The organism is Paraburkholderia phytofirmans (assembly GCF_046028095.1).
Lineage (GTDB): Bacteria > Pseudomonadota > Gammaproteobacteria > Burkholderiales > Burkholderiaceae > Paraburkholderia > Paraburkholderia phytofirmans_A.
The window spans coordinates 1-57,671 of sequence record NZ_JAQQDJ010000017.1; the positions used below are offsets into that span (position 1 = coordinate 1).

At 62.8% G+C, this 57,671-nt stretch carries 50 protein-coding genes; 29 read left to right on the forward strand and 21 right to left on the reverse strand.

Annotated elements, in window-relative coordinates; genetic code table 11:
• Positions 1–64: 64 nt before the first annotated feature.
• A complete protein-coding gene (locus PQR54_RS33720) occupies positions 65–691 on the reverse strand; it encodes a glutathione S-transferase family protein (RefSeq protein WP_408253536.1) in 627 nt (208 codons plus the stop codon).
• A 215-nt stretch (positions 692–906) separates the two neighbouring features.
• Here PQR54_RS33720 and PQR54_RS33725 point away from each other — a divergent pair, with 215 nt between their 5' ends.
• Positions 907–2,601: an ATP-binding domain-containing protein gene (locus PQR54_RS33725; protein WP_408253251.1), complete on the forward strand. Its 1,695-nt coding sequence runs from the start codon at positions 907–909 to the stop codon at positions 2,599–2,601.
• Between the two features lie 16 nt (positions 2,602–2,617).
• Here the strand turns inward: PQR54_RS33725 and PQR54_RS33730 are convergent, their stop codons facing one another.
• Positions 2,618–3,565 (reverse strand): phosphoribosyltransferase, encoded by a 948-nt coding sequence (locus tag PQR54_RS33730; RefSeq protein WP_408253254.1) that lies wholly within the window; start codon positions 3,563–3,565, stop codon positions 2,618–2,620.
• A gap of 293 nt (positions 3,566–3,858) precedes the next feature.
• Here PQR54_RS33730 and PQR54_RS33735 point away from each other — a divergent pair, with 293 nt between their 5' ends.
• Both PQR54_RS33735 and PQR54_RS33740 read left to right on the forward strand, forming a co-directional pair.
• A complete protein-coding gene (locus tag PQR54_RS33735) occupies positions 3,859–4,401 on the forward strand; it encodes a putative pterin-binding protein (protein WP_408253257.1) in 543 nt (180 codons plus the stop codon).
• The gene (locus PQR54_RS33740) at positions 4,371–6,224 is read left to right on the forward strand and encodes an ATP-binding protein (protein WP_408253260.1); all 1,854 of its coding nucleotides are present in this window, start codon (positions 4,371–4,373) and stop codon (positions 6,222–6,224) included. Before PQR54_RS33735 ends, PQR54_RS33740 begins: the two co-directional genes overlap by 31 nt.
• A gap of 94 nt (positions 6,225–6,318) precedes the next feature.
• On the opposite strand, the gene PQR54_RS33745 is transcribed toward PQR54_RS33740, so the two are convergent.
• The 3 genes from PQR54_RS33745 to PQR54_RS33755 form a co-directional block, all read right to left on the reverse strand.
• Positions 6,319–7,173 carry a helix-turn-helix domain-containing protein gene (locus PQR54_RS33745; RefSeq protein ID WP_012426776.1) on the reverse strand — a complete coding sequence of 285 codons (855 nt, stop codon included), beginning with the start codon at positions 7,171–7,173 and terminating at the stop codon, positions 6,319–6,321.
• 295 nt (positions 7,174–7,468) lie between these two features.
• Entirely contained in the window at positions 7,469–8,809 is a 1,341-nt protein-coding gene (locus tag PQR54_RS33750; protein ID WP_408253263.1) for a type II toxin-antitoxin system HipA family toxin, read from the reverse strand.
• Between the two features lie 2 nt (positions 8,810–8,811).
• Positions 8,812–9,066, reverse strand: a complete 255-nt coding sequence (locus PQR54_RS33755; RefSeq protein ID WP_408253266.1) for a helix-turn-helix domain-containing protein — start codon at positions 9,064–9,066, stop codon at positions 8,812–8,814.
• A 264-nt stretch (positions 9,067–9,330) separates the two neighbouring features.
• Between PQR54_RS33755 and PQR54_RS33760 the strand changes: the two genes are divergently transcribed.
• The 6 genes from PQR54_RS33760 to zwf all read left to right on the forward strand — a co-directional run bounded on the left by PQR54_RS33760 (position 9,331) and on the right by zwf (position 15,806).
• Positions 9,331–10,671: an NAD(P)/FAD-dependent oxidoreductase gene (locus PQR54_RS33760; RefSeq protein WP_408253269.1), complete on the forward strand. Its 1,341-nt coding sequence runs from the start codon at positions 9,331–9,333 to the stop codon at positions 10,669–10,671.
• 34 nt (positions 10,672–10,705) lie between these two features.
• Positions 10,706–11,338, forward strand: a complete 633-nt coding sequence (locus PQR54_RS33765) for a cysteine peptidase family C39 domain-containing protein (RefSeq protein WP_408253272.1) — start codon at positions 10,706–10,708, stop codon at positions 11,336–11,338.
• A gap of 99 nt (positions 11,339–11,437) precedes the next feature.
• A complete protein-coding gene (locus tag PQR54_RS33770) occupies positions 11,438–11,689 on the forward strand; it encodes a hypothetical protein (RefSeq protein WP_408253539.1) in 252 nt (83 codons plus the stop codon).
• Positions 11,690–11,932: 243 nt separating this feature from the next.
• Positions 11,933–13,039, forward strand: coding sequence for a potassium channel family protein (locus PQR54_RS33775; RefSeq protein WP_408253275.1), 1,107 nt, complete (start codon positions 11,933–11,935; stop codon positions 13,037–13,039).
• Between the two features lie 45 nt (positions 13,040–13,084).
• A complete protein-coding gene (lhpI, locus tag PQR54_RS33780) occupies positions 13,085–14,020 on the forward strand; it encodes a bifunctional Delta(1)-pyrroline-2-carboxylate/Delta(1)-piperideine-2-carboxylate reductase (RefSeq protein WP_408253277.1) in 936 nt (311 codons plus the stop codon).
• A 304-nt stretch (positions 14,021–14,324) separates the two neighbouring features.
• Positions 14,325–15,806: a glucose-6-phosphate dehydrogenase gene (gene zwf, locus PQR54_RS33785; RefSeq protein WP_408253280.1), complete on the forward strand. Its 1,482-nt coding sequence runs from the start codon at positions 14,325–14,327 to the stop codon at positions 15,804–15,806.
• Between the two features lie 73 nt (positions 15,807–15,879).
• Here zwf and icmH read toward each other — a convergent pair whose 3' ends face one another.
• The 3 genes from icmH to tssJ form a co-directional block, all read right to left on the reverse strand.
• Positions 15,880–16,662, reverse strand: a complete 783-nt coding sequence (gene icmH / locus PQR54_RS33790; RefSeq protein ID WP_408253282.1) for a type IVB secretion system protein IcmH/DotU — start codon at positions 16,660–16,662, stop codon at positions 15,880–15,882.
• On the reverse strand, positions 16,659–18,005 hold the full coding sequence (tssK, locus tag PQR54_RS33795) for a type VI secretion system baseplate subunit TssK (RefSeq protein WP_106311647.1): 1,347 nt from the start codon (positions 18,003–18,005) through the stop codon (positions 16,659–16,661). The genes icmH and tssK overlap by 4 nt, the downstream gene beginning before the upstream one ends.
• Before the next feature lie 108 nt (positions 18,006–18,113).
• Positions 18,114–18,740: a type VI secretion system lipoprotein TssJ gene (gene tssJ / locus PQR54_RS33800; RefSeq protein WP_408253542.1), complete on the reverse strand. Its 627-nt coding sequence runs from the start codon at positions 18,738–18,740 to the stop codon at positions 18,114–18,116.
• A 362-nt stretch (positions 18,741–19,102) separates the two neighbouring features.
• Here tssJ and PQR54_RS33805 point away from each other — a divergent pair, with 362 nt between their 5' ends.
• The 9 genes from PQR54_RS33805 to tssA all read left to right on the forward strand — a co-directional run bounded on the left by PQR54_RS33805 (position 19,103) and on the right by tssA (position 29,914).
• Entirely contained in the window at positions 19,103–19,786 is a 684-nt protein-coding gene (locus PQR54_RS33805) for a tetratricopeptide repeat protein (RefSeq protein ID WP_408253285.1), read from the forward strand.
• Between the two features lie 36 nt (positions 19,787–19,822).
• Positions 19,823–20,371 carry a type VI secretion system contractile sheath small subunit gene (gene tssB / locus PQR54_RS33810; RefSeq protein WP_106280696.1) on the forward strand — a complete coding sequence of 183 codons (549 nt, stop codon included), beginning with the start codon at positions 19,823–19,825 and terminating at the stop codon, positions 20,369–20,371.
• Between the two features lie 14 nt (positions 20,372–20,385).
• On the forward strand, positions 20,386–21,876 hold the full coding sequence (gene tssC, locus PQR54_RS33815) for a type VI secretion system contractile sheath large subunit (protein WP_408253288.1): 1,491 nt from the start codon (positions 20,386–20,388) through the stop codon (positions 21,874–21,876).
• 77 nt (positions 21,877–21,953) lie between these two features.
• Positions 21,954–22,457, forward strand: a complete 504-nt coding sequence (locus tag PQR54_RS33820) for an Hcp family type VI secretion system effector (protein WP_012426791.1) — start codon at positions 21,954–21,956, stop codon at positions 22,455–22,457.
• Positions 22,458–22,542: 85 nt separating this feature from the next.
• On the forward strand, positions 22,543–23,022 hold the full coding sequence (gene tssE, locus PQR54_RS33825; RefSeq protein WP_408234528.1) for a type VI secretion system baseplate subunit TssE: 480 nt from the start codon (positions 22,543–22,545) through the stop codon (positions 23,020–23,022).
• A gap of 118 nt (positions 23,023–23,140) precedes the next feature.
• The gene (gene tssF / locus PQR54_RS33830; protein ID WP_408253292.1) at positions 23,141–24,979 is read left to right on the forward strand and encodes a type VI secretion system baseplate subunit TssF; all 1,839 of its coding nucleotides are present in this window, start codon (positions 23,141–23,143) and stop codon (positions 24,977–24,979) included.
• On the forward strand, positions 24,943–26,037 hold the full coding sequence (tssG, locus tag PQR54_RS33835) for a type VI secretion system baseplate subunit TssG (protein WP_408253294.1): 1,095 nt from the start codon (positions 24,943–24,945) through the stop codon (positions 26,035–26,037). The genes tssF and tssG overlap by 37 nt, the downstream gene beginning before the upstream one ends.
• Before the next feature lie 35 nt (positions 26,038–26,072).
• The gene (gene tssH, locus PQR54_RS33840) at positions 26,073–28,748 is read left to right on the forward strand and encodes a type VI secretion system ATPase TssH (RefSeq protein ID WP_408253297.1); all 2,676 of its coding nucleotides are present in this window, start codon (positions 26,073–26,075) and stop codon (positions 28,746–28,748) included.
• Between the two features lie 53 nt (positions 28,749–28,801).
• Positions 28,802–29,914, forward strand: coding sequence for a type VI secretion system protein TssA (gene tssA / locus PQR54_RS33845; RefSeq protein WP_408253299.1), 1,113 nt, complete (start codon positions 28,802–28,804; stop codon positions 29,912–29,914).
• Positions 29,915–29,992: 78 nt separating this feature from the next.
• On the opposite strand, the gene PQR54_RS33850 is transcribed toward tssA, so the two are convergent.
• The 4 genes from PQR54_RS33850 to PQR54_RS33865 form a co-directional block, all read right to left on the reverse strand.
• Positions 29,993–30,955: an OmpA family protein gene (locus PQR54_RS33850; protein WP_408253302.1), complete on the reverse strand. Its 963-nt coding sequence runs from the start codon at positions 30,953–30,955 to the stop codon at positions 29,993–29,995.
• A 4-nt stretch (positions 30,956–30,959) separates the two neighbouring features.
• A complete protein-coding gene (tagF, locus tag PQR54_RS33855; RefSeq protein ID WP_106311620.1) occupies positions 30,960–31,952 on the reverse strand; it encodes a type VI secretion system-associated protein TagF in 993 nt (330 codons plus the stop codon).
• Positions 31,949–35,815, reverse strand: coding sequence for a type VI secretion system membrane subunit TssM (tssM, locus tag PQR54_RS33860; RefSeq protein ID WP_408253305.1), 3,867 nt, complete (start codon positions 35,813–35,815; stop codon positions 31,949–31,951). The genes tagF and tssM overlap by 4 nt, the downstream gene beginning before the upstream one ends.
• Before the next feature lie 259 nt (positions 35,816–36,074).
• The gene (locus PQR54_RS33865) at positions 36,075–36,920 is read right to left on the reverse strand and encodes a M15 family metallopeptidase (RefSeq protein ID WP_408253308.1); all 846 of its coding nucleotides are present in this window, start codon (positions 36,918–36,920) and stop codon (positions 36,075–36,077) included.
• 124 nt (positions 36,921–37,044) lie between these two features.
• Between PQR54_RS33865 and PQR54_RS33870 the strand changes: the two genes are divergently transcribed.
• Both PQR54_RS33870 and PQR54_RS33875 read left to right on the forward strand, forming a co-directional pair.
• Positions 37,045–37,986, forward strand: coding sequence for a hypothetical protein (locus PQR54_RS33870; protein ID WP_408253310.1), 942 nt, complete (start codon positions 37,045–37,047; stop codon positions 37,984–37,986).
• A 209-nt stretch (positions 37,987–38,195) separates the two neighbouring features.
• A complete protein-coding gene (locus PQR54_RS33875; protein ID WP_408253311.1) occupies positions 38,196–39,338 on the forward strand; it encodes a nucleoside hydrolase in 1,143 nt (380 codons plus the stop codon).
• Positions 39,339–39,379: 41 nt separating this feature from the next.
• Here the strand turns inward: PQR54_RS33875 and PQR54_RS33880 are convergent, their stop codons facing one another.
• Together PQR54_RS33880 and PQR54_RS33885 are read right to left on the reverse strand one after the other, a co-directional pair.
• Positions 39,380–40,336: a LysR family transcriptional regulator gene (locus tag PQR54_RS33880; protein ID WP_408253314.1), complete on the reverse strand. Its 957-nt coding sequence runs from the start codon at positions 40,334–40,336 to the stop codon at positions 39,380–39,382.
• A gap of 762 nt (positions 40,337–41,098) precedes the next feature.
• Positions 41,099–42,151, reverse strand: a complete 1,053-nt coding sequence (locus tag PQR54_RS33885) for an NAD(P)-dependent alcohol dehydrogenase (protein WP_408253316.1) — start codon at positions 42,149–42,151, stop codon at positions 41,099–41,101.
• A 318-nt stretch (positions 42,152–42,469) separates the two neighbouring features.
• On the opposite strand from PQR54_RS33885, the gene PQR54_RS33890 reads away from it, so the two are divergent.
• Positions 42,470–43,438: an AraC family transcriptional regulator gene (locus PQR54_RS33890; protein WP_408253318.1), complete on the forward strand. Its 969-nt coding sequence runs from the start codon at positions 42,470–42,472 to the stop codon at positions 43,436–43,438.
• Positions 43,439–43,463: 25 nt separating this feature from the next.
• Here PQR54_RS33890 and PQR54_RS33895 read toward each other — a convergent pair whose 3' ends face one another.
• From PQR54_RS33895 to PQR54_RS33905, 3 genes are all read right to left on the reverse strand, one after another.
• On the reverse strand, positions 43,464–44,240 hold the full coding sequence (locus PQR54_RS33895; RefSeq protein ID WP_408253320.1) for a molybdopterin-dependent oxidoreductase: 777 nt from the start codon (positions 44,238–44,240) through the stop codon (positions 43,464–43,466).
• The gene (locus tag PQR54_RS33900; RefSeq protein ID WP_408253322.1) at positions 44,237–44,872 is read right to left on the reverse strand and encodes a cytochrome b/b6 domain-containing protein; all 636 of its coding nucleotides are present in this window, start codon (positions 44,870–44,872) and stop codon (positions 44,237–44,239) included. Before PQR54_RS33900 ends, PQR54_RS33895 begins: the two co-directional genes overlap by 4 nt.
• 92 nt (positions 44,873–44,964) lie before the next feature.
• A complete protein-coding gene (locus tag PQR54_RS33905) occupies positions 44,965–45,597 on the reverse strand; it encodes a hypothetical protein (protein ID WP_408253324.1) in 633 nt (210 codons plus the stop codon).
• A 193-nt stretch (positions 45,598–45,790) separates the two neighbouring features.
• Between PQR54_RS33905 and PQR54_RS33910 the strand changes: the two genes are divergently transcribed.
• Together PQR54_RS33910 and PQR54_RS33915 are read left to right on the forward strand one after the other, a co-directional pair.
• Entirely contained in the window at positions 45,791–46,462 is a 672-nt protein-coding gene (locus PQR54_RS33910; RefSeq protein ID WP_168790805.1) for a heavy metal response regulator transcription factor, read from the forward strand.
• Positions 46,459–47,859, forward strand: coding sequence for a heavy metal sensor histidine kinase (locus PQR54_RS33915; protein WP_408253327.1), 1,401 nt, complete (start codon positions 46,459–46,461; stop codon positions 47,857–47,859). The genes PQR54_RS33910 and PQR54_RS33915 overlap by 4 nt, the downstream gene beginning before the upstream one ends.
• Before the next feature lie 12 nt (positions 47,860–47,871).
• On the opposite strand, the gene PQR54_RS33920 is transcribed toward PQR54_RS33915, so the two are convergent.
• Together PQR54_RS33920 and PQR54_RS33925 are read right to left on the reverse strand one after the other, a co-directional pair.
• The gene (locus tag PQR54_RS33920) at positions 47,872–48,270 is read right to left on the reverse strand and encodes a VOC family protein (protein ID WP_408253329.1); all 399 of its coding nucleotides are present in this window, start codon (positions 48,268–48,270) and stop codon (positions 47,872–47,874) included.
• A 54-nt stretch (positions 48,271–48,324) separates the two neighbouring features.
• Positions 48,325–48,666, reverse strand: a complete 342-nt coding sequence (locus PQR54_RS33925; protein ID WP_408253331.1) for a zinc ribbon domain-containing protein YjdM — start codon at positions 48,664–48,666, stop codon at positions 48,325–48,327.
• 274 nt (positions 48,667–48,940) lie between these two features.
• Here PQR54_RS33925 and PQR54_RS33930 point away from each other — a divergent pair, with 274 nt between their 5' ends.
• Positions 48,941–49,243, forward strand: a complete 303-nt coding sequence (locus PQR54_RS33930; RefSeq protein WP_408253334.1) for a putative quinol monooxygenase — start codon at positions 48,941–48,943, stop codon at positions 49,241–49,243.
• Positions 49,244–49,367: 124 nt separating this feature from the next.
• Here the strand turns inward: PQR54_RS33930 and PQR54_RS33935 are convergent, their stop codons facing one another.
• A complete protein-coding gene (locus PQR54_RS33935; protein WP_408253336.1) occupies positions 49,368–50,846 on the reverse strand; it encodes a diguanylate cyclase domain-containing protein in 1,479 nt (492 codons plus the stop codon).
• A 258-nt stretch (positions 50,847–51,104) separates the two neighbouring features.
• On the opposite strand from PQR54_RS33935, the gene PQR54_RS33940 reads away from it, so the two are divergent.
• Entirely contained in the window at positions 51,105–52,037 is a 933-nt protein-coding gene (locus PQR54_RS33940; RefSeq protein WP_408253338.1) for a 2-hydroxyacid dehydrogenase, read from the forward strand.
• 25 nt (positions 52,038–52,062) lie between these two features.
• On the opposite strand, the gene PQR54_RS33945 is transcribed toward PQR54_RS33940, so the two are convergent.
• Positions 52,063–52,821 (reverse strand): GntR family transcriptional regulator, encoded by a 759-nt coding sequence (locus tag PQR54_RS33945; RefSeq protein WP_408253341.1) that lies wholly within the window; start codon positions 52,819–52,821, stop codon positions 52,063–52,065.
• A gap of 255 nt (positions 52,822–53,076) precedes the next feature.
• Between PQR54_RS33945 and PQR54_RS33950 the strand changes: the two genes are divergently transcribed.
• From PQR54_RS33950 to PQR54_RS33965, 4 genes are all read left to right on the forward strand, one after another.
• The gene (locus tag PQR54_RS33950; protein ID WP_408253343.1) at positions 53,077–53,421 is read left to right on the forward strand and encodes a UxaA family hydrolase; all 345 of its coding nucleotides are present in this window, start codon (positions 53,077–53,079) and stop codon (positions 53,419–53,421) included.
• Between the two features lie 75 nt (positions 53,422–53,496).
• Positions 53,497–54,672, forward strand: coding sequence for a UxaA family hydrolase (locus tag PQR54_RS33955; RefSeq protein ID WP_042328033.1), 1,176 nt, complete (start codon positions 53,497–53,499; stop codon positions 54,670–54,672).
• Between the two features lie 218 nt (positions 54,673–54,890).
• Positions 54,891–56,249 carry a C4-dicarboxylate transporter DctA gene (dctA, locus tag PQR54_RS33960; RefSeq protein WP_408253345.1) on the forward strand — a complete coding sequence of 453 codons (1,359 nt, stop codon included), beginning with the start codon at positions 54,891–54,893 and terminating at the stop codon, positions 56,247–56,249.
• 193 nt (positions 56,250–56,442) lie between these two features.
• The gene (locus PQR54_RS33965; RefSeq protein ID WP_408253347.1) at positions 56,443–57,441 is read left to right on the forward strand and encodes an Ldh family oxidoreductase; all 999 of its coding nucleotides are present in this window, start codon (positions 56,443–56,445) and stop codon (positions 57,439–57,441) included.
• Positions 57,442–57,671 lie beyond the last annotated feature (230 nt).

A 57,671-nucleotide genomic window follows, 5' to 3' on the forward strand; every position in this document is an offset into this window, starting at 1 on the left:
TGGCGCGGGTTCCCCCCCCTGGGGGGGGGGGGGCGGCACCCCGGCCCCCCCGCCGCTCGATGACTCAGGTCAGTGGGAAATCGACGTACTTCTTGAAACCCGTACGCGTCGCAATACGCGAATACCAGCGTTCCAGATTCGGCAGCGGCGGACGCGCCACGCCGTCGAGCCCGAACCAGCGTTTGGCGTACGCGCCGATCACGATATCCGCAAGCGTAAACTTCTCGCCTTCGAGGAAGAAGCGCCCTTGCAGATGCGTGTCCAGCATGCGCCACAGCGTGGTGACGGCGTCGAAGTCGGTGGCGAGTTTGGCGGCGTCGCGCCCGGCGGCGGGCGTGCGCACCAGCGCCCAGAACACCGGACGCTCGGCGGGTTGCAGCGTGGACAACGACCAGTCCAGCCAGCGATCGATGCTCGCACGCGCTTTCGGCTGCGCCGGATACAGCAGGCTGGCTTCGCCGTATTGCATGACCAGATAGCGCAGGATCGAGTTCGATTCCCACAGCACGAAGTCGTCGTCGACCAGCGTCGGGATCTTGCCGGTCGGGTTCATCGCGAGATAGGCGGGTTCGTTGTTGCGGCCGAATTGCAGGCCGGCGTCGATCCGGTCATACGGCAGCACCAGCTCATCGCAGCACCACAACACTTTCTGGACGTTGACCGAATTGGCGCGTCCCCAGATCGTAATCATCCGGTAAATCCTTATTTTTACGTTGGCAAGCCGCGCCCTTCGCGCGGCGTTCAGCCAGTAACGATACACGATGAGCGCGTTCTTGCGCGCCGCAGCGCCGCAACCGGCCGCCTGAAACATGGCGGCAGGCCCGTCGGAAAACGACGCCCCCGCAGGCATTCGGGTATGCATGCGCGTTGCGTACAATGAGCCCACCCGAATCCGACGAGGCACGCATGGCCCGCATTGTTCCCGACGACTGGAAGAGCCTCGCCGCAACCGGCGCGGCGGCCCGCGAACGCGAAACGCTGGCGTTGCTGGAAGAGACGCTGCCCGATGGCTACACCGTCTATCACGGCGTGCACTGGACGCGCCTGAACCAGAACTTTTCGGTGTTCGGCGAAGCCGACTTCGTGATCGTCAGCCCGGCCGGACGCGTGATGATCGTCGAACAGAAAACCGGCTTTCTGCGCGAAACACCCAAAGGGCTCGTCAAGGTCTATCTGCAAACCGAGCGCAACGTGGCGATCGCGCTCGCGCACACCATCGAAAGTCTGCATCGGCGTTTTACCGCCGCGTTCGGCGCGGGCACGTATTTCGTCGAGGAATTGCTGTATTGCCCGGACCACATCGTCAAGGACGCGGCGATCGCCGGAGTGAACCCCGCGCGGATCGTCGATGCAACGCGTAAAGACCGGCTCGCGGCGATCATCCGCGAAGCCTTGCCTGCCGATGAGCCACGTCTAGCCTGTGCGCCGAAAATCCATCACTTTCTCGCCGACGAACTGGCGCTCAGCCCCGACGCCAGCGCGCTGGTCGGCCAGGCGGGCACGCTCGTCACGCGTCTCGCGGGCGGTCTCGCGACCTGGGCGCGGCGGCTCGAATTCGCGCCGTTCCGGCTGCGCGTGATTGGCACGGCCGGCTCGGGCAAGACGCAACTCGCGGTGCAGGTCATGAAGGACGCGGTGGCGCGCGGCCAGACGCCGCTATACGTGTGCTTCAACCGGCCGCTGGCGGATCACATCGCGCGAGTCGCGCCGCCCGAAGCGAAGGTGGCCAACTATCACCAGCTCTGCGACTGGATCGCGCGCGACGCGGGCCGCGCACCGGATTTCCAGGCGGGCGATGTATTCGATCAGCTCGAAACCACGTTCGCCGACACGCCGATCGATCCGCGCTGGCAATTCGACGCGCTGATCGTCGACGAAGGGCAGGATTTCCAGCAGCCGTGGGTGGCGGCACTCGAGCGTTTGTTGCGCCCCGGTGCCGCGTGGTGGTGGCTCGAAGATCCGCTGCAGAATCTGTATATGCGTGAACCCGTCGCGCTACCGGGCTGGACCACGCTGAAGGAAACCACCAACTATCGCAGTCCGCGCGACATTCTCGATTATGTGCGCGACGTGGTCGGCGCTTCGGTTCCGCTCGCCGCCGCGCTCGCGTCGGGCAGTCCGTTCGACGGCTCCGACATTTCGCTCTCGGTCTACGACGAAGCGAATGCCGCCGAAGGCAGCATCGAGGCCACCAAGCGTGCGATCACGCAGGCGCTCTCGCTCGGCTTTCGCAAGCAGGACATCGTGGTGCTGTCGTTTCGCGGCCGCGAAGGCTCGGCGATGACCGCACTGGATCACCTCGGGCCGCATCGGCTGCGCAGTTTCACCGGCAAGTACGATCTGTTCGGCAACCCGGAGTACCGCGAAGGCGACGTGCTGTTCGAGTCGATCTACCGCTTCAAGGGGCAGGCGGCGCCGTGCGTGATTTTTACGGAGATCGACTTCGAGACTTTCGACGAACGCATCGCGCGCAAGCTGTTTGTCGGCGCCACGCGCGCGACGATGAAGCTGATCGTCGTCGCGTCGCAGCGCGCCGCGCAGCATCTGCGTTTGCGCGACGGCAAGGAGAGCCGCGAAGCAAAGGAAGCGAAAGAGGTCTAGCGCGCGGACGCTCGGGTCATGTCCACGCACGCGCGCCGACCAGCATGCCGGTTTGCGTGTGCGCATCCCACCAGATCACCCGCAAGAGCGGCGCTTGCTGCGCGATCAGCAGCGCCTGCACCGGATCGCTCTCGATGAAATGCGTGACGCCGCCGCGCAATGCGGCCGCGGCTTTGTGCGCGGCGCTGCCGGCGGGACTTTCATCGTGCGTGTCGGGCGTGCGCATCACCAGTTGCAGATGGCCGAAGCCGTGCCGCTTGAGCCACGTTTCGGTGCGCGCGCGATCCAGCTCCGGCCGGCCGGTGATGATCGTGCGAACCTGCTGCAAGTCGATATCCGGCAGTTCCTCGAACGGCAGCAGCGCATCGCGTTCGGCGAGCGCGGCGGCGAGATCTTCGTCGTAACGCGCGAGCGGCACGTCGGGCAGCAGAATGCCGTCGAGGTCGATCGCGTAGGTGGCGTATTCGTGATCGTCGGCCATCGCGGATGCGGCGCCTGATTCGACGCGCGCCCAGTCGTCGCGATAACGCTCGGTGTACGCCTGGCGCTCCCACGGAAACAACGCGAAGTAGCCGCGCGCGTCGATTGCATAGTCGGGTTGCGTGCGGCTCAACTCGTCGACGGCGCCGGTCAGCGTCCTGACCACGAGGCCCTGCTGCTGAAGAAACGCAATGCAATCGGTCAGCGTAAAACCGCGCCCGGCGATGTCCTCGCACAGCAGCACGGTCGATCCCGCGGGCGGGATGGGCAGCGTCGAATCCCATGCGACTGTGCGCGTCAGGCGGTCGTAGCGCAGAAAGGCTACCGGCGTGCCGACGGCGTGCGAGACCATCAGCGCGAGCGGCGCGCCGCCGCGCAGAATGCCGATCGCCATGGCGAAGCGCTCCGCCAGCAACGCAGGCTGCAGCGATTCGATCCAGTGGTCGAGTTGTTCGTACGTCAGGGGCAAAACCGGCTTGTTCATGACTCGTAGGGCGTCGCGTGGCGCGTGTGGGGCGAGCGTCTCTGACGCGGGAGCGGCAAGCGGCGCGCGCGGCCGCGAGCCCCCGTTTTTGAGACAAAGAATTTTGGCGATATTATGCATGCGGTTCAAAGATCGCGCGTCGGGGTGACACGCGGTAACCCGATGCGCGACGCTACACTGCGGCCGCTGCAGGGAACAAGAAACAAGGGCCAACGGGCGGCGGGCCGGCACAGACCAGGCCGGCGACTATCAAGCCGCCCGCAAGAAAAATAGATAACGGAATAAAAAAGCACATGACCAAGTCGACCGCCTGGGTGAATGACCGACAACGCGCCGTTTCGGGCGCTCGCTGGGCCGCGGGCCTCGTGCTCGCGCTGGCCGCCTGGAGCGTGCAGGCCCAGCCGGCGCCGGCGCCTTTATCGCTCGACGTGCAAGGCAAGATCGGCAAGACTACCGACGCCGCGCACAAGACTTACCACTTCACCGAAGCTCAACTGCTCGCGCTGCCGGTCCATTCGATCACGACCTCGACCACGTGGACGCCGCGTTCCACCTTCACAGGACCGTTGCTAGCGGATATTCTGAAGACAGTCGGCGCCAGTGGCAGCCAGGTCGAGATCCATACGCTCGACGACTATACCTACACCATTCCGGTGTCGGACTGCGATCGCTACGGCGTGGTGGTTGCATACAGCATGAACGGCAGGCGTCTGAAGATCAGCGACTTCGGCCCGCTGTTCCTTATCTATCCGCGCGATGCGTTCCCGGATGAACTCACGGGCGCCTCGGGCGATTCGAAATTCGTATGGCAGATCAAGGCACTCATCGTCAAATAATGCGCCATCCGTGGCGCCGCGCGTTCTACGTGCTGATCTGGCTGACCGCGCTCGCGGCGCCGGTCGGCGCGATCGGCTATCTGTTGTACGCGAATCTGCTCAACCCGCGCGCCACCGAGCAGTTGACCGGCTCGTACGACGGGTTCTACTGGGACGCCGCGCAACTGCAAATCGCCTATGCGCGCTTCGAGAATCAGCTGCTGCTGTATCAGTCGGGCGTCGACGACGACTATCAGCGGCTGATGCTGCGTTATCAGTTGCTGCAATCCAAGCTGCACGTGATGGCGGGTTCCACGCGCCGGCTGACCACGCAGCTCTCGCTACTGCAAAGGCAACTGGACGAAATCCATTCGCTCGATCAATTACTGGGCGGCATCGAACCTGAAGTTGACGCGCTGCCCAAAGACCGCAGCCAGGCCAACCGGATCGTCGCGCAACTGCGCCAGCACTGGAACGAGGTCAACGATCTCGCGCTGAGCCGCCGCTTTGCCGATGTCGCCGATCGCGAGGCGATGAACCGCGACTTCATCAACAAGCGCCGCATGCTGTTCGCCGGCGGCCTGTTGCTGCTGTTGCTCTCGGCGGCGGCGACGCTGTTGCTCGTGTTGAACGGCCGGCGCCGCACGCGCCTGATGCATCAGCAGCACGCGGCGCTCGAAGCCGAGCACCAGGCGAGCCGCGCCGCGCGCGAAGCGAGTCACGCCAAGGACGCGTTTCTCGGCATGATCAGCCACGAGCTGCGCACGCCGTTGCATGCGATCGTGTCGTCGATCGAATTGCTGGGCTTCAACTATCACTCCGAGGCGGATCGCAAGGTGATCCAGCGGCTCGAAACCGCGGGCCGGCATCTGGAAGCGCAGATGAAGGATCTGACCGACTACGCGCGCCTCGGCGCCGGCAAGCTCGAGTTGCGTCACGAGCATTTCGAGCCGCGCGAACTGCTGGCGTCGATCGTCGACGAACACGCGATGGCGGCCGCCGCGCGCGGTTTGCAACTGGAGAGCGAGGCGGGCGGCATGAGCGGTCTCGTCGATTCCGATCCGCACCGCATTCGCCAGATCGTCAACAACCTCGTCACCAACGCGATCCGCTACACCGAAGCCGGCATCGTGCGCGTGCAGTTGCGGCAGCGGCCGGCGCTGCTGGTCTTCGTCGTCAGCGATACGGGGCCGGGCGTGCCGCAGGCGCAGATTCCGCTCATCTTCCAGGAGTTCACCCAGCTGGACGCGTCGCGCACGCGCCGCTTCGAGGGCGCGGGCATGGGGCTGACCATCGTGCAGGGGCTGGTCAAGCTGTTCGGCGGCACCGTCGAGGTGGCGAGCAAAGTCGGCGAGGGCACCAGCTTCACGGTGACGATTCCGGTCACGCCGGTCGCCGCCGCGCAGCCGCAGGATGTGGCGGCGCGAGCCGAGCCAGGCGGCGCGCGTCCGTGCGTGCTGATCGTCGACGACAACCGCCTGATCCGCGAGTCGCTCAGCGAAATGATCGCGCACATGAATTTCGACGCGCACGCCGTCGCCAATGCCGACGATGCGCTCGCCTGGCTCGACACGCGCCGCTGCGACGTGGTGTTGCTCGATCTGCATATGCCCGAGCGCGACGGCTATACGTTTCTCGCGGACTTTGCCGCGCGGGGCGGACCGTCGGCAGGCGTGCCGGTGATCGTGGTCAGCGCGTATGCGCCGGAGGAGGCAGTAGCCGGAGGGGCGGGAGAAGGGGAAGGCGGCTCGCAGCCGTTCTTCGACGCGTTATTAAAGCCGGTACATTACGAGGAGCTCCGCAGCGCGTTGCAGCGGGCGTTGGCTTCGCGGCATACGGTGTGAGGCGAAGCGTGGGCGGCCGGGCGAAGGTGGGCATCAACCTGAGCACACGCCTTCAGCCGTTTGCCGGCGCGGGTGGATCGGCGGGTGGATCCGCTTAAGGCCGGTTCAGCCGCTTGGACAGATCGGCGACCAGGATCGCCATGCGCGCGGGCTTTTCATAGCACGCGACGTCGTAATTTCGGATCACCTGACTGATCTCCGATTCGCTGGCCTTGCCGGTCAGCAATTCGCCGGTCAGCACGAAGATCGGCGCGTCCGGATTTTCCGAGGCGCGCACCGCTCGAATCGCAGCCGCCGAGGTCTGCGCGCCGAACAGCCAGTCGATCACGACGCCGTCGAACACCTGGGTTTGCAGTTGATCGGCAAAGGCGGCGAGTCCGTAGATCGCCACCGCCGCGAAGCCGCTGCGCTCCAGATAGTCGCGCAGGTTGTCGGCGCTCGCCTGATCGTCGTCGACCACCGCGATGGTCGGCTTGTCGGTTTCGGCGCGGCGCGGATAGATCTCGATCTTGTGAACCTCGTACGCGCTCTGGTAAAGCGTGCCGTCGTGGCGCGCCACGCGCCATTGACCGAGCCTGGAGTACGCGACGAATTCGGGGCGGCTGCCCGCCTCGAGCGCGGCGCCGACCCAGGCCGTGCAGGCCAGTTCGATCGCGCCGATGCTGAACACGGCTTCCTGGGCGATCGCGCCGACCATGCCCGGATCGAGCGATTGCGCGCCGAATAGCTGGGCGGCCGGTTCGCCGAACACCTCGGCGACCTTCTTGATTTGCGAGAGCGTCCACGGGCTGTTGCCGCGCAACTTGCGATGTCCCTGGGAAAAACTCAGATCGAGGATGCGGCACAGTTCCGTGGTCTGCTGGCGTTTGCCGATTCCGTGCCGGCTCATCAACTCGCGCACGCGCTCGGCGACTGCGATGGAGTCGGGTGAGTGTGTTTCGTTGGCCATACTGCGTGAGAATCCGCCGTCTTAAAGGGTACTGGGGAGTGCGATACGGACAGGCGCGGCGCGGCCATGCACATGCAATGCGCAGGGGACGCGGCGACGCAGGGGACAGCAAATGTACCGTAAAAAGTATCGCAGTCTGTGGTTTTGTACGACCGCCGTCCGGCCCGTCAATGCAAGAGTCGAAACGGACCGGTTTGGCGATCTTTTTATGCATTAAGCATCAATGTATTTTACCGATGAAACCTCGCCGTATCTGAAGAGAAATATGTCACGCGATGCCAGCCGCCTGAAACATCTAGCCAGCAGACATCGTGCCGAGCTTCGCCGCCGAGTTTTTCAGGCCTTTGAAAATCCGTTCGGCGACCTTGGCCGGAAAACGTTCGGGCAATTCCGCGGAGACCCGCTCGATCACGCCGGGCGTCTGTTCGATCAACCGCTGGATCAGCGGTTCCGCGTCCGCGCCGTACGAGCACTTCAGCGCCATGGTGTTGAAGTGGCGCCGCTGCACGTCGCGAAACGCGTCGTGCTTGCTGCGCGACCACATGCCCATGGCGAGCCGCGCCTTGAACCATGACCACTGGTTTGGGCCGCTGCCTTCCACCGGCCAGATCGACATCACGTCGTAAAGCGGCGTGAGTCGGTAGTGGCCGCCGGCCAGCAGGCGGATGCTGAAGTTCTTGGCGTGGCCGTCCGGCGCGGCCAGCATCCAGAACAGAATCTGGCTCGCCAGCAGCGTCTCGATGTCCTGCCGCGCCTCGACCGATTGCTGCAGAATTCGCGCGAGGTCGAGCACGCCAGGGCCGCCTTCGTTTTCGTATTTGCGATGCGACGGCACGCCGTACACCTGGCAGAAGTCTTCCTGCGGCAGACGCAGCAGCCATTGCCCGCTCGAATGCATTTGCCGGTCGAAGCGCTCGACACTCAACACCCGCTGTTTGCCGAACGTCATGATCTCCGTGTTGGCGACCGGCAGGCCGTAGGCGTGCAGAATCCGCAGACAGAGCCACTCGTTTTCGACCGAGGTGCTGAGGTCGGCGAGCTTGTTGCCGACAAGGCCGAGCGGCAGCTTGAAAATGTGCGTGGTGGGCGTGGCGCCGTGCGGCCGTTGCCACTTGCCGTCGTGCCACAGCAGCGCGGTTTTTTCCTGCGCGCCGGCGAGCGAGATGCGGAAATCGTCGGTCTCGTCGGGCGCGCCGAGCGCGGGGTTGCTGACCGTGCGCGCCAGCATGGCCTCGATTTCGCTGTCCGTGAGCGGCGTGCCGTCGATCCGCTCGACGCCTTGCGGCACGTCGTCTTCGGCGAGCAGCTGGACGGCGCCCACGCAATCGCGGCCGATGGCTTGCAGCAGATCGAACGCATCGAGCGTCTCGGTCTGGTAGCGTTGGGCGATACGCTTTCTGATCGCCTCGCTGTCGGGCAGCAGATTGTCGAAATAGTTGAGAACGCGTGGGCCTTTTTGCGCCAGATTGCCCGGCGTGAACGGCAGCGACAGCGACAGCGGCCGTCCCGCCGGCGAGGCAACCCACGCGGGATCGTAGGCGAACTCCGTGGGCCCGCGAGCGGGCAGGCGCCAGACGCCGACCCGCTCGCCATTGGCCCATACCGATAGTGCGCGCGAGTGAGTTTGGCGACCCATGCTTACCACTCGATCAACGGTGTGGGGCCGGGCAGCGTCTGGCTCTTGTCGCGCAGTTGCAACTGCAGACCGTAGACGCCGCACAAGGCCAGCAATTGTGCGAGGGTGAGGGCGGCGGCGTCGGTTTCGAATGCCGAAATACGGCTCTGACTCACGCCGATCCGCGCGGCGGCCTCGGCCTGGGTGAGCCCCGCTTGCCGCCGGCTGGCGGCAAGCAGCTGGGCTATCTGGTCCGGCGTGGCAATGAGGTGAAGCATGGCAGATTATCCGCGAGACGAATAAATGCACTTTATGCGTTACACGAATATCTGTCAAATATTCGTGTAACGCATATTTTACGAATATCTGTTTGGCGAATAAAATGCAGATATCTGTGTGGCGAATAAACGGCGTGAATGGGAGCGAGCACCGCTGCGCACGCGCTTCTGCGCGCCTGCATCGCCGGTCGTCAGCCAAACGGGCATTGCGGACAACCGGGCCGCCTGCGAAGATTACGCCCACACTTAAAACCTGCCTGTCCGATGACCACGACTTACCCGCTGCACGCGAACCTCACTTCCGCCGATCAGGCGTTCCCGAAACATGCCGATGTGGTGATCGCCGGCGCCGGCATCATGGGCTGCGCGGCCGCCTACTATCTGGCGCGCCGCGGCCTCTCGGTGGTGGTGCTCGACAAATCGCGGATCGCCGGGCAGCAGTCGTCGCGGGCATGGGGATTCGTGCGCCAGCAGGGCCGTGAATCCGCCGAAGTGCCGCTGATGATGGCCGGCATCCCGCTGTGGAAAAAACTCGAGAGCGAGCTGAATTTCGATCTCGAATGGCGTCAGGGCGGCTGTCTCTATGTCGCGACCGGCGAGGAGGACTGGGCCTCGTTCCGGCAATGGATGGACGTCGCGCGTCAGCACGGCCTCGACACGCGCACGCTCGATCGCAAGCAGATCGACACGGTCGTGACCGGCATGCACGCCCCCGCGCTCGGCGGCCTCTACACGCCGAGCGACGGCCAGGCGGAACCGCGCCGCGCCGCGGCCGCCTTTGCGGCGCGGGCGAGGGAAGCCGGCGCGCTGTTCTTCGAAGGCTGCGGCGTGATCGGCGTCGAACGCGCGGGCGGCGCGATTGCCGGCGTGGTCACCGAGCGCGGCACGGTGCGCACTTCGCGCTTTATCTGCGCAGCGGGCGCCAGCAGCTGGCGTCTGCTCAAAACGCTCGGGCTCGAACTGCCGCAGCAGGCGGTGCGCGGCACCTGCATGCGCACCAATCCGCTGCCGCGCATCACCGCGTCGACGTTCTGGGGCCACGGCCTCGGCGTGCGGCAGCGCGCGAACGGCGCGATCAATCTCGCCGACGACATGCAGGTGGACGTCGACATGACGCTCGGCCATTTCCGCGCGCTCAAGTGGTTCTTGCCGGAGTTGTGGGCGCAGCGCGAGAAGTTCAGCTTCCATCTGAACGGCGCGAGCCTGCGTGATCTGCGCGAGCGTTTGCCGGGCGGCGTGCCGAAACACGAGCGAGTGCTGCATCCGCGTGACCCGCATCCGCAGCCGAACGTGGGCCACGCGCCGCGTGCGTTGAAAAAACTGCGCGCCTTGTTCCCGGCGTTGAAAGATGCGCAGGTGGTCGAATCGTGGGCCGGCCTGATCGACGTGCTGCCCGACGGCATTCCGGTGATCGACGCGCCGCCGCAGGTCAGCGGCTTGACCATCGCCACCGGTTTTTGCGGCCACGGTTTCGCGATGGGGCCGATCGTCGGCAAACTGCTCGCGGAAATGAACGACGGCGGCCAGCCGTCGCTCGATCTGTCGGCGTTCCGTTTGCAGCGTTTCTTCGACGGCACGATGCAGCGGCCTCGCAGCATGCTGTAAAAACCGCGCCTCTCAACCAACCCCAACACCGCCAATGAACGAACCGTTTCTGCGCCACGCCGGCGTGCCGTACTACACGCAATGGGGCAGTCCCGAGTGGGTCGGCCGGATCGTCGAGCAGCAAGGCGACCCATGCGACGATCCCGGCTGGCAGCGCAGCGGCTTTTGCGACCCCGAGCGTTACCGCTTCTGGGCCAAGCGCCTGTGCGGCCTGACATGCCTCGAGTCGGCGCTCGACTATTGGCGCATCGACCACGCGCCGCGCGCCGCGCTGCTCGACGAAGCGTTGCGGCATGGCGTGTACCGCATGCGCGAGGATGGCGGCGTCGACGGTTTGATCTACCGGCCGTTTGCCGATTGGGTGGCCGGCGCGTTCGGCGTACAGGTCGACGTGCTGCCGCAGGCGCCGCTCGAAGATATCGCCGCGCGCCTGAACGCCGAGACGCTGGCAATCGTCTCCGTGAGCCCCGAGATCCGTTATCCCGACCGGCCCAATCAGCGCCAGGGCGGTCATCTGATCCTGCTGCACGGACGCGGCCGCGATGGCGTCTGGTTTCACAATCCGTCGGGTATCGCGCCGCATCAGGCGGACGTGTATCTGCCGTTCGACACCATGACGCGTTTCTACGCGGGACGCGGCATGACGCTCAGCCGGATCGCGCGCTAGCCGCGGCGCGGCGTTTTTGGGGTTCGCCCGGTGAGCGCGTTGATCGGGCCCGGTTTCTGCTGTATCGCCAGTACCGACATCTGCGATCCCGGAACCATGATGAAACGAACCTACGCCCTGCTTGCCGCCAGCCTGATTGCTCTCGGCTCCGCTGCCACCGCGGACGCTGCCAGCCGTGACGAACAGACCAAGGCCTGCCGCGGCGACGCCATGCATTTTTGCGCCGCCGACATTCCCAACGAAGACAAGATCACCGCCTGCATGAAGCAGCACGTCGATGAACTGAGCCCGGCGTGCCGCGCGATGTTCAAGGGCGGTAAGAAGGGCGGCGAGAAGAATACGTCGCAGTGACGGCGGCGCGGCTGATTTTGGGTTTGGCCAGGCGCCATGTACGGCTTTGCGCTTAGCCCGGCTTCAACGTGCGAGCTTGCACGCGGCTGAGCCAGCTGTGCCGCAACCAACTTCAACCGCGCCGTGTTAAGCCGCCTTTGAACCGCCATTTACGTCGCGGCTTATCGTCACGCGTTCGCGATCCGGCCCCGCGGCGCTCCCGGCGTCGTAGAATCGCTTGTCATCGACTGCCGGAGCCGCCGCGTGCCTGATTCACCCAAGCCGGAGCCACGTCTGCCGCGCTTCCGTTTGCCGCGTCGTGCCCGCACGCCCTGGCAGGCGCCGCGCGCCCGCACGCTGTTCACGCGGCCGGCGGCGTCGCCGCAGCGCATGCTGCTGCATCGCGTCTATCTGGTGGTCGGCCTGTGCGTGCTCGCCTTCGCCGTGCTCTATCTCGACCGGGACGGTTTGCGCGATGCCAACCGCAAAGTTCTCGGCATCGTCGATCTGATGTACTTCACCATGGTGACGGTAGCCACCGTCGGTTACGGCGATATCGTGCCGGTGACCGCCCGCGCGCGCCTTATCGACGCCTTTTTCATCGTGCCGATCCGCATCGTCATCTGGTTCGTGTTTCTCGGCACCGCCTATCAGTTCGTCATTCAACGCGTCATCGAGGAATTCCGCATGAAACGCCTGCAAAAGCAGTTGCGCGATCACGTCGTGATTTGCGGCTATGGATTGAGCGGTTCGGTTGCGGTGCGCGAGTTGCTGGAAAGCGGTTTCACCGCGGCATCGATCGTCGTGATCGATCCGCAGCAGGCGGCGCTCGAAGCGGCCACGGCGCTGGGCGTCGCCGGCCTGCTCGGCGACCCGTCGCGCGAGGATCTGTTGCAGCAGGCGCAGGTGCAGATCGCCCGCGCGGTCATCATCGCAGTCACCGACGATGCCACCGCCATTCTGCTCACGCTGACCGTGCGCAGCGTCGCGCCGCAGACCAAGATCGTCGTGCGGATTCAGGAGCAGACCTATCAGCGACAGTTGCGCCAGGCCGGGGCGAACGTGATCGTCTCGTCGACCAAGATCGGCGGCTTGCTGCTCGCCGACGCGGTCGACAGTGAATACATCGTGCCCTTCGTGAACGATCTGTTGTCGGCACGCGGCCGCGTCAACCTGGTCGAACGCCGGGCGACGGCGCAGGAAGTTGGCCGCTGGAGCAATGCGCTGCCGGGCGCGGTGGTGGTGGGTCTCGTGCGGGCGGGGCGCGTGCTGTCCTTTTACGAAGACGAGCCGTGTCCGATCGAGGCGGGCGATCTGCTGATGCTGATCCAGTCGTCGCGCCAGCCGAATGAAACGCCCGCCGCCTGCTAGCCGATTCGAACTCAAACTTCTGCCAGAGACTGGAACAACCTGCCCATGACCCACCCGACCACGCAGACTTTCGACGCCGCCGCGACCACGCGGCTGATTCCCTACGCCGCGCTCGTCGATGCGCTCAAGCGCGCGACGATCGACTACGCACAGCGGCGTATTGCGAGTCCCGAGCGGCTCGTCGTGCCGCTCAACGAAGACGGCATCATGCTGTCGATGCCGGCCACCGCGCCCGATCTCGCGATCCACAAGCTGGTCAACGTATGCCCGGCCAATCGGGCACGCGGCCTGCCGACCATCCACGGCAAAGTGATGGCGTTCGACGCCGACACCGGCGAGACGCTCTTCATCCTCGACGGCCCGACCGTTACGGGACGCCGCACGGCGGCAATCTCGATGCTCGGCGTCGACACCTTTGCTGCAGCAACGCCGCGCGAATTCCTGCTGATCGGCACCGGCACGCAGGCGCTCAACCATCTGGAGGCGATCGGCGAACTGTTTCCCGACGCACGTGTGTGGGTGAAGGGCAGCGCGCCCGCGCGCGCCGAGGCGTTTTGCGCCGCGCATCAGGACAAGGCGCATGATCTGCGACCGCTGACTCAGACCGGCGCCACGATCCCCGACTCGGTCGATGTCGTGATCGCGCTGACCACGAGCAGACAGCCGGTCTACGACGAAGCGGCGCGCGCGGAGCGCCTCGTGATCGGCGTCGGCGCATTCACGCCCGCCATGGTCGAGATCGGCGCACGCACCCTCGGCGAAAGCGCGCTTTTCGTCGACGACGAAGCCGGCGCGCGCCATGAAGCCGGCGACTTCATTCAGGCGGGCGTGGACTGGGCTCAGGTCGGCGGCATCGCTTCGGTGCTCGACAATGCAGCGCTATCGCCGCAAAAAAAACCGATCGTATTTAAAAGCGTCGGCTGCGCGGCATGGGATCTGGCGGCGTGCCGCGTGGCGCGCGAGGCGTTGTCAGGAGCTTGAAGGTTTGGCAAAAAACGGCACGTGAGAAAGCCGCGTGCGTGGTCTGCGGAGCGTGCTTTGCAGCAGAGTGGCACGCGCCCGCCAACGCCGAAAAAGGTCCTGAAAACAGGCCTTTAGCACCTCAGGTTGGCATATTGCGCGAACCTGAGGCGCATGTTGCCGTGCAAACAATCTCAAAACGTTGCACCATAGGCGTTTGCCAGAAAAAGTGCCGGTCCGCCGGCACCGCGCTGCTGCTTTTTTTCTGCCCGCTTTTTTCTGCCCCTCACCGACGCCTTATCCCTCACGACGCTGCGACCGCGCTATGACGACCCAACACGCTTCTGCCACTCCCGACCTGCCGCTCGACATGATCATCTTCGGCGGTACCGGCGATCTGTCGTTTCGCAAGCTGCTGCCCGCGCTCTACATGGCGCATCTGCACTGCAATCTGCCGCCGAACACCCGCATTCTCACGATCGGCCGCAAGCCCTGGTCGCGTGAGGAGTACATCAACGAATTCATGGAGCTGAAGGCGAAGCCCTTCATTGAAAAGAAAGCGTTCGATGCCGGCGCCTGGGACAAATTTCTCGCGCTGTTCGAATACGTGCGCATGGACGTCGACTCAGTCGAAGATTATCAGCGCCTGAAAGAAGTGTCGCGCGAAGGCGTGCGCCGCGTGTTCTATCTCGCGACGTCGCCGGATCTGTTCACGAACATCTGCGACAACCTTGCCGCCGCGGGCTTGATCGACGCCAACTCGCGCGTCGTGCTCGAAAAGCCGCTGGGTCACGATCTGGCCTCCGCGCAGGAAATCAACACGGCGGTCGGCAAGCATTTCAGCGAAGCGCAGATCTACCGGATCGACCACTACCTCGGCAAGGAAACCGTGCAGAACCTGATGGTGCTGCGCTTCGGCAATCCGATTTTCGGTCCGCTGTGGCAGGCGCCGTATATCAAGAGCGTGCAGATCACGGTGGCGGAAACGGTCGGCGTGGGCACGCGTGCGGGCTTCTACGATAAGACCGGCGCACTGCGCGACATGGTGCAGAACCACTTGCTGCAATTGCTGTGCATCGTCGCAATGGAGCCGCCGGTGTCGCTCGACCCGGATGCGGTCCGCGACGAAAAGCTCAAGGTGCTGCGTTCGCTGCGGCCCATGACGCCCGAGGACATCGCGCGCGATACCGTGCGCGGGCAATACACGGCGGGCGCCGTGGACGGCGAGGCCGTGAAGGGGTATCAGGAAGAAGAAAACGTGCCGGCCGGCAGCCGCGCCGAAACCTTCGTCGCATTGCGCGCGCATATCAACAACTGGCGCTGGGCCCACGTGCCGTTTTTCTTGCGCACCGGCAAGCGGATGCAGAAGAAGGTGTCGGAGATCGTGATCGAATTCGCCGAACTGCCGTTCTCGATCTTTCCGAAGGGCGGGCGCAATTACGGCAATCGTCTGGTGATCCAGTTGCAGCCGGAAGAATCGATCCAGTTGCAGGTGCTCGCGAAAGAGCCGGGCAGCGGCATGCATATGCTGCCGGTGAATCTGAATCTGGATTTGCAGCAGGCCTTCACCGAGCGTCGCGCGGAAGCGTATGAGCGCTTGCTGATCGACGTGATTCGCGGACGCCTCACGCACTTCATGCGGCGCGACGAACTCGAAGCGGCATGGGCATGGGCCGAACCGATTCTGGAAGGCTGGGGCAAGTCGGGTGAAAAGCCGCGCGGTTATACGGCGGGCACGTTTGGACCGGCTGCGTCGACGGCGCTCATGGCGCGCGAAAATGCAGTGTGGGCGGAAGAGTCGCAATAAGCTTTGCTTCACCAGTGCCAAACGGAAATGGCCCGCAAATGCGGGCCATTTTCAATTATTTGTCGACGTACGCTCAGGGCAACGAAATCGTCAACGTAGCCGATTGCGGCCCGAGTTTGACCACCTGCGAATACGGCGCGAGCGAGCGCAACGTCTGATCGCGCAGATACGTATTCAGGCCGAGATAAGCCAGCAATCCCACCAGTGCGAACACCGCGCCGATCGACCACAACGGCACCTCGCGCTTCAGACGGTGCGCGACCTGATCGGGCAGCGGCCAATGCGGCGCGAACGGCGCGCGCTTGCCTTTCATATGCGCGATTTCATCACCGATGCGCGCGGTCAGATACGCGAGCTTCTCCGGCCCTTCGAGCAGATACTTGCCCTGGAAGCCGAGCAGCAGGCACATGTGAAACACCTCGAGCGATTGCAAACGCGCTGCGCCTTGTGCGCGGCATTCCTCGAGATACTGGAAAAACTTCTCTCCCGCCAGTTGCTCGCCGAACAGCACGAGTTGCAGCGGCCGGCGCTCCCATTCCGTGCGGATCCTGAAGGTGGACGACAGCACCGATTCGTCGATGGCCGCGCAGAACGCAAACTTCGACGCATAGACATCGTCCGCCGACGCATTGAGCTTCTTCGCCCCGCGTTCGAAGTCGCCGAGGAACTGCTGGATGCGCTGGCTGAACTCCTGCGCGTCGCCGGGTTCGCGGCCGTTCTTCAACAGGAACAGCATGAAGAAACCGTCGTACAGCAGGTCGAGCAGCGAACGAACCTGATAGCTCGGCTCGGTGATCGGGGCGGGCGTGGCGGTAGGCGTGCTGCTGCCGCCAAAAAGGGATGGCGCGTAGCTCATGATGTGACGGCGATCAGTTCGAGTTGAAGATCGTTGATGCCCGACGGCGCGTAGATCATTGCCGATTGAGCCTGCAACATACGGTCATACAGCGCGCCGCGCGATTCGAACGAGAAGTAGCACGCACCCGGACGTACCGGAATGGCGGGCGGCACTTGCGGCGTATAGACGAGCCGCACGCCCGGCATGGCCGAGAGCACCAGCTTGTCGACGTCGTCCGGCGCGCCGACCTTGAAGCGCGCGGGCACGGCTTCCACGAGCTCGGCGGTCGGCATGTCCGCCGACACCGCGATGTAGAACATGGTTTTGTCGTCGATCTTGCCCGAGTCGAGCCGGCCCGCATGGAACGACGGACGCACTTCCTCCAGCGCGATCGCGAAGTAGCGCGTGGAGATCACGGTTTCGAGCAGATCGCGCAGGATCGTGTCGAGACGCGCGAAGCCGGGGCCCGGATCGTCGTGGCGATACGCCGGCAGATCGGAGAGCGCGTAGCCCTTCGAAAACGTCATCAACTGACCGGCGAGGCGCAACAATTCCTGAAACAGACGTTCCGGATGCAGCGCCGAATGCTGGTACAGATGCGCGAGCGAAGCGAATGCCGCGCTCGCGGTATGCAGCAGCCAGAACGACGCGATGTCGCCGGAACGGAACTCGATGATGTTCTTGGTCGGCTCGCGGTGAAAACCGTATAACGCGTTGACCTTGGCCTGCAATGCGTCGATCAGTTGACGCAGGCGCTGATGCAGGATCGGCGAGGCGTCGATAGCGAGGCAGGGCGGCACGAACGTGTCGTCGATTTCGAAACCGCTCGTAGCGGTGCGGCGTACACGCACGAGCGGCACCGAGAGCAGTTGATCGCGCGGCTCGCTATGCGCGATCAGCTTGACGCTGGTCTTCAGGAAGGTGATGTCGGCTTCGGCGGCGTCAGTGAAATGATCGGCCACCGGCGTTTGCTCGCTCACGTAACGCGACACGAAACCGGCGTTGCTGTCCTGCGCATAGTTCGCACCGGTTTCGCGCAGCGGATGCAGCGCGAGATAAAACGTGAATTCATTAATGCCGTCGGGCAGCGTATCCAGCGCGATGGGCGGCGGCAGGTCGTCGGCCTGCGGCGCGGAGTAGAGTGCGCCGTCGGGAAACACCAGTGAGAGTTCGCTCACGCGCAGCACATTGCTGCCGAGCGCGTCGCGGTCGAAGCGCGCCGAGCGCACGCCCCAGTTATACGGCTGGATCGCCTGGATCGATTCGAACAGGCGTGCCTCATGATAAGCGTCCTGACGCTGAAAATGCTGCGGCCTCAGAAACAGGCCTTCCCCCCAGAGCACTTTTGCGGAATAACTCATCTCAAACCTGTTATATGCGTTCAGCGTGTGGCGCACCCGGAGATAACCGATTCGAGCGCCGCATTGTTAATTGTTTAAAAAATGTTAAATCGCATTTGACCGGCATCTTTATCTGCAGCTTACCGAAGAAAGCATATTCAGCGCTTGCGCGGGCAATCCCTGGTCTGGCGGGATCACAGTGCCATTGGTCACCGTCATTGCACAGTTATGCAGGCCGATCATTATGCCGGATTTCTCCGACTTCGCCGGGTCGAAGGCGAATTTCCAGCGCTGCATAGCCGGATCACGGAATAGCGCGACGATACCGAATGCCTGCGCTTCACGCGAGACTTTTTCGGTAACAACGTAGCGCTGGCCCGGGATCAGGGTAACTTCACGCACGCCCAGCAAATCGCCGCCCAGTGTGGTCTTTTCCTTTGCCGGATCGGTAAATGCGTCGAATGGCGCCTGCTGGAATGAAGTCGGGTCTTTCAGCACGTAAAGCCGCACTACCAGCGCCAATGGGCGTTTGTCATTCGCGGCATTCAGATTCGGTGCGGCATATAACGTGAGGCCGACATTGCGCGGCGGTTTCTGGGCATCCGGCAGGTCCGGCTTGCCGAGCCCGCTTGCCTGCAAAGCCGCGTTGGCAGCGGCTCCGAGCACCGTCACGCCGGCCGCGCAGCCGCCCAGAAGCGCGCAGACGGCAGCATTGGCAATCAATAGCGATGCATAGCGAATAACACGCGAATTCATATACATCGACCGGCTCGGCGCCGTCCCCCGTCAAAACATCAATAACGAAATCAATCCGGCAAATTTTTAGCCACGCTATGCCGCGTAATGCCGCTTTATGCAAACGGCATGTAACTACCGCTGTTGCGGGGCTGCGGCTGGCGAGTGGAAATTTTTTCCGGTATCCCCATTACTGCTATTGCAGCAGGAAACAATTTCTGCATGCTTCGTTTAAATGATCCACATGCATTTTTTTTGTGCAATCCTTCTTCACACGAAAGTTGAATTATCGAAAATTGGCCTGTACTATACCCGCGCACTTGAAGCAAAGCAAAACTCCGGTTTCTCCTTGAATTAAAAAATTCGCACGTCGGTGAAAAACGATGAATGAGCGTCTGTTAGTAAAACTATCTGGGGTTGTGTTGGCATGCGGCGTGATGGCCGGTTGCGCAACACAGGGCAACAACGTGGCGACCACACCGGAGGCTTTTAATAAGCAACTCGCGGATGCCGATACCGTCGCAAAGGGCGGTGATCAGGATCGCGCTATCGCGCTTTATCAGCAGCTTTCCAAATCCGATCCGACGCGCGAAGAACCGTGGTCGCGTATTGCGCAGATCCAGTTCACACAAGGTCATTACGGCCAGGCAATCGTTGCCGCGCAAGAAGCGCTGCAACGCGACCAGACCGATCGTCAGGCCAAGAGCGTGCTGGCGGTGGCCGGCTTGCGCGTCGCCACGCAATCGCTCGGCGAATTGCGGCAGGACGCGTCGCTCGCGGGCGATGCGAAGTCGGACGCGCAAGCGCTCGCCAAGCAGCTGCGCGACACGCTCGGCGAAGCTACGCTGTTCCCGCCCGACCCGAGCGACAAGCAGGCGGTGAAGAAGAAGCGCGTGGTTCGTCACGTCGCCAAGGGCAAGCCCGCAGCGGATACGCCGGACGCTACGACCAGCGCCGCGGCGCCCGCGGCCACGCCGCCAGCTCCCGCTGCGCCGGCAGCGCCTGCGGCACCCGCCAAAGCCGCGCAAAGCGGCGGCGCGTCCGATCCGTTCAGCGCGCTGCGCTGATCCACACGCCTGATCCATCAGCACCGGGAGCCGACGATGGCGAAGAAAGAAAGCATTCAGAAACGCTTGCAAAAAGTGCGGCCGCCCCGCGTTCAATTGACCTATGAGGTCGAGCGCGGCGATGCGATCGAGGTGAAGGAGTTGCCGTTCGTGGTCGGCGTGGTGGCCGATCTGGCGGGGCAGTCCGAAGTCGAGCAGCCGAAGCTGCGCGATCGCAAGTTCGTCAATATCGACCGCGACAATTTCGACGACGTGATGAAGGCGATCGAGCCGCGCGCCGCGTTTCAGGTGGAAAACCGCCTGAGCGAAGCCGGCGGCAAATTCGCGGTCGACCTGCGCTTCAAGTCCATGGCCGATTTCAATCCGGACGAAGTGGTCGCGCAAATCGAACCGCTGCGGCGCCTGCTCGAAGCCCGTTCGAAGCTCGCCGATCTGCGCAACAAGCTGGCCGGCAACGACAAACTCGAAGACCTGCTGAGCGAAGTGCTCAACAACACGCAGCAGTTGCAAACTCTGGCGAAAGACCAGAGCAACGCGGCGGACCAGCACGGCGGCGCGCCGGACCACGACAAGCAGGGCGAATAAGCACGGGGTGTGAGATGAATCAGCAAACGGCAGCAGCCCAACTCGCGACCGCGCAAAGCGGTACGGAATCCACGCTGCTCGACGAAATCGTCGAGAAAAGCCGCGTGGCGAAATCCGATTCCGAGCACGCGCGCGCGAAAGACCTGATCGGCGAACTCGTGCATCAGGTGCTCGACGGCACGGTGGTGGTGTCCGACAACCTGTCGGCCACGATCGACGCACGCGTCGCCGAACTCGACCGCCTGATCTCCGCGCAGTTGAGCGCGGTGATGCACGCGCCGCAATTCCAGCGCATGGAAAGCACATGGCGCGGTCTGGACTATCTGTGCAAGGAAAGCAATACCGGCGCAACGGTCAAGATCAAGGCGCTGCATGCGCCCAAGCGCGACCTGGTGCGCGACTTCAAGACCGCGATCGAATTCGATCAGAGCGCGCTCTTCAAGAAGATCTACGAAGAAGAATTCGGCACCTTCGGCGGCTCGCCGTTCGGCGCGATCGTCGGCGACTTCGAAGTGACGCGCCAGCCGGAAGACATGTACTTCATCGAACAGATGTCGCACGTTGCCGCGGCCGCGCATGCGCCGTTCATCGCGTCGGCGTCGCCCGAATTGATGGGCCTCGATACCTTTGCCGACCTCGGCAAGCCGCGTGATCTCGGCAAGGTGTTCGACACGGTCGAATACGCGAAGTGGAAGTCGTTCCGCGATGCCGAAGATTCGCGCTACGTCGGTCTCACGCTGCCGCGTTTTCTCGGCCGCCTGCCGTTCAATCCGAAAGACGGGGCCACGGCGGAGGGTTTCAACTTCGTCGAAGACGTGGACGGCACGGATCACAGCAAATACCTGTGGTGTAACGCGGCGTGGGCGTTCGCCGCACGCCTGACGGCCGCATTCGACGACTTCGGCTGGTGCGCGGCGATTCGCGGCGTGGAAGGCGGCGGTCTGGTGGAAGACCTGCCCACCCACACCTTCAAGACCGACGACGGCGAAGTCGCGCTGAAATGCCCGACTGAAATTGCGATCACCGATCGCCGCGAAAAAGAACTGAGCGACCTTGGTTTCATTCCGCTCGTGCATTGCAAGAATTCGGACTACGCCGCGTTCTTCGCCGCGCAATCGGTGCAGAAACCCAAGAAATACAGCACCGACAGCGCGAATGCCAACGCGGTCCTGTCCGCGCAATTGCAGTACATCTTCTCGGTATCGCGCGTCGCGCATTATCTGAAGGCGATGATGCGCGACAAGATCGGCAGCTTTGCATCGGCACAGAACGTCGAAGTATTCCTGAACCGTTGGATCTCGCAGTACGTGCTGCTGGACGACAACGCGACTCAGGAGCAGAAGGCGCAGTTCCCGCTGCGCGAGGCATCGATTCAGGTCTCGGAGATTCCGGGCAAGCCTGGTGCGTATCGTTCGGTCGCATTCCTGCGTCCGCACTTTCAACTGGACGAGCTGTCGATCTCTTTGCGGCTTGTCGCTGACCTGCCGAAACCGGCCAATTCATAAAGCAAAGCAAGTCAGCTGACCTGGGCTGGCCGCCCGGGTTAGCTGTTGAAACCACCTCTTTGGGGAGTCGATGAGTTATGAAGGATATCTATTTAAAATTCGGCAATCCGGCGATCAAAGGCGAGTCTGCCGATAAGGATCACGCTGGTTGGATCGAAATCGATTCGTGGAGTCACGCGATCACGCAACCGCGTTCGGCAACCGCCTCGACGGCAGGTGGTCACACCTCCGAGCGCTGCGAACATGCCGACATGCAGTTCACGAAAGACATCGACGTGGTCAGCCCGTTGATCTATCAACATGCGTCGGGCGGCACGACGTTCGACGAAGTCACCATCGACTTCATGCGCTCGGACGGCGAAGGCAATCGCATCAAGTACCTGGAAGTGAAGCTCAAGTACGTGATCATTTCTAGCGTGACGCCGAGCGTGGTGGGCGAAGGCCTGCCGACCGAACAGTTCTCGCTGAAGTACGCTGCCGTGCAGTGGAAGTACACGCAGCAGAAGATCGGCGGCAACCAGGGCGGCAACGCGCAAGGCGCGTGGAGCCTGACGAAGAACGACAAGACGTACGCGGTCTGATGCACGGGCGCGCGCGGCGTGCGCGGCTCGAAAGAGTTGCCGCGCGCCGGGTACGCCTCGCATCGATCCGCTTCTTCGGACGCTGATGAAACGCTTCGAACCCAGCTTTCTCGACAAGCTGTTCGACGACGAACCGCATCTGCCGGCATCTCCGGCGATGCGGCAATTGTCGTTGGAGGAATTGAAGAGCACCGTCGCGCGCGACGTCGAGGCGATCCTGAATACGCGTATCGCGCTGACCGAGCACGAGCTGGCGGCGCTGCCGGAATGTCAGCGCTCGGTGCTCACGTACGGCCTGAACGATTTCGCGGGTTTGAGCCTCGCGAGCCATTACGACCGCACGTTCATCTGCAAATCGATTCAACAGGCCATTGCACGGCACGAGCCGCGCTTGCAGCAAGTGGCGGTCACGCTCGAATTGAACGAACAATCCACCAATGCGCTGAACTTCGCGATTCAGGCGCTGCTGGTGGTGCATCCGGCGGAAGAACCGGTGAGTTTCGATGCGATGTTGCAGCCGTCCACGTTGCAGTATTCAGTGACGCGCGCACGCGCGAAATTGTAGTTTGCGATTTTTGGTGGGTGTTGTTGAGCAGTGGTGTTGAGTACCGCTTTACCGCAGCCGTTACGCGCAACGGTGGCGATGAACCAGGCGGAGAAGTTTCAGGTCCGGGGATAGATCGATGGAAGAATTGCTGCCGTATTACGAGCGCGAGTTGTCATTTCTGCGGCGCTATTCGCGCGACTTCGCCGAGCGCTATCCGAAGATCGCGGCGCGTCTGGCCATGTCCGGCGAGCACTGCGAGGACCCGCACGTCGAGCGGATGATCGAATCCTTCGCGCTGCTCGGCGCGCGCATCAACAAGAAACTTGACGACGATTACCCCGAATTCACCGAAGCGCTGCTCGAAGTGCTCTATCCGCACTACCTGCGGCCGTTCCCGTCGTGCTCGATCGCGCAGTTGGGCACCTCCGCCGCGCTGAGTCATCTGACCGAACCGGTTCTTGTCGAGCGCGGCACGGAACTCAAATCGCGGCCCATTCGCGGCGTGCAATGCCGTTTCCGTACCGCGTACGATGTGACACTGGCGCCGATCCGTATTTCCGAGGCGAAGTACACGTCGGTGGCGATGGCGCCGAGTGCGACCGTGCTGCCGGGCAATGCCACCGCGATCATATCGATCACCTTCGAATCGACTGCGGCGCAACTCGATCTCTCGGCGCTGAAAGTCGGCAAGCTGCGCACGCATTTGCACGGCGAACAGTCGTTTATCGCGGCGCTGGCGGACTGTCTGTTCGTCAACGGTATGGCCACTTACGTGGAAGCCGACCGGCGCGGCGTGTGGAAACAACTGCGTGAGTCGCCGCTCGTGCAAGCCGGTTTCGACGAAGACGACGCGCTGATCGACTATCCGGCCAAATCGCATCCGGCCTACCGGTTGCTGACCGAATACTTCGCGTTCCCCGAGAAATTCAATTTCGCCGACTTCGATCTGGCGGCGATGACACGCGCGAGCGGCCGCTGCCAGCGTTTGACGCTGCATGTCGTGCTCAAGGAGGTGCGCAGCGATTCGCACATGGCGCGTCTGCTGGATTCATTGGCCGCGCATCATTTCCGCCTGTTCTGCACGCCGGTGGTGAATCTGTTCGAACAGCACGGCGAGCCGATCCGTATCAGCCATCAGGCGATTTCGTATCCGGTGATCGCCGAAGCGCGCCGCGCGTTCGCCTACGAAGTCTATTCGATCGATTCGGTGAAACTCGTCAGGCAACAGGCGCATGAAGAATCGGTGATCGAGTTCCGGCCGTTCTATTCATTGCATCATGGCGAAGCGGCGCGCGCGGGGCACTACTGGTTTGCGCGACGCAACGACTGGGTTGCACAGAAAAGCCCCGGCTACGAAACTGAAATCTCGATCGTCGATATCGACTTCGAACCGGCCGCGCCGCAAACCGATACCTTGAGTCTCGATCTCACCTGTACCAATCGCGATTTGCCGGCCGGTCTCGCGGTGGGACTCGAAGGGGGCGATCTGTTTCTCGAAGGCGGCTCGCTGACCGGCAGCATCTCGATGCTGCGCCGGCCTACGCCAAGCGTGCGTTTCGAACGCGGCCGCGCCTCGCATTGGCGATTGATTTCCCATCTGGCGTTGAATCATGTGTCGCTTGCCAATAGCGGCCTGTCGGCGCTCAAGGAAATGCTCGTGCTGTACGACTTGCGGCGCACGGCGGTGTCCGCGCGGCATATCGACGGACTGGTCGGCATCGAACAGCACGCAGCCGTGCAATGGCTGCCGGGCAAACCGTTCGCGACTTTCGTGCGCGGTATCGAAATTCGTTTGACGATCGACGAAGAACATTTCGTCGGCACGAGTCTCGCGTCGTTCGTGCGCGTGATCGATACGTTTTTTGGGCTGTACGTGCATCTGAACAGCTTTGTGCAACTGGTCGTCGTGTCGAAGCGCACTGGCGAGGAGATCCTGCGATGCAAACCGCGCAGCGGCGAATCGATCCTGGCGTAGTCGAGCAGCTTCTCGACGAGCCGCATCGCTTCGAATTTTTTCAGGCGGTGCGGATTCTCGAGAAGTGGTTCGCGCAGCAATCGCCATCTCACCCCGGACGTCCCGGCGAAATCGTCGCGCAGCGGATTGCTTTTCGCAATTCGCTGTCGATGTCGTTCCCGCCAAGCGAGATTCACGGCGCGCAGTCTTATGACAACGCAGGCGCGGCGCTGAAAGAAAAGTCGCAACGCACGGCAGCGCTCGAAGGCGGTTCGCTCGACAAAGTGGATATCACGCCGGCCTTTTTCGGCTTGCTCGGCGGGCAGGGCGCATTGCCGCTGCACTACACCGAGCAGATCATCGCGCGTGAACAGATCAAGCGCGATCGCGCCGCGCGCGAGTTCTTCGATGTGTTTTCGAATCGTGCAACGGCGTTGTTCTACGCGGCGTGGAAGAAATACCGTCTGCCGTTTCATTACGAACTGGATCGCGACGAGCGCTACCTGCCGCTTCTGCTCGCGCTCGCCGGCGTCGCCGACGACGACACGCGCAACAGCCTGCAAAGCGGCGAGGGCGCGCTATTCGACGAGGCGATTGCCGGCTACGCACTGGCCGCGCGGCATCGGCCGGTATCGGCGGCGTATTTGCAACGCACGCTCTCGGAGTACTTCAAGGTGCGCGTGCGCGTCGAGCAGTTCGTCGGCAAATGGTACGACGTGCCGCGCGATCAATTGACCTTGCTCGGCAGCGTCAACGCGACGCTCGGCGCGACCGCGTTGGCGGGCGAGCGCGTCTGGCAGCGCGACATGCGCGCGCGGCTCGTGATCGGACCGCTCGATAAGGCCGATTACGAAGCGTTTCTACCCGGCGCCGATCGCGCGGTGGCGCTCGAACGCATGCTCACGCTGCTGGCCGGCGTCACGCTCGAATACGAGGTGTCGCTGGTGCTGCGCCGCGAAGCCGTCGGGCCGAGCCTATTGAGCAAGGGCGCGCGCCTCGGTTGGGACGCGTTCCTGTGCACGAAAGATGCCGACCGTGACCGCGCGGATGCCCGCTACGAATTACACGTGATTCACTGATCATAACAACAGAACCCGGACCCGGATCGCACGACATGAGCACGTCCCTCAACACCCTGATCGCCAAACTGAATCCGACCTGCCGGCAGGCGGCTTTGCTGGCGGCGAACAATTGTCTCGCGCGCGGTCACTACGAGGTCGACCTCGAACATCTGCTACTCGCGCTGCTGGACGAACCGGCGAGCGACGTCGCGCTGGTGCTGCGCGCGAGCAGGGTCGACGCGCACGCGTTGCGCGCGGATCTCGAGCGTGAGTTGCAGCGTTTGAAAACCGGCAATACGCGCACGCCGGTGTTTTCGAAGCATCTGATCGAGCTGCTCGAACAGGCGTGGCTGATTGCGTCGCTCGATTCGCAGATCGGGCGGATCCGCTCAGGGCATTTGCTGCTGGCGTTGCTGAGCGCACCGGATCTCGCGCAATTCGCCGAGCGCATGTCGCCGCTGCTGCGCGACGTGCGCGTGACTGAGCTGAAGCACAAATTCGATGAGCTGACCGCGGGTTCGCGCGAAGTCGAGCGCAGCAATGAGACGCAAAGCGAAGGCGACAACGCGAGCGATCCAGGAGCGACCGCTGCCACTCCGGGCGCGCCGTCTAAAACGCCCGCGCTCGATACATACACCAGCAACCTTACGCAACGCGCGCGAGAAGGCAAGATCGATCCGGTGATCGGCCGCGAAAGCGAGATTCGCCAGACCATCGACATTCTGATGCGCCGCCGCCAGAACAATCCGATCATGACGGGCGAAGCGGGCGTCGGTAAAACGGCCGTGGTCGAAGGTCTCGCGCTGCGCATTGCCGCCGACGACGTGCCCGCGCCGCTCAAGGGCGTGGCGCTGCATGTGCTCGATATGGGGTTGCTGCAAGCCGGCGCGAGCGTGAAAGGCGAGTTCGAAAACCGCCTGAAGAATGTGATCGACGAGGTGAAGAAGAGTCCGCATCCGATCATTCTCTTTATCGACGAAGCGCACACCATCATCGGCGCCGGCGGTCAGGCCGGACAGAACGACGCGGCCAATCTGCTGAAGCCGGCGCTGGCGCGCGGCGAATTGCGCACCATCGCGGCCACCACATGGAGCGAGTACAAGAAGTACTTCGAGAAAGACGCGGCGCTCGCGCGGCGTTTCCAGGTCGTGAAGATCGAGGAGCCGAGCGAGACGCTCGCCGCCGCCATGTTGCGCGGCATGGCCGCGCTGATGGAAAAGCATTTCAACGTGCGCGTGCTCGATGATGCGATCACCGAGGCGGTGCGTCTGTCGCACCGCTACATCAGCGGCCGGCAACTGCCGGATAAAGCGATCAGCGTGCTCGACACCGCTTGCGCGAAAGTCGCGCTCGCGCACAGTTCGACACCGGCGGCCATCGACGACACGAAAAAACGCCTCGAACGTATCGACGCTGAAATCGCCGCGCTGGAACGCGAAGTGGCGAGCGGCGCGCTGCACGACGAACGCCTCGCTGAATTGCGCGGCCTGCGTGAAGAGGACCTCAAAGATCTTGCCGAAGACGAAGCGCGCTACGACAAGGAACGCGCATTGGTGACGGAGATCGTTGGTTTGCGCGCGGACATCGACGCGGCGCGCGTGAGCAGCGCAGACCCGGAGCAAGCGGATAAGGCGCAGCAGGCGCGCGAAACGCTTGCCGCGCGCGTCGCCGAATTGCACGCCTTGCAAGGCGGCCAGCCGATGGTGCCGTTGCAGGTCGACGCTCACGTGGTCGCGGAAATCGTCGCCGCGTGGACCGGCATTCCGCTCGGCCGCATGGTCAAGGACGAAATTCAGACCGTGCTGAATCTGCAGCCGTTGCTGGCCGCGCGCGTGATCGGTCAGGACCATGCGCTCGAAGCGATCGCGCAGCGCGTGCGTACCGCGAGTGCGAATCTCGAAGACCCGAACAAACCGCGCGGCGTGTTCATGTTCGTGGGACCGTCGGGCGTCGGCAAGACCGAAACCGCGCTCGCACTTGCCGATGTGCTGTACGGCGGCGAGCGCAAGATGGTCACGATCAACATGAGCGAGTATCAGGAAGCGCACAGCGTGTCCGGCCTTAAAGGTTCGCCGCCGGGCTATGTCGGTTACGGCGAGGGCGGTGTGCTGACCGAAGAGGTGCGCCGCAATCCGTATTCGGTGGTGCTGCTCGACGAAGTCGAAAAGGCGCACCCCGACGTGCTCGAAATGTTCTTCCAGGTGTTCGACAAAGGCACGATGGACGACGCCGAAGGCCGCGAGATCGATTTCCGCAACACGCTGATCATTCTGACGTCGAACGTCGGCTCGCAGGCGGTGATGCAGGCGTGCCTGAACAAGAGCGCGGAAGAACTGCCCGACGCCGATGAACTTGCGGAAACTTTGCGCCCGCAGTTGTACAAAGCATTCAAACCGGCGTTTCTCGGCCGCATGAAAGTGGTGCCGTACTATCCGATTTCCGACGACGTGCTCGCCGAAATCATCGAGTTGAAACTCGACCGGATTCGCCGCCGTATCGAGTCCAATCACAAGGCGGTGTTCGAGTGGGACGAGTCGCTGGTCGATGCGGTGCTCGCGCGTTGCACCGAAGTGGATTCCGGCGCGCGCAATGTCGATCACATTCTGAACGGCACGCTGTTGCCGGAAGTGGCGCAGCAGGTGCTGGAACGCGTGGCGAACGGCGCCGCGATCGAACGCATTGCGGTGCGCGCGAGCGAGACAGGTGAGTTCGACTACACGGTGGTGTGAGCGGACGCGCCAATCTGATTTAATGCCGTACCCGATACTTATTGCTTTCTCTCATGCCCATTAATCTTGACACCTTGCTGGCTCCGCTCAGCGAAACCTCGCCCTGTGGCGAAGATCTGCTGTTCTCGGCCGAATTCGATGCGATCCAGCATGCGCGCCGTTTCGAAGATCCATCGCTGGATCAGGGCGAATGGGTTACAGAGATCAAGGAGGCGGATTGGGCGTTCGTGGTCGAGCGTTCGGGCAGCTTGCTGCAAACGCAGACCAAAGATTTGCGCCTCGCCGTCTGGCTCACTGAAGCGCTCGCGATCGATGAGGGCATCAACGGTCTTTCACAGGGTTACGCGCTATTGACAGGGCTTTGCGAGCGCTACTGGGACCACGTACATCCGCTGCCGGAAGGCGACGACACCGAATATCGCCTCGGCAACGTCGCATGGCTGGTCGGGCGCACGGGTGATCTGCTGCGCGCCATGCCGCTCACGTCGTCGCAAGGCAATGCGTACAGCACGATCGATTGGGACGTGGCCACGCACGTCGCGCAAGCCGTTAAACGCGATCCGGATCACGCCGACGATATCGCGCGCGGCAAGCCGTCGATCGATCAGATCGAGGCATCGAAGCGCGCTACGCCGCCTGCGTTCTATTCGGCGCTACTAGTCGATCTGAAAGCGTTCGAAGCGGCCATGCTCGCGCTCGAACAGGAACTGGACCGGCGCGCCGCGGATTCCGCGCCGAGTTTCCGGCAGGCGAAGGACGCTTACGAAAACGTGTACCGGTTGGCCGAGCGCTTTGCACGCGAAGTCGGCGTGAGCGCCGAAGCGCCGCCGCCCGCCAAAGCACCCGCGCTGAACGATCACAAGCACGATCGCGCCGAGCCTACCTTCAAGACCGCACCGCAACGCGAGGAACCTGTGTTGACGACCATGCCGACGAGCCCGATTGCAGGAATCCAGAGCCGCGCGCAGGCCGTCGCGCAATTGCGCGCGGTGGCCAGGTTCTTTCGCGCGACGGAGCCGCACAACCCTGCCGCGTATTTCGCCGACAAGGCTGCGGAGGCCGCGGATATGCCCCTGCATCAATGGCTTTCGACCGTGGTGAAGGACGATGGATCGCTCGCGCATATTCGCGAGTTGCTGGGTGTGAAGCCGGAAGAGAACAGCTGACAAAGCGGTCCAAACAAAGAAAAAAGCCTGGCTTCGAAGCCAGGCTTTTTTCATGCACGCTGCGCAAACAACAACGGCTCAAGACCCCGCGCGAAACTCGATGCGCCTATTCCGCGCGCGCCCATCTGTCGTGTCGTTCGATGCAATCGGCTGATCCGGGCCAACGCCGGTCGTCGACATCTGTTGCGGCGGAATGCCCTTGGCGACCAGATAACCCTTCACCGCATCCGCACGCGCCTGGCTCAGCGCAATATTCGACGTGCGGTTACCCGAGTTGTCGGTGTGGCCGATGATCGCAACGGTCTTCGTCGTCATCTTCCCCATCGCGGCGGCCATCTGATCGAGAATCGCGCGGCCTTGCGGCGTGAGCGTCGCGCTGCCGGTTTCGAATTCGATCGTACGATTGGCGAGCGTCTGATCGAGCAGGCCTTGTTCGGACGCACTCACGCGCAGACCGTTCTTGATCGTGTAAGTCGGGTTCAAAGCATTCGCCATGTCGCTCGCAAGTTGCTGGCGCTGCGATTCGTTGTGTACTTCGCCCTTCACGTCGATTTGCGTGCCGTCGATTTTCAACTGGCCTTTGCTGATCTGCTTCAACTGCGGGCCGATCAGCTTCTGCACATTGGCGGACCAGTTCGGCGGCGTCGCCACATCGGCGACTTCGATCTGATCGACCACGTTGGCCGCGCCGTACGTGTCGCGCAGGCGCGCGAGCACGGCCGCCTTGGTCGCTTCGTCCGGCACCTTGCCGCCGACCACGACCTGGCCGGGCGTCGCGTTGGCGGGCGGCGGCGCCGCGGTGATCGCGCCGGTGCCGGCGCCGGTCGTGCCGCTTGCGAGCCCGGCCGAATTCACCGCGGGCCCTGCATTGCCAACGGAGGCCGAAGAAGCCGGCGGCAGCACCGCGGTGTGAATCGAAACGCCGCTATTGTCGACCGGCGTGACGCGAGCGGGGCCGTCGTTGTCGGCATGCACAAGCGCGCTGAGCAGAAGACCCGTGAGCAGCACCGTCATGCGTGCGGTGGATGTGTTGTTCAGCATCGTGTCACGCTCCCGTGAATGCTTCGCGGAACGTGTCGATGCTGACGCGCAGCGACAGTTGCGGTTGGTCGAGGTAACTGACGAGCTTGCTGATGCCATGATCGTTTTGTGCGTGTTCGTCGATCCACTCGGGATCGTCGATATCGATGTTGTGCGCTGCGTACGACTGCGGATCGACCACGCTATGCAGCGTTTTGGCCGAGGCGCCGTTAAAGCCGATGATGAGCCGCTCGCGCTCGGCAATCGTGCCGATGAAAATCGCCAGCTCGAAATCCGCCTGCGCGACGAACGGCGCAATCAGTTCGAGCCAGAACGCGGCAACGAGACTGCGATAGAAGGGATCGTTCGGCAGCGGCAAGGTCAGCCCGCGTTCGAGATGCGACGAGCCGCTTTGCATCACCGGACGCAGCAGCGAGCCGAGCGCCAGCATCGCGCCGCGCAAGCGCACCGGATGGCCGCTCGCCAGCAGCATCTGTTCGAGCCCGGCGAGCGTCTGGTGTTCGACGAAGTCATTGAACGTGCCGTCGTGCGGATTGCCCGGACCACCGCCTATCTCGATCGGCACTTGCGTTTCGCCGAGCGCCTGCAGCGCGCCGGGCGGCTCGCTGGCGCCGAGCAGCGGCTTCATTTGTGCCGCGACGCGCGACCACAAGCGCGCGAACGCGAGCGGACTGTGGGCCAGAAACGTCAGCGGCTTTTCGACTTCGAGCGCGGTCGCGGCAAGAAACGGAAAGCGCCGCGACGACTGATCGTGGCTGGCCACCATATGCCCGGCAATCGCCAGCTTGCTGCGCGAACCGAGGAACGCGAAGTGCATCGGCTTGGCGTTTTCGTAGACGATCTTCCAGCGCGGATCGTCGGTGAGCAGCTCCATGGCTTCGGCGATCCAGCGGTCGAGCGTGGCCAGCAATTGCGGGTTATGCGCGCTCTTCACGAAGTCGCCGCGCGACGGGATCTTGCCGAAGTAGGCGATTTGCGCCTGCACGGTCTGCGTCATTGCGCACCCCCTGTATTCGAAACCGCGGTGGCGGCCGCAGCCGGCCGTGTCGCGGGCGTTGCGGGCACGGGCGCACCCGCAGCCGTCGCATTGACCGAATTCGCCGCCGCGCTCACATCCGCCACCGAGGACGGCAGCCGCAAGCCGCGCAGGCTCTGCTGTTGCGGCGCATCGCTGCTGCCGCTCGAAGCCTGCGACGTGCTGATGATGCGCATGCTGACCGCCACCGTTACGCTGCCTTGCGTCCACGACAGATCAAACGTGCCATCCGGACGACGCTTGCGCTGCGCCGAGTTGATCAGCTTCTCCAGACCGTAGCGGCCCGGCTCGTTGACGAGTTGCAGCGTGCGGCCGTCGAAGGTCGTCGCGTTCAGCGTCGCGCCCGGCGAGCCCGACGGATTCGGCCACACAAAGTTGGTCCACTGCGGCGGCGTGTTGCGGTAGCGCATCTGCTGGCCGTCGATCGCCAGCGTGTATTCCGTCGTGCCGCTGCTCGGCTGCGGCAGGATCTGGAACACAGTCTGCGGTTCGGCCGAACCCTGGCCTGCCGTTGCGCCCGCCGCGCCACCGGCGAGCGGCGCCACCCAGCGCGCGAAGCCGCTGGTGAAGTCGGGCGTGAGGGCGAGGCCCATGTCGCCCCATGTGCGGGCCGTCAGCGTGTCGCCACGGCGCACCGCGAGCGGCCCGAGCGTGGTGCCGACGAACTTGGCGATCGCGCCGTCCGGGCCGAACACCTGGGCGATTTCGCCGGCGCCGGCTTCGACCTTCGCGTCGCTGGCAAACGGGTACTTGTTGGCGAGCGAGCCCTGGAAGCTCTGATACACCTGCGCGTTCCACACCTTGTTGACTTCGACGCTGGCCGGCTGGATCACCACTGCGTAAGCCGCCATCAACGGACGCACGAGCAGCGGACGCAGAGCTTTGCGCTGCGAATCGGTGAGGCCCGTGAGCATCTGTTCGTCGACGTACTTGAGCGAATCGGCGAGTTCGGAGCCGCTGCCGTCGAGCGTCTGCTGCATCAACTGACGCGCACCCGGTCCCGGATCGCCCTGATTCTTGATCACGTTAAAGCGCGTGCGAACTTTCGACAGCGTGTCCATATAGCCCTTGAGCATCGACCCGTTGTCGCCGCTCACGACGATGCGGCCCAACGCCGAGAACTCCTGGCCGATCGGACCCATCGGCACTTCGACCGGATTGCCGTTGATGTCGATGTTCGCGTTGATCTGGCCAGTGGGCGCGCGCGAGAACAGGTTCTTGACCCAGCTTGTCACGCCGGTTTGCGCGCGTTTCAGGTTCGCGTTGAAGAGCGACGGGTTGTCCCACGAAGTCTGGTCGTACGCGGTTTCGAGTACCTTGCGGATCGGCGAGTCCTGCGGATCGCCGAGACGGTTCATTGCATCCACCGCCTGGCCGAAGCTGCCGAAGCTCTGCACCGCAATGCCTTGCATGAACTTCTGCCAGTGCATCGCGTACTCGGTCTTGTACATCGCGACGAGCGCTTTCTGGATCTGTTCAGGGCTGCCTTCCAGCGTCAGATCGTCGTGAGCCGATGTGTTGAGCACCCAGTCCTTCGCCTGCAACTCTTTCGTCGCGGCATCGCGAATGGCGGGCTGCACGTACTGGAACCAGGCTTCACGCGTGAAGGTGCCGGGGATCGCATAGCTGCCCGCCACCAGCGCCGTGTTGTTTTCGCCGACGATGCGCGCGATCGTCATCGGCGCGAAACGGGTCGACGCGCGCGCCTTGATTTCCTCGTAGACGCGCTGACGGGCCGGCATGCCGCGCACCACGCGTCGCAGGTTCTCTCGCGTTTGATCGACGAGGCCGAGGTTCTGGTCGATCATCGGCCAATCGTCATCCGACACGCGCGCGAGGTAGAACGTGATCATGCGTTCGGCGCTGCGGATCATCTCGTCACGCGGCATGTTGCCGCGATTCGTTTCGAGCCAGCCGCGCCAGAAGCGCGCGACCTGATCGGTCAGGTGAGCCGTTTCAACATGACGCTTGTCGCTCAGCATCAGGTAGGTCTTGAGCGCGTTGTACGCATCTTCGACGTTGGTCGGCGAGGCGTCGCTATACAAGCCGCCTTGGCTGTTGGCGCTCATGGCCGAGTGTGTGGAGACCGGAATCGCGGCCGCGTCCGGCGCGCGGTTCAACGGCGCGAGCTGGTCGGGATGCGCGTTGACGTCCTTCAGGAACGACGCGAGATTCTGCGAAACCGGATCGAGCAGGATCTGACGCACGCCGTTGTAGTACTCGGTGAGCAGGCGTTGTTCGAGGCGATCGCCCTGATACAGACCGAGCGACACCGCGAGCGGCCGGTCGCGGCGGAACTGTTCGAGTTGATCGATGCGGTCCTCGAGCACGTCCATGGCTTGCAGGCGCGATTGCAGATCGTTGCGGTTCTGCTGCAGACGCACGACATTGTCGAGGTCGGCCTGCACGTTCGCCGTGAGCTGCTGGTTATTGACCGTCGACCAGGTCCACCCGCCGAGCGCCAGTGCGAGCACCGCGACGAAACCGAAGAAGGTCGCATAGCGCATGCGCGTCTTGGCGGGGCTGGCGAATTGCTTGACCGTTTGCCGGTCGGCGAAGATCACCTTCGAGAACAGATCGCGCAGGAAGAAACCGTTCTTCGAGAACGCGCTATGCGGCTTGGGCAGGCCGTCCGAACTCAGGCCGAAACGGTTGGCGATGCGTGTGGCCGCGGCGCTATTCGTTTCACCTTCCTGCAAGGCGCTGGTGAAGTAAAAGCCGCGGAAAATCGGCTTGTACTGGAACGGGTTGGTCTCGAACAGCGTGGCGAGAAACGCGCGCAATGCGGGCTTGATCGTCGAGAATTCGAGCGGGAAGCTCAATTGACCCGGAGAGAGCTTGTTGCCGCGATTGATCGACATCTGCGCGACGCTGATCTCTTTCAGGCCGTCGTACAGTTCTTCGAAGTGTTCGTCGAACAGACCGACCACGTCGCGCTTCTCGTCCGGCTCATAGGGCAGTGTGGCGCCCCACACGCGATCGTATTCATGGCGCTCGCTGCCGCTGAAGAATTCGGTGAAGCCGGTAATCAGGTCGGCCTTGGTGAACATCACATACACCGGCGCGAACACTTCGAGCTTCTCGGTCAACTCCTGCACGCGCTGGCGCAGGTTCTTCGCGAGATTGATTGCGAATTCAGGCTTGCTGTTGGTCAGTTCCGCAATGCTCGCCGTGACGATGATGCCGTTGATCGGCGCCTTCGGCCGGAAACGTTTCAGCAGGCCGAGAAAGCCGAGCCATTCGGTGCGGTCTTCCTCATGCACGGAATAGCGGCCGGCGGTGTCGAGCAGAATGCCTTCGGTCGTAAAGAACCAGTCGCAGTTACGCGTGCCGCCAATGCCGTGGATCACCGCGTTGTTCTTGTCGGCGAAGGGAAATTGCAAACCCGAATTCAACACAGCGCTGCTCTTGCCCGCGGCGGGGTTGCCGATCACGATGTACCAGGGCAACTCATAGAGCGCCGAGCCGCCCGAGACCTGACCGATCTTCGAGGTCTTGATGGTCTTCACCGCATCGACGAGACGCGTGCGCAGCACGTCGAGTTCGGCCTGGCGCGCGGGCGTGGGCGCGGGACCGGCTTCGGCCTGCTTCTCCGCTTGCTGCTCGAGCATTTCGCCGAGCTTGCGATTGGCACGGCGCGCGCGCAGGCGGCGCACGATCCACACCAGCAGCCACAGCGCGATCACGGCGCCGAGCACGATGGCCGGCCACATCAGATCGATCTGCAGGGTATCGGCGCCGATGAATAAAACAGCAGCGAGCGCGAGCAAGCCGATGATCGAGAGCGTGCGTGTGTGGGTCAACACGTTGAGAATGCGTCGCATAAGCCGTTCAGGTCTTGGTGATGAGTGTTGTGGCGCGTGCTGTGGCAGACAGCATGGCGCGCGTACGGCGTTTGAAATAAAACGAAAGCATATTCAGGCGAAAGCGAATACGGCGGAATTGTTAAATGGACAGGTTTTGCCCGTGACGACGCTGATCGGAGCAATGCCGTTATGCGTGCGGCATTTCCGCTTTTCGCCAGAAAATTTCATTGAACGCCCCATGTCAACCTCTTTATTACCCGGTTTCGCCCATTGCGCCTTAATGACCGCGCCCGAGGACGAAGCCGGGTTTGTGATATTCGACGTGCCCGAGATCCATCATTTTCCAGCGGCCACCCCAGGTGAGGCCGACCTGTTCGGCTGTCTGCCCGTATAACTGATAACCGCGCATGGCCCAGGGATCTTTTTCTGAAATGACGAGCTTGCCGTCGCGCAAAAATGCATTGTCCGAGGCGAGACCGTATTGGTGATAGCTTTGAAACGCCGCGGCATTGGTGACGTTGCCTCCCATTTGCGCCAGCCGGTTTTGCCGCTCCGGACTGCGATAACCTTCCAGCAAAGCCATTTCATACCCGTATTGCTCGCGCATGATTTTGTACACGAGCAATAAACGCGTTCTGAAATCGGCGTCGAGCAAATTCCAGTCGCGGCTCGCGTCTTTAAGCGCGGGCCGGATCTGCTCGACTTCCTGCGTTGCGAATACCTCCGGCGGCAACGGCGGCGGGGGCACGAGCTGTTCGCCATTCAATAACGCGGCAATTTTCTCGTCCGGAACCCGTGCAGTGTCATCGAATTGGAATAATTGCCGGCCGCGTAAAGCCAATGCCACCAATGGAGGCGTCGCAAGAATACCTGTCGTGGTAAAAATCAGCAAGCGCCGCTTTACCAGTAAGTTTTGCATATCGACTGCGGTCGATTGCGAAATTTTTGCCGAGCGTGCTAATTGACCGCGAGCGCGCGATGCACTACGCGATGCTCCGCGCATAACACGGCCGTGAATAGCGAGCGCCGCGCCTAATAAAGAGGCGCGAACCGCCGGCAATAGCAGCATTGCGGCGATCACAACGGCGATGGCGAAATAGGCGAGAAGTACTACGGCAATCAAAGTCGACCCCGGAAATTGGAAACAATTGTATTTTGTAATGCTTGCTCTTAGAATCAGGCCTGCTCGGAGACGAGCCGGAACGTATTATCACGGCGAAATAATCTAGGATTCAATGAGACAGTGAATGAGTGCGCCGGAAAGTTCGAATTCCAAAGCCCCGCCTAGCCTGTTATCCGATAAGGCTAAAGGCGCTGATGGCAATGGTTCGCGAATCCTTGCGAACCTCGAAGGCCGCGTTGCGCCGCCTACGGAGAAACCACGCCGGTCCAGGGCGCCATTTCTATTGGTCGCGTTGCTCGTGATCGCAGCCGGTGGCTGGGGTGCGTGGCATATGCAGCAGCGTGTGCAGAGCGAGTCGCTGGCAGCGGCCGCGCCTGCGAGTGTGCAGAAAAGTGCTGCGCCGGCGGCGGCCGCGAGCGCCACGCCGCAGCTTGTCGCCAAAGCGGAGGCGCCGGCTCCGGCATCCTCGCAAGCGGCCACGATCGTTGCGGACGATAGCGACAGCAAAGCCGCCGCGGCGTCCGCTACGGCGCCTGCCAGCGACGGCAGCCGTCTGTCGCGCGCGCTCGCCGACGGCGCGGAGCCGAGCAGCGCACCCGCACCGGTGGCATCCGCAACGGCCGCTTCCGCGGTCACGGCGCCAGCGGCGAAGCACAGCAAGAGCGCCACGGCGGTGGCAAGCAAAGAGAAACACGAGAGCGCGGCGCACGGTAAGAAGGAAAGCGCGACTGCCAGCAACCGTCATGCGAGCGCGCCGACCGCAGTCGCTCAGTCGAAGAAAACGCGCACGAACGGCAATGCATCGAAAGATGATTCGGATGCCGATCTATTGGCTGCACTCGTCGCGCGGACCAAGCCGGCGGATGCGAAACCAGCGGACGGCAACACCGCGACCAAGGTTAGCGCATCCGCAACGCCTGGCAACGCCAGGCTCGCTGAGCGCGTGAAAGAGTGCGGACAGCGCGGCTTCTTTGAAGACCAGTTGTGCCGCTGGCGTGTATGTGACGGCCATTGGGGCAAGGATCCGGCGTGCCCGGGTTCGGCGCAGCAGGCTCGTCAGCCTTAATCGCGCTTAGTCATTCAATCAGAATGACGCACCGTATGAGCGTTATCGGCCGCAGCAGACTTTGCTCTGTTGCGGCTTCGCCTGCGCGTCATTGGCGCGCATGCACTCTCCGTGAATTATTCACTCGACATGACGAGTTGATTTCATCTGGATTACGTCTATCATGAGCCTCCTTCGCGCGATACAGCGCTATAAAAAAGGAGACATGAGTGAAGCGACTTCTCGTAGCAATGACGTGCGTGGCTGGTGTGGTGGCTATCACCGCGCTCTCGGCCTGCGGCGGTAGTGAAATCAATGCGCAGACCCCGCCGAAAGTGATTATCGACAGCGACTACAACACACTGAGCGACGATGGCCAACTCGGCGTCATGGCCGCGCAATTGCAGGCGCAAGGCTCACTGAAAGTGCTGGGTATTACGGTGGTCTCCGGCAATCAATGGTTGAAGCAGGGCGTGGCGGATGCGTTGAAATCGGTCGAACGTCTTGGTGTCGAGAATCAGATCGGCGTGTATGCGGGCGCCAATTACGCCTTGTCGCACGACCTCGCCACCATTCAGGCCGAGCAGAAGCAATTCCCCGGCGGCGACGGCTATCTTGGCGCATGGAATACACCCGAGCCGAAATCCGACAGCGACCTGGTCGCGCCACCTGACGGCTTCGCCACGCACACCAAGGTGCAGAGCAGGAGCGCGGTGGATTTCATCGTCGATTCGGTGAAGCAGAATCCGGGCGAGGTGACGATTCTCGCGATCGGCCCGCTGACCAACATTGCGCTGGCCACGCGTCAGCATCCCGAGATCGTGCCGTTGATCAAGCAGATCATTTACATGGGCGGAGCGATCGACGTGCCGGGCAACACCACGCCGACTGCCGAGTTCAACTGGTGGTTCGATCCGGAAGCGGCGAAAACCGTGTTGCGCCTGCCGATCAAACAGGTGGTGATTCCACTCGATGTCACCGACACCGTGAAGATGGACAAAGCGCTTTACGACCGTGTCGCGCACGACCCGACGAAGCAGACCATCATCACGCAATTGTTCAAGACGTTGAACGGTTATGGGTTCGACGGCAAGAACGGTTTCGAGACCAACCCGAACTACACGACGAACATCTGGGATACGCTGACGCTCGCGTATCTGATGCACCCTTCGTTCGCCACGCAGACCGTGGATGAGTGGGTGGACGTGGAGATGAGTTTCGGTGCGAACGATGGCAAGGCGACCGGCTATACGAGTTCGCCGCCGGCGGGGTTGCAGAAAATGACGGTGGTAAAACGCTTCGACAATCCGAATTTCTTTAACTTCTATGTCGACCTGCTGACGCGGCCGGTGCCGGTCAAGTTAGCAAACTGACGCGGTTTGCTACCGCGCTGCGTGCCTGCATTCAACCCGCCTCAGGCGGGATGCAGGCCGCGCAGCAATTGACGGACACGCGAGAGATCCTGATCGACGTGCTCCGCTTTCTCGAACAACTCCGCCAGCCAGTCCACGAACGCGCGCACGCGCGGCGACACGCGGCGATTCTTCACGTAGGCAACCGAGACCGGCATCGGCACGGGCTTCCATTGCGGCATGACTTCGCGCAATAGTCCCGAGTCGAGATACGGTTGCGCGGCGATCCGCGCGGGCTGGATCAAGCCGAGGCCTTGCAGGCCGCAGGTGAGATAGGCCTGTTCGTCGCTGACTTTGACGAAGCCATTCACCTTCACGTTTTGCGCTTCGCCGTTCACTTCGAAATCGAAGTCCACTTCACGGCCATTGTGTGGCGACATGCAATTGACGGCTGTGTGGCCGCGCAAATCGTCGAGATCCGTGGGCGTGCCGTAGCGGGCCAGGTAGGCCGGGCTTGCGCAGGTCACGTGTTCGAGCGTGCCGAGTTGGCGCGCGACCAGATTCGAGTCCGGCAATTCGCCGAGCTGGATGCTGCAGTCGATCGCTTCGGTGATCAGATCGACTGTGCGGTTGCTGATGCTGATCGCGAGATCGAGGTTGGGGTAACGGGTGTGGAAGTCTTCGAGAGCGGGCAGCACGATGGCGCTGGCTACGGCGCCGGGCATTTCGATGCGCAGACGGCCGGTCAGGTTATCCGTCGCGTGACGGATGCTGGCTTCCATCTCGTCGATGTCGGCGAGGATTTGCGCGCAGCGTTCGTAGTACGCGGCGCCTTCGGGGGTGACGCTTAGGCGCCGCGTTGTGCGGGCTAGAAGGACTGTGCCTAGCAGGGCTTCCAGGTTCTGGACGATGGTGGTTGCCGTGGCGCGTGGAATGTTTAGTGATTCCGCTGCGCGGGTGAAGCTGTTGGTGTCCACGATTCGGATGAAGGTGCGCATTGCAGTTATTCTGTCAATCACGGTTCATGCTCCAGTCGAGGGTTGCTTTTGGGTTTTTTTTGCCTGTTTTTTTGGCGGTTTTTTTTGTTTGGGATGCTTAGGGTGTTGGCCTTTCCTTGCTTTGCTTGTGGTCTATTAGCGGTGCCCCTGTGCGGGGCGGCACCTACTTCTCTTTGCCGCCGCAAAGAGAAGTAGGCAAGAGAAAGCGGCTCAAACCGCTAGCTCATAAGCGGGTCCCCTGGCTCGGAGGGGGCAGTGGTGCATCTGGAATCCGTGTTCTCGCGCATTCCATGCACGTGACACAGCAGTCATGCTTCCCGCCTCGCGCTCCGCGCTCGCCGGGACGGTCCGCGAAAAACCAGTGGGTTTGTTTGTGTGTGGTGGGGCCGTCGGCTTCGCCTCGGCGATGCGCGAAAAAAACGATGGGTTTACTGATGTACCGGGGGGCGCGCGCAGCGCCGCCGGAAGAATGACTGCTTTGTCACTCATGCGGAATGTGCGAGGGCACTAATTCCAGATGCACCACTACCGCGGCTGTGCGGGGGACCCGCTTAAGAGTTAGCGGTGTGAGCCGCTTTCTCTTGCCTACTTCTCTTTGCGGCGGCAAAGAGAAGTAGGTGCCGCCCCGCACAGGGGCAACGCCAATAGACCACTAACAAAGCAAGGAAAGGCCAAAACCCCAACCCAACAACCAATCAAAGGCCAAGAAAAAAAACCAGAAAACAGCCCGCGCCGCGAGCCCAAAAAAACGACCCCCAGCGCAAGCCAAAAAAACCAAAAAAATCACTTCCGCAAGGAATCCAGATCAATCACAAACCGATACTTAACATCACTCTTCAGCATCCGTTCAAAAGCCTCATTGATCCCCTGCATAGGAATCACCTCAACATCAGAAGTAATCCCATGTTCCCCGCAGAAGTCCAACATTTCCTGCGTCTCAGCAATCCCACCAATCAACGACCCAGCCAACCGGCGACGCTTGAAGATGAGATTGAACACCTGCGGCGACGGATGATCATGCTCCGGTGCACCAACCAGCGTCATAGTCCCATCCCGCTTGAGCAGATTCAAAAACGGATTCAAATCATGCGGAGCAGCAACCGTATTCACAATCAGATCGAAGCTATTCAAATGCGCTTCCATTTCCTCGGCATTCTTCGAAATCACAACTTCATGCGCACCCAACCGCTTCGCATCTTCGATCTTGGAAGGCGAGGTAGTGAACAGCACAACATGCGCACCCATCGCGCGAGCGAGCTTCACACCCATATGCCCCAGACCGCCAAGCCCGACAATGCCCACCTTCTTGCCAGGACCAGCACCCCAGGTCCGCAGCGGCGAATACGTCGTGATCCCAGCGCACAGCAACGGCGCGACACCAGCAGGATCGAGATTCGCCGGCACACGCAGCGTGAACGCTTCATCCACGACGAGCTGCGTGGAATAACCACCGTAAGTGACCTGACCGTCGACCCGATCGACACCGTTATACGTGCCGACAAAACCGTTCTCGCAATACTGCTCGAGATCTTCCTTGCAACTCGCACACGTGCGGCATGAATCCACCAGACAGCCGACGCCGACCAGATCGCCAGCCTTGTACTTCGTTACGTCCGGACCAACCGCGGTCACGCGGCCGACAATCTCATGGCCCGGCACAACCGGAAACACCGTGTTCTTCCATTCGTTGCGCGCCTGATGCAAATCGGAATGGCACACACCGCAAAACAGAACTTCCATCTGCACGTCATGGGCGCGCAGTTCGCGGCGCTGGATTTCGAACGGGGCGAGCGGCGCGGTCGCGTCGGTCGCTGCATAGGCGTAAGTCGTGCTCATGGGTAGCTCCAGCAAAGAGGGTGAAGTCGCAAGGCGCCGGCGATGGGCGACGCATGTCGCCGATGTGGCCAACCTCGTCATGAACCGGGATCACTGCGCGGGCGGTGGCTGGCAAATTCGTCAAACTGGGAATCGCCAACCGAGCCCGGCGCAGCGCGGAAAAGGATGATCCGGCAGGGTTCCCATGATAGGAGTGGGCAGGCACCCCGGGAATACCTGAATGTCTTGAAGATTTGCCTAAAACTCCTGGCGAGGAGCGCGATAGGTCGTTTGATGCTAAATTTCAAGCATTATTCTCTCGCACGTCACTATACCGTCATGTCACCCCGTTCCGCTGAACCCGTATCGGTCAATCCGGCCCACCAGCGCGTGGTCGAGTTATTCGATGTGCTCGCACCCACGCCGGGCCTCACGCGCACGAGTCTCGAAGGCGTCAATCTGATGCGCGCGAACGCGCCCATGCCGCGTATGCCGGTCATGTACGAGCCGAGCATCGTGATCGTCTGCCAGGGTCGCAAGCGCGGCTTTCTCGGCGATCAGGTGTTTCAGTACGACGCACAGCAGTATCTCGTGCTCTCGGTGCCCTTGCCATTCGAATGCGAGACCGAGGCGAGCGCGGAAGAGCCTTTTCTCGCCATCTCGGTGCGCGTCGATCTGACCATGGTGGCCGAATTGCTGATGGCGTTGAATGAAACGCAGGGCGCCGCGCAGAACGAACCCGTTGGCATTTATTCAACAGCGCTCGACCCGGCGCTGAGCAACGCGGTGCAACGTTTGATGGACGCGCTGGCTTCTCCGCTCGACGCGCGCATTCTCGCGCCCGGCGTGGTGCGCGAAATCTGTTATCGCGTGCTGACCGGCGAGCAGGGCGACGCGATTCGCGCGGCGCTCACGCATCAGAATCATTTCGGCCGCGTTGCCAAAGCATTGCGGCGAATTCATGCGGATTACCACGGCGTGCTCGACGTCGATACGCTCGCGTCCGAAGCGGGCATGAGCCTCGCCGTGTTCCATGCGCAGTTCAAAGCCGTCACCGCCACTTCGCCGATGCAATACGTGAAGACCACGCGCTTGCATCACGCGCGTTTGCTGATGGTGCAGGACGGGTTGAATGCGGGCGCGGCCGCGGCGCGCGTCGGTTATGAAAGCGCGTCGCAGTTCAGCCGCGAGTTCAAGCGTTTGTTCGGACTGAGCCCGGTCGACGAAGTGAAGCGCATGCGCGCCCTCTACGATGCGCCGGCGCCACGTTTGGTCAAACCGGTGGCGCGTTACGTCACCGCGGTGTGATTGGGCAAGCCCGCTGCGCCATACGTTACAAACCGCTGAACCAGTTGTACCCCTGGTCTTCCCAATAGCCGCCGGGATTCGTGTTGGTCACAAAGATCGCCGCGATGTGCTTGGGATTCTTGAAGCCGAGTTTGGTCGGCACGCGCAGTTTCAGCGGATAGCCGTATTTAGCAGGCAGTGGTTCATTGCGGAAATCGAGCGTGAGTTGCGTCTGCGGATGCAGCGCTGTCGCCATGTCGAGACTGGAGTAATAACGGTCCGCACATTTGAAACCGACATAGCGAGCGCTCAGATCGGCGCCGACGCGCTCCAGAAACGTGCGAAACGGTACGCCGCGCCATTGTCCGATAGCGCTCCATCCTTCAATGCAGATGTGGCGTGTGATCTGCGAAGCCTGCGGCAACGCGCGTAGTTGATCGAGATTCCACGTGCGCTTGTCCGATACGAGCCCCGACACTTCCAGTTGATAAGTCGAGCCGTCGATGTCGGGCGCGTCGAACTCTGGATAAAACGCATTGAAGGGAAACGGGTCGGTGATTTCGCGCGCCGAATAGGTTGGCGCGAGCTTGTTGCGGTCGAATAGCCAGCCCTGCACGCGATCGTTCCAGCGCGACATGGCCCAGAGTACCTTGTCGACCGAATCGCCGTCCTGCATGTTGCAGCCCGAGAGCATCGCCAGTGCGCCGATGGAGAGCGACGAACGCAGGAACAGCCGCCGTTGCAGCCGCTCGATTTGCGGCTGATGATCGGCAAGCACGATGCGGGAGCGCCGCGCGTCATTGTTGGGTTTGGATGCGCTCATGCCTGGCTCCCTTCATGCGCCGAATGTGCCCGTGCGCGCCCTGTCAGCATCGGCAGCAAGGTGCGCGGCACGAGCAGCACCAGCGCCAGATGCACGACCACGAAACCGACCACGCCTGCCATTGCGATGAAATGCACGCGCCGCGCAAAGTCGAATCCGCCGAATAGCGCGGTGAGCCACGAGAATTGCACGGGCTTCCAGATGGACAGCCCCGACGCCACCAGCAACACGCCAAGACACAGCACGAGCAGATACAGTGCACGTTGCACCGCGTTATATTTTCCGGAATCGTGCGGCAGCTTGAAGCGCAGCGCGAGGCTTGCGTCATGCACTACGTCGCGCGGATGAACCGGCAACAGCTTGCGGCGGAAATGCCCGCGTCCAACGCCATACGCGAAATACAGCAGCCCGTTCGCGCACAGCAGCCACATCGCCGCGAAATGCCACGCGATCGAGCCGCCCAGCCATCCGCCGACGGTCGCCCAAACCGGAAACCGGAACGGGAAAAACGGCGACGCGTTATAAATGGCCCAGCCGCTCATCACCATGCAGACCATCGCGAATGCGTTGATCCAGTGCGTGATTCGCACGACGAGCGGGTGTACGAGCAGGCGCGGTTTTGATTCGGGCATGGTGCGAAGGTCACGAGACAAACAGGAAATCGAAAAGCCGCGTCATGCAAGAACGCGGCTGCCCGACTCAAAGTGAAAACAGCAACACCGTCTTACATCGGCGGCGTCACGCCATGCTCGCCCGCGGAGATAAAGTTGGCGGCCATCGAGCCGTCGGCTTCCTTGTGCGCGAACAGCACGACTTTCGCGCCCGGCACGAGCAGCGAACGGTCACCCGGTTCCAGCGCGACGATAGGTACGTCCTGCGGAATCACGATTTTCTTTTCGCCGTCCTTGTACTTCACGGTGATCGTGCGGCCGTTGCTGACCACCAGCGAACCGACGGTGCCGTTGGTCATGGAGCTGTTGCCGCCGAGATCCCACGGACGATGGCCTTCGCCGGAGCCGCGCATGCTGGCCGGGAACACGTGTACTTCGAGCGCCTTCAGCGTGCCGTCCGCCTGCGGAATCGCGGCGGTGCCGACGTAGCTGTCCGGCTTGATATCGTTGATGTTGGCGAGCACCACGCCGCGGATCGGCGTGTCCTTGGCGAGCTTCACGTCGACGTCTTTGCCGTCGCGCGTGTGGATCTTGAGCAGATCGCCCGACAGCGAGGTCACCGTGCCGCGCACGCCGGTGGGCGCGGCGCTCTGGGCCTGTGCAGCCGGTCCGGCAGCGAGCAAAGCAGCGGCGACGAGCGCGGGGGCGGCGAAAGCGCGCAACGCACGCGCGGAAACGATCTTCATGAATCTGCTCCAGGTGGTGAAGGATGGGGGCAGATTAGTCTCGGGACCGGCTCCGGCGAGTGACAGACGGATGACAAAAACGTCATGAACGGCGCGCAACGGCCACGTAAAATGACTGGCATATCCACGTCCAGGATTCGGCGAGCGGCAGGGCGAGGCTCTGCGTCAAAGCCGAATCGGAGCACCGAGCACCATGAGCATCCTCGTCATTGAAGACGATCCGAAAACCGGCGACTACCTGAAGAAGGGTTTGCGCGAGAGCGGCTATGCGGTCGATCTCGCGCGCACCGGCACGGACGGCCTGCATATGGCGCTCGAAAACGCGTACGACCTCGTGGTGCTGGACGTGATGCTGCCCGGCATCGACGGTTGGGAAATCATGCGGGCGCTGCGCGCGCGGCGCGATCTGCCGGTGATTTTCCTGACCGCGCGCGACCACGTCAGCGATCGCATTCGCGGTCTCGAACTCGGTGCGGACGACTATCTCGTCAAGCCATTTTCATTTACGGAACTGGTGCTGCGTATCCGCACACTGCTGCGCCGTGGCGTGATCCGCGAGAGCGACGTATTCGAAATCGCCGACCTCAAGCTCGACGTGCTGCGCCGCAAGGTGACGCGCGAAGGCGTGGAGATTCCGCTCACCAACAAGGAATTCATGCTGCTGCATCTGCTGGTGCGCCGTCAGGGCGAAGCCCTGTCGCGTACGCAGATCGCCTCTGAAGTGTGGGACATGAACTTCGACAGCGACACCAACGTGGTCGACGTGGCCATCAAACGGCTGCGCGCCAAAGTCGATCATCCATTTGAAAAGAAGCTGATCCATACCGTGCGCAGCATCGGCTATACGTTCGGCGACGGCTCATGAAATTCTGGACCGGGCGCTCGCTCACGGCTCGCACCACGGTGCTGTTCGCGTCGATTGCGTGCGTCGTGATCGGCACGCTCGGCGCGTACTTCTATCACTCCGCGGAGGTGTCGTTGCAACGCCGCGCCGACGTGGTGCTGACGGCCCGCGTCGAGCATTTCAGCCGTATCGTGCGCGATCTCTATTCGGTCGGCGAACTGAAGAGCCGGCCGTTGCTGTTCGAGACCATGCTCGGCGCGGAACAGGACGTGCTGCTGTTTCGCCGCCCGGGCGAAGCGCCGTTCATCGACGTGAACCCGGCGGGCGTGGCAGTGCCCGCGCTGCAAGCCGGCGTGGAGGGCCGCTTGCCGACCTTCGCCGACGTTCACCAGACGCAGTTGGCTAACGGTGTGCCGGTGCATTGGGCGATCGCCACCGCCCGAGCGCGCGAGGATGGCACCGAAGTCGAAGTGATCGCCGGCCACCCGATGACGGAGGAAGTGCGCATGCTGGCCGCGTACCGCGACCGCATCGTGCTGGCCACGCTGATCGGCATGCTGGCCGCGACGCTGCTCGCCTGGTACGTGCTGCGCCGGGCGCTGCGCCCGGTTCGCGAGATTGCCACGCGGGCCGCGCAGATCAATCCCACGAGCCTGTCGGTGCGGCTCGACAGCGAGGCGGCGCCGCTCGAATTGCGCCAGCTCACGCATGCGTTCAACGCCATGCTCGACCGTCTCGCCGATGGTTATCAGCGGCTCTCGCAGTTTTCCGCCGATCTGGCGCACGAGATTCGCACGCCGGTCGGCGCGTTGATCGGGCAGACGCAAGTGACGCTCGCGCGGACCCGCGAGCCCGACGAGTATCAGCAGGTGCTCGAATCGAATCTCGAAGAACTGAGCCGTCTGAGCCATATCGCGGAGAACATTCTGTTTCTCGCGCATGCGGACCATGCGGCGCTTTCAGTGGAACGCGAGCCGGTCGATCTGCGCGAGGAACTCGTCAGGATCGCAGATTATTTCGAAGGTCCCGCCGACGAACGCGGCATGCGCTTCGTGGTCGAGGCCACGGGGGTAGCGTCAGCCAATCCGATGCTGTGCCGCCGCGCGATCAATAACCTGGTTGTCAATGCCGTGCGCTACGGGGCGAGCGATACGGTGGTGCGTCTGCGTGGCACGCAGGACGACGCGGGTGCCACCGTTGTGGTCGAAAACGACGGCGCGCCGATTCCCGAGGAGCAACTAGGCCGCCTGTTCGATCGCTTCTATCGCGCGGACGCGGCGCGTAGCGCCTTCACCGAATCGAGCGGTCTGGGTCTTGCGATCGTCAAGGCAATCATGCATCTGCATGGCGGCACGGCGCGCGTGGTGTGTCCGGCGCCGGGCGTGGTGCGCTTCGAGCTGCGCTTTCCGGGCGCATAAGTGCTGGTCGCGCTAACGGGTTTCCGGTTCGTGACAGCACACGCAGAGCTTGTTGCCGTCCGGATCGCGAAAATACGCGCCGTAATAGTCCGCATGATATTGCGGACGCAAACCCGGCGGCCCCTCGCACGTGCCGCCGTGAGCGAGCGCCGCGGCGTGCGCGCGATCGACCGTGACGCGGTCGGCGGCGAGCAGGGCGATCATCTGACCGTTGCCGGCCGAGGCAGGATGGCCGTCGTAGGGCTTACCGATTACGAACAGCGGGCGCGGCGCATCCACCGCCATCCAGCCGGACCAGCATGCGTCCGGATCGCGGAACTTGAGGCGCAGATCGAGCGTGCCCATCAGTGAGTCGTAAAAGCTGCAGGCACGCTCGAAATCGCCGATACCGATGAAAACATGGGAAAGCATCGCTGTCGCTCCTCGTGAGTGCCGCCTGTGCTGGCCGGCGCCGTTCGTTCAGACTCAAACCTTCTTCAGATACGCGGCCTTCAGCATGAAGCTGCCGGCGTCCATCTTGCAGTCCACTTCGTGATCGCCGCCGACAAGGCGAATGCTCTTCACCTTGGTGCCCATTTTCAGCGTGATCGACGAGCCTTTCACTTTCAGGTCCTTGATCAGGACGACGGCATCGCCATCGGCCAGCGGGTTGCCGTTGGCGTCCTTGACCACGCGTGCGTCGGCTTCGTCGACGGACGCGGCGGCGTTCATCGGCCATTCATGCGCGCAGTCGGGGCAGACATAGTTGTCGCCGTCCGGGTAGGTGTTTTCCATTGCGCACTGCGGGCAGGCGGGAATTGTCGACATGATTTTTCCAGACCGCGGCGCCGGGCCGCGGAAAACTTCAGGGGCGGCGAGTATAGCCGACGGACGCCGGCCGGCCGGCAGCCGCAACACGGAATGCTGCGCTAGCGCAAACCGGCGCGGCGTGTGTGGATCTTGGCGCGAAGGGCGTGTGACGGCGCTAGACGGGCAGCGGACTATACTCGTCCGATAGACCGGCGGTCCCCAATGTCTCGTCGTGCTTTGCGAACCCTCGCACAGCACACCATTGTTCGCATCTCACAGCAGGAGTTCTGTCATGGTCAAACTCGCACTGTACGTTCGTCTCGAAGCCAGGCCCGGCAAGGAAAAAGAGGTCGAAGCGTTTCTGCTCAGCGGTTTGCCGCTGGTCGAGGAGGAGCCGGGCACCGTCGCGTGGTTCGGTTTGAAGCTGGGGCCGTCCACCTTCGGTATCTTCGACGCCTTTCCGGATGAAGCCGGCCGCGACGCGCATCTGAACGGCAAAGTGGCGGCCGCGTTGATGGCGAAGGCCGGCGACCTGTTCGCCTCGCCGCCCACGATCGAGAAGGTCGATGTGCTGGCGGCCAAATTGCCGGGCTAAGCGAACTATCGACCGCGGAGCGGGGCCGGTCGCTCCGTCGTCCGGTCCGCCGACGCCGTAACGCAAATACGCGCTAGTCATCCCGACGACGCCACGCCATGACCCGGCGCGGCCGATGCAATGTTCAGCGCCCCGCCGAGTCGCCCGCCGGCTGGCTCGCGTAGGTCGCGCGCTTGTCCTCGTACATCAGCAGATCGGCGCGCTGCACGCCCGCTTCGAGCCGGTCGCCGCGCTGGCAGGTGGCCGCGCCCATCGAGAAACTGAGCGGCGAGCCCGGATAAAACTGATTGTTCAGCTCCACCAGTTGCCGGATCGCATCGACCATCGCGGCGCCGCCGCGCTCGTCGGTGTCCGGCATCAGGATCGCGAACTCGTCTCCGCCAATGCGCGCCGCGTGAAACGGTGTCTCGGTCGCCTTGGCAAGCACCTCGCCGGCACGCCGCAACAGCGCGTCACCCGCCGCGTGGCCGAGCTGATCGTTGACGCGTTTCAGACCGTTCAGATCGGCCATGATGATCGTCACGGGCCACGGGCCCTTGCGTTCGAGCCGGTTGAGTTCGTCCACGTAGAACGAGCGGTTGCGCAGTTTGGTCAGCACGTCGTGCTTGCCGAGGAACTCCAGGTAGGCTTCGGCCTTCTTGCGCGCCGTGATGTCCGTGAGCGCGACCAGCACCAGATCCCAGCTCTTTTCATGCCCCGGCAGCACGGAAAACTGCAGGTGCACATGCACTTCGCTGCCGTCGAGCGAATAGTTGAGCACTTCGCGCTGCTGGAACAGCTTGCCGTCCCACAGATCGACCAGCTGCTCGCGGAAATGCGGACGCATGTCGTCGCGGAATACGTCGGCGAGATGCGACAGCAGCGTTTTCTTGTCTTTCGCGGCGAACATGTCGAGCGTGTGCTGGTTCACGTCGAGCACGTGGATTTCCTGCATGCAGCGCTCGACGAACTCGGGATGCACGTCGGTAAACACACGGAAATCGTTGATGCCGGCCGCCCGCGCTTCGTCGAGCAGACGCTTGACCGCGCTGAAATCCTCCACCCAGAGCGATACCGGCGAATATTCGAACAGGCCGCGCACATACTGTTCGGCAAGCGTCACGCGATGCCGCGCGCCTTCCAGTTCCGTAATGTCTTCGACCGACACCAGCACGCGGTCCCAGCGCGCCTCGTGGCCGGGCAGCACGGCGCCCTTGAGCAGCACGTCCAGGCGCCGTCCGCCGAGCGTGTAGTTGACCGTCTGGCTGGTGAACTGCGATTGGCCGGACCACAACTGGCATAACTCTTCAAGGTGCGTCTTGAGCATGTCGTCGCGGAACACCGAGGCGAGATTGCTGGTGAGCGCGTCGAAATCGGCGGCCTCGAATTGCGTCAGTGTCTTCTGATTGACCTTGATGACGCGGATGCTATGCGCGCATTGCGCGACGCAGCCCGGATTGGCGGCGAAATGTGCACGCAGATCGGTTACGCCGTCTGCCCGCCATGCATCGAACAAAGCGCGCACGCCGCTGAAGTCTTCGAGCCACAGCGAGACGGGCGCGAGTTCGAACATCTCGGAATCGTCGTTGGCGGGCGCGGGGCCGCGCGGGAGGATATCCAGCATGAGGTTCTCAAAAGCGGAAGTGCCGCTATTTTAAGACGGGTTGGGCTGTGGCTGAAAAGAAAGACCGGTTACGCATCATTTTTGCGTCGGGTCATTCAACGGGATAACGGCGGGGTTCCGTTGGACTTGAGGCGCGCCGGGGCGCAGCCGGCAAGGCATCCGGCTCGTGAGCGGGCTTGCCGGCAAGCCTTCGGGAGCCTTGTTACACTGGCCTGGAAATTGTCCTGTCCATCCACGTCGCCAGGAAAAAGCGCCGCCATGAAGCCATCCCTGCTGGTTCTGATCCACCTCAACGATGCAAGCCGCGCGAAGATCGAGGCCGCGTTCGACGTCGTCTACGCGCCCGATGCCGCCGGCCGAGCCGCCGCGCTCGACGCGCACGGCGAGACGATTCGCGCCGTGCTGACCAACGGCACGACCGGGCTCGCCGCCGCGGACATCGACCGCATGCCGCAGCTCGAACTCATCAGCGCGCTGGGCGCGGGCTACGAAAACCTCGCCGTCGACCACGCCCGCTCGCGCGATATCGTGCTCGTCAACGGCGCGGGCACCAACGATCATTGCGTGGCCGATCATGCATTCGCGCTGCTGCTCGCGGTGGTGCGCGACGTGCCGCAACTCGATCAGGCCACCCGCAAGGGCGTCTGGCGCGACACCTTGCCGATGCACCCGAACGTCTCCGGCAAGCGCCTCGGCATTGTCGGGCTCGGCAATATCGGCGAGAAGGTCGCGCGGCGCGGCGCGGGCTTCGAGATGGAAATCGGCTATCACAACCGTAAGCCGCGTGAAGGCTCGCCGCATCGGTACTTCGATAGCGTGGAAGGCCTTGCGCGCTGGAGCGACTTTTTGATCGTTGCGACGCCGGGCGGTGCGGGAACGCGTCATCTGATCGGCGCGGCGGTGTTCGAGGCGCTCGGTCCGCAGGGCTTCGTGGTCAACGTCTCGCGCGGCAGTGTGCTCGACACGGCGGCGCTCGCGCAGGCGCTTACAACAGGGACGATTGCCGGCGCCGCGCTCGACGTCTACGAGAGCGAGCCCCATCCGCCCGAAGCCTTGCTAACGCTGCGGAACGTGGTGTTGACGCCGCACGTGGGCGGCCGCTCGCCGGAAGCGATCACGGCCTCGGTCGACAACTTTTTGAGCAACGCCCGCCGGCATTTTGCGGGAGAAGCGGTACTGACGCCGATCTGACGTTTAGAACCCGCGCGGTCCGCGGCTACTTTTCTTCGCTGCTGCCCGGCCGGTTGCCGATGTACTCGTACTCTTCGGTGTTGAGCCGCGAAACCCGCAGCTCGACCACGGCACGATGATACGAGTAGGCAATGCGCCGGATCTCCAGCAAGGGCGCGCCGACCTCCACGCCTAACTCGGCGCTTTCCAGTTCGCTCGCCAGACCCACGCTGACGCGTTCATCGGTCTCGACCACGTTGATGCCGAAACCGTCCTGATAGAAGTTGTACAGCGTGTTCGGCCGGTTGCGCAGTTTCGTTTCGGTGAGACCCGGAAAGTGCGCCTCCGGCACGGTGATATGTTCGATCAGGACCGTTTTGCCATGCAGCGCGAGGCCGTTGACGAACTGGAACACGCGCGCGCCGGTTTCCACGCCGAGCACGGCCGCCACTTCGCGCGAAGCACGAGCCTTCTTGAAATGGATCAGCGTGACGACGGGATAGGCCTTGTCGCCGTCGCGCCGCACGACCCGGAAGAAACGGAAAAAATGCCGGTCGCGCTGATGCATGGACACGAACGTGCCCAGCCCCTGATGACGGATCAGGATGTTCTCGGCGCACAGTTCGTCGATCGCCTTGCGCAGCGTGCCGATGGACACACCGAAGCGCTCGGCGAGCCGCTTCTCCGAAGGAATGCATTCGCCGCCTTTCCATTCGCCCGCCGAGAGCGCGGCGAGTATCGCGCTCTTGACCTCTTTGTAGCGCGTGCCGCCCAGCGCGGGCGGATTGATGGCGAGCGTGCTCATGAATACCTCTGCAATGCGCGAGCCGTGCGATGCCGCTCGCGAGTTAGACCTGCGCCGATTTTAAACGACAAACTCATCTAGTCCATCCAGATGACCTGAATTCCTGGGCCCTACTGGAAAACACTCATGTAACACATATAGATGACCTAGTTGACATCCACCGATGTGCCGCCTAATATCCATTCCACAGCAGCGCATCTGGCTGCGCTTTCCCAGCGGCACGACACCGCATTCAATTCACGAATGGAGACGCTAATGAGCAATCCCACGGCAGACATCAAGGGCACCGCGGCAGCGGGCGCGTCGCCCGAACGCAAGACGATTCACATCGTGTTGCACGAGGCGAAAGACACAGTCGGTGTGGCGGTCGTCGAGGGCATCAAGGCGGGCACGCAACTGAACGCGTGGATCATGGACGACGACGAGATCGTGACCTTTCGGGCCAGACAGGACATTCCGATCGGGCACAAGGTGGCGCTCAAGGACATGGCAGTGGGCGACACGGTGTTCAAGTACGGCGTGGATATCGGCAAGGTGGTCGCGCCGATCAAGGCCGGCGAACACGCCCACGTGCACAACATCAAGACGAAGCGCTGGTAAGCCGCGCTCGCCGGCTACCCGCACTGCCGCAATCGAATCGCCCCACATCCGAACGATCTGAACGAGAGACACACCATGAGCGTGATTGACCTGGATACGACTTTCCGCGGCTATCGTCGCGACAATGGCCGCGTTGGCGTACGCAACCACGTGATCATCCTGCCGGTCGACGATCTGTCGAACGCCGCGGCGCAAGCCGTCGAGCACAACATCAAAGGCACCATGGCGCTGCCGCACCCGTACGGGCGGCTGCAGTTCGGCGCCGACCTCGATCTGCACTTTCGCACGCTGATCGGCGCGGGCAGCAACCCGAATGTCGCGGCGGTGATCGTGATCGGTATCGAGGAAGGCTGGACCAAGCGCGTGGTGGACGGCATCGCCAAAACCGGTAAGCCGGTGATGGGCTTCGGCATCGAACTGCATGGCGATCACGACACCATCATGCGCGCCTCGAAGGCGGCCAAGGAAATGGTGCAGTACGCCACCTCGCTCGATCGCGAGGAATGTCCGATCTCGGACCTGTGGGTCTCCACCAAGTGCGGCGAGTCGGATACGACCTCGGGCTGCGGCGCCAATCCGACCGTCGGCAATGCTTTCGACAAGCTATATGGACTCGGCACCACGCTCGTGTTCGGCGAGACGTCGGAGTTGACCGGCGGCGAGCAGATCGTCGCCGCGCGCTGCGCCAACGACGGCGTGCGCGAGCGCTTCCAGTTCATGTTCGACCGCTATCAGGACATGATCAACCGCTGGAAGACGGACGACCTTTCCGAGTCGCAACCCACCAAGGGCAATATCGCGGGCGGCCTCACGACCATCGAGGAAAAGGCGCTCGGCAATATCCAGAAGATCGGCAAGAAGTGCATGGTTGACGGCGTGCTCGACAAGGCAGAGGAGCCGACGCACGCGGGGCTGTGGTTCATGGATTCGTCGTCTGCGGCGGCCGAGATGGTGACCTTGTGCGCGGCGTCCGGTTTCGCGGTGCATTTCTTCCCGACCGGGCAGGGCAACGTGATCGGCAATCCGATCGTGCCGGTCATCAAGATCTGCGCGAACCCGCGTACGGTGCGCACGATGGGCGAGCATATCGATGTCGACGTAACCGGCATTCTGCAGCGCGAACAGAACCTCGATCAGAGCGGCGACAAACTGCTCGAATGCATGATGGCCACGATCAACGGCCGCTTTACCGCCGCGGAAGCGCTCGGTCATCGCGAGTTCGTGCTGACCCGGCTGTTCGAAAGCGCCTGAGTCTGGCTCTGGCGGCGAGGCAAAGCGCGGCCGCAGCGGTTGCCGCGTTTGCCACGTTTGCCACGTTTGCCGCATTTGCCTGGTAGTATCGCAGTGGACCCCAAATCCCGGCGCTCGCCGGCACGGAGAACGGCCACGACGCCGCCCGTTGCCGGCAAGCCATGCCGCTAACGGCGCCGGTTCGACACCTGGCGGCAGCGAGTGGAGGAGACACCATCTTGCGCGTGCTCAAACATCTCTACGTGCAAGTCCTGATCGGACTTGCGGCCGGAATTGTCGTCGGTTACTTCGCGCCCGCGTTCGGCGTCGAAATGAAACCGCTCGGCGATACCTTTATCCGCCTCATCAAGATGCTGATCACGCTGGTGATCTTCTGCACCGTGTCGGTGGGCATCGCGCGAATGGAAAGCCTCAAGCAGGTCGGCCGCGTCGGCTTCAAGACGTTGCTCTATTTCGAAGTGGTGACCACCATCGCGCTCGTGATCGGGCTGGTGGTGGCGAACGTGCTGCATCCGGGCGCGGGGCTGAACATCGATCCCGCCACGCTCGACACGCATGCCATGACGCACTACGTGGCGGACGCGCATTCGGCATCGTCGAGCTTCTTCGATCTGCTCGTGCCGAATTCGGTGGTCGGTGCATTTGCACGGGGCGATCTATTGCAGGTGCTGTTGTTCTCGGTGCTGTTCGGCATCGCGCTGTCGATCATGTCGCAGCGCAGCCGGCTGCTCATGCGCGGCATCGAACAGTTCGGCGACACGCTCATGCGCATCGTCGAGATGATCATGCGGCTCGCGCCGCTCGGCGCATTCGGCGCGATCGCCTTCACGGTCGGCAAATACGGTATCGGCACCTTGCAGCAACTCGGGCTGCTGATTCTCTGCTTCTACATCACCAGCATCCTGTTCGTCGCCATCGTGCTTGGCGCGGCGGCGCGCTGGGCGGGCGTCGGACTCTGGCCGCTCTTGCGCTACTTTCGCGAGGAACTGCTGATCGTGCTGGGCACGTCCACCACGGAATCCGTGCTGCCGCGGCTGATGGAGAAGCTCGAACGCATGGGCTGCCCGCGGGCGATCGTCGGACTCGTGCTGCCTACCGGCTATTCGTTCAACCTCGACGGCGCCGCGATCTATCTGACGATGACTTCGCTCTTCATCGCGCAGGCCACCAACACGCATCTCTCGTTGATGCAGCAACTGGGTCTGCTGGCGATCCTGATGCTGACTTCGAAGGGAGGCGCGGGTGTGGCGGGAGCGGCGCTGGTCGCGTTGACGGCGACGCTGTCGACGCACAACATCATCCCCGTGGCGGGCATCACGCTGATTCTCGGCGTGGATCGTGTGCTGAACGAAATTCGCGCGTTGACCAATATGATCGGCAACGTGGTGGCGACGTTGGTGGTCGCGCGTTGGGAAGGTGCTTTCGATGCGCGCGCGGCAAGGGAATTTCTCGCGGCGCCGCGTGAAGTGCGGGATCAGGTGCAGTCCAAACCGCAGGTCCAGACGCCGTCGACTCAACCTGGTCTTGAGGAAAGACATCCGTCTGCCGGTACGACGCTGCTGGAAAAAGGCGGTTGAGTAGGACAATCACAATAGCGATCCAGAAGAGGATCATCACGGACAATGCCGCAATCCACACATTGCGGCATTGCTTTGTGTGCGTTTCGATCTCACACTCGTCGCCGAACGCGCGGCGGCGTTACCAGCCGAACGGCTCGCCGCGGTGCCCGACCCGTGCCGAACACCAACAACACAACTTGAGGAATCCCCGATGGCCCGACTGTCCCCCGATGCGCTCACCACGCTTGCCGTCGATTCGCTGTGCCGCGCGGGCGCATTGCCGGCCACCGCCGAGTCCACGGCTCGCGCGCTGGTCTATGCCGACCTGCGCGGATTGTCGTCGCACGGCGTATCGCGTCTGCCGATGTATTGCGCGCAGTTGCGCAACGGCCGCGTCGATCCCGCCGCGCAAGCTGCGATCGTGGCGGATCGCGGCGCGGCGGTGCTGATCGACGGCGCGGACGGTTTGGCCTATCCCGCGTGCGACCTCGCGGTCGCGACGCTAGCCGAGCGCGCGAAGCAATTCGGCAGCGCGGTCGCGGGCGTGAAGCGCAGCCACCACTTCGGCGTGGGCGCTGCCCATCTGGCCGCGCTCGGCGCGGCAGGCATGGTCGCGCTCGCGTTCAGCAATTCGCCGGCGGCGATGCCCGCGTGGGGCGGCCGCCGCGCGCTGTTCGGGACCAACCCGATCGCCGCCGTGTTCCCGCGCCGCAAGGGCGAGCCGCTCGTGATCGACCTCGCGCTGTCGCAGATCGCGCGCGGCAAGATCGCGCTGGCCGCGCGCGACGGCAAGCCGATTCCCGAGGGCTGGGCGACCGCCCGCGACGGTCAGCCGACCACCGACGCCCGTGCGGCCCTCGACGGCATGATGCTGCCGTTCGGCGGTGCCAAAGGCGCGATGCTGGCGCTGGTCGTCGAGTTGCTGGCGGCGGCCCTGACGGGCGCGAACTTCGGCTACGAAGCCGGCTCGTTCCTGACCGAAGAGGGCGAGCGCTCGCGCATCGGCCATCTGTTCTGGGCGATCGATCCAGGCGCGCTGGCTGGTCACGACACGTACCTGTCGCGCGTGGAAACCCTGATCGACATGATGCTGATGGACGACGATGTACGCTTGCCCGGCGATCGAAGAGAGCGTCTCGCGGACACGGCGCAGAAAGACGGCGTGGAGATTCCGGACGCTTTGATCGCACAACTCGAAGGCCGCGCTTAGCCAAGGCCAAGGTCTAGCTGGGTGCCGCACGACCACGCCACACGCCGGTCGTCCGGCGAGCCGCCGCATGTCGGGATGCGGCAGCGCATGCCGACACGCAGCCGACTCGCCATTGAAAGCCAAACATAAACTATCGGCGCGGCGGATAGTTTCTCTCGAAAATGGCGATTTCCCTTGTGGGGCGACGGCGCATAGGATGGGCGGTATTGCATCACCACCGCTTCGGCGCA

Coding starts and splice junctions, on each gene's coding strand:
- PQR54_RS33720 (WP_408253536.1), bottom strand. CDS start 691: ATGATTACGATCTGGGGACGCGCCAATTCGGTCAACGTCCAGAAAGTG.
- PQR54_RS33725 (WP_408253251.1), top strand. CDS start 907: ATGGCCCGCATTGTTCCCGACGACTGGAAGAGCCTCGCCGCAACCGGC.
- PQR54_RS33730 (WP_408253254.1), bottom strand. CDS start 3,565: ATGAACAAGCCGGTTTTGCCCCTGACGTACGAACAACTCGACCACTGG.
- PQR54_RS33735 (WP_408253257.1), top strand. CDS start 3,859: ATGACCAAGTCGACCGCCTGGGTGAATGACCGACAACGCGCCGTTTCG.
- PQR54_RS33740 (WP_408253260.1), top strand. CDS start 4,371: ATGGCAGATCAAGGCACTCATCGTCAAATAATGCGCCATCCGTGGCGC.
- PQR54_RS33745 (WP_012426776.1), bottom strand. CDS start 7,173: ATGGCCAACGAAACACACTCACCCGACTCCATCGCAGTCGCCGAGCGC.
- PQR54_RS33750 (WP_408253263.1), bottom strand. CDS start 8,809: ATGGGTCGCCAAACTCACTCGCGCGCACTATCGGTATGGGCCAATGGC.
- PQR54_RS33755 (WP_408253266.1), bottom strand. CDS start 9,066: ATGCTTCACCTCATTGCCACGCCGGACCAGATAGCCCAGCTGCTTGCC.
- PQR54_RS33760 (WP_408253269.1), top strand. CDS start 9,331: ATGACCACGACTTACCCGCTGCACGCGAACCTCACTTCCGCCGATCAG.
- PQR54_RS33765 (WP_408253272.1), top strand. CDS start 10,706: ATGAACGAACCGTTTCTGCGCCACGCCGGCGTGCCGTACTACACGCAA.
- PQR54_RS33770 (WP_408253539.1), top strand. CDS start 11,438: ATGAAACGAACCTACGCCCTGCTTGCCGCCAGCCTGATTGCTCTCGGC.
- lhpI (WP_408253277.1), top strand. CDS start 13,085: ATGACCCACCCGACCACGCAGACTTTCGACGCCGCCGCGACCACGCGG.
- zwf (WP_408253280.1), top strand. CDS start 14,325: ATGACGACCCAACACGCTTCTGCCACTCCCGACCTGCCGCTCGACATG.
- icmH (WP_408253282.1), bottom strand. CDS start 16,662: ATGAGCTACGCGCCATCCCTTTTTGGCGGCAGCAGCACGCCTACCGCC.
- tssK (WP_106311647.1), bottom strand. CDS start 18,005: ATGAGTTATTCCGCAAAAGTGCTCTGGGGGGAAGGCCTGTTTCTGAGG.
- tssJ (WP_408253542.1), bottom strand. CDS start 18,740: ATGAATTCGCGTGTTATTCGCTATGCATCGCTATTGATTGCCAATGCT.
- PQR54_RS33805 (WP_408253285.1), top strand. CDS start 19,103: ATGAATGAGCGTCTGTTAGTAAAACTATCTGGGGTTGTGTTGGCATGC.
- tssB (WP_106280696.1), top strand. CDS start 19,823: ATGGCGAAGAAAGAAAGCATTCAGAAACGCTTGCAAAAAGTGCGGCCG.
- tssC (WP_408253288.1), top strand. CDS start 20,386: ATGAATCAGCAAACGGCAGCAGCCCAACTCGCGACCGCGCAAAGCGGT.
- PQR54_RS33820 (WP_012426791.1), top strand. CDS start 21,954: ATGAAGGATATCTATTTAAAATTCGGCAATCCGGCGATCAAAGGCGAG.
- tssE (WP_408234528.1), top strand. CDS start 22,543: ATGAAACGCTTCGAACCCAGCTTTCTCGACAAGCTGTTCGACGACGAA.
- tssF (WP_408253292.1), top strand. CDS start 23,141: ATGGAAGAATTGCTGCCGTATTACGAGCGCGAGTTGTCATTTCTGCGG.
- tssG (WP_408253294.1), top strand. CDS start 24,943: ATGCAAACCGCGCAGCGGCGAATCGATCCTGGCGTAGTCGAGCAGCTT.
- tssH (WP_408253297.1), top strand. CDS start 26,073: ATGAGCACGTCCCTCAACACCCTGATCGCCAAACTGAATCCGACCTGC.
- tssA (WP_408253299.1), top strand. CDS start 28,802: ATGCCCATTAATCTTGACACCTTGCTGGCTCCGCTCAGCGAAACCTCG.
- PQR54_RS33850 (WP_408253302.1), bottom strand. CDS start 30,955: ATGCTGAACAACACATCCACCGCACGCATGACGGTGCTGCTCACGGGT.
- tagF (WP_106311620.1), bottom strand. CDS start 31,952: ATGACGCAGACCGTGCAGGCGCAAATCGCCTACTTCGGCAAGATCCCG.
- tssM (WP_408253305.1), bottom strand. CDS start 35,815: ATGCGACGCATTCTCAACGTGTTGACCCACACACGCACGCTCTCGATC.
- PQR54_RS33870 (WP_408253310.1), top strand. CDS start 37,045: ATGAGTGCGCCGGAAAGTTCGAATTCCAAAGCCCCGCCTAGCCTGTTA.
- PQR54_RS33885 (WP_408253316.1), bottom strand. CDS start 42,151: ATGAGCACGACTTACGCCTATGCAGCGACCGACGCGACCGCGCCGCTC.
- PQR54_RS33890 (WP_408253318.1), top strand. CDS start 42,470: ATGTCACCCCGTTCCGCTGAACCCGTATCGGTCAATCCGGCCCACCAG.
- PQR54_RS33895 (WP_408253320.1), bottom strand. CDS start 44,240: ATGAGCGCATCCAAACCCAACAATGACGCGCGGCGCTCCCGCATCGTG.
- PQR54_RS33900 (WP_408253322.1), bottom strand. CDS start 44,872: ATGCCCGAATCAAAACCGCGCCTGCTCGTACACCCGCTCGTCGTGCGA.
- PQR54_RS33905 (WP_408253324.1), bottom strand. CDS start 45,597: ATGAAGATCGTTTCCGCGCGTGCGTTGCGCGCTTTCGCCGCCCCCGCG.
- PQR54_RS33910 (WP_168790805.1), top strand. CDS start 45,791: ATGAGCATCCTCGTCATTGAAGACGATCCGAAAACCGGCGACTACCTG.
- PQR54_RS33915 (WP_408253327.1), top strand. CDS start 46,459: ATGAAATTCTGGACCGGGCGCTCGCTCACGGCTCGCACCACGGTGCTG.
- PQR54_RS33920 (WP_408253329.1), bottom strand. CDS start 48,270: ATGCTTTCCCATGTTTTCATCGGTATCGGCGATTTCGAGCGTGCCTGC.
- PQR54_RS33925 (WP_408253331.1), bottom strand. CDS start 48,666: ATGTCGACAATTCCCGCCTGCCCGCAGTGCGCAATGGAAAACACCTAC.
- PQR54_RS33930 (WP_408253334.1), top strand. CDS start 48,941: ATGGTCAAACTCGCACTGTACGTTCGTCTCGAAGCCAGGCCCGGCAAG.
- PQR54_RS33935 (WP_408253336.1), bottom strand. CDS start 50,846: ATGCTGGATATCCTCCCGCGCGGCCCCGCGCCCGCCAACGACGATTCC.
- PQR54_RS33940 (WP_408253338.1), top strand. CDS start 51,105: ATGAAGCCATCCCTGCTGGTTCTGATCCACCTCAACGATGCAAGCCGC.
- PQR54_RS33945 (WP_408253341.1), bottom strand. CDS start 52,821: ATGAGCACGCTCGCCATCAATCCGCCCGCGCTGGGCGGCACGCGCTAC.
- PQR54_RS33950 (WP_408253343.1), top strand. CDS start 53,077: ATGAGCAATCCCACGGCAGACATCAAGGGCACCGCGGCAGCGGGCGCG.
- PQR54_RS33955 (WP_042328033.1), top strand. CDS start 53,497: ATGAGCGTGATTGACCTGGATACGACTTTCCGCGGCTATCGTCGCGAC.
- PQR54_RS33965 (WP_408253347.1), top strand. CDS start 56,443: ATGGCCCGACTGTCCCCCGATGCGCTCACCACGCTTGCCGTCGATTCG.